Source organism: Citrobacter sp. C1, assembly GCF_014596895.2.
In the GTDB taxonomy this organism is placed as follows: Bacteria; Pseudomonadota; Gammaproteobacteria; order Enterobacterales; family Enterobacteriaceae; genus Citrobacter; species Citrobacter gillenii.
Window position 1 is genome coordinate 858,764 of record NZ_CP115035.1, and the last position, 57,671, is coordinate 916,434.

General features: G+C 53.8%; 46 protein-coding genes (2 of these 46 running past the window's edge). 29 read left to right on the forward strand and 17 right to left on the reverse strand.

From position 1 onward, the window contains the following. The 5 genes from fdrA to IB214_RS04145 all read left to right on the forward strand — a co-directional run. A protein-coding gene (gene fdrA, locus IB214_RS04125) for an acyl-CoA synthetase FdrA (RefSeq protein ID WP_117343809.1) crosses the window boundary here: on the forward strand, positions 1–1,443 show its 3' portion. It extends 105 nt beyond the left edge of the window; only the last 1,443 of its 1,548 coding nucleotides appear in the window; the start codon falls outside the window, past its left edge; its stop codon occupies positions 1,441–1,443. After that, on the forward strand, positions 1,443–2,861 hold the full coding sequence (locus tag IB214_RS04130) for a DUF1116 domain-containing protein (RefSeq protein WP_117343810.1): 1,419 nt from the start codon (positions 1,443–1,445) through the stop codon (positions 2,859–2,861). Before fdrA ends, IB214_RS04130 begins: the two co-directional genes overlap by 1 nt. Before the next feature lie 117 nt (positions 2,862–2,978). Next, positions 2,979–4,529 (forward strand): xanthine permease, encoded by a 1,551-nt coding sequence (locus IB214_RS04135; protein WP_096755820.1) that lies wholly within the window; start codon positions 2,979–2,981, stop codon positions 4,527–4,529. 26 nt (positions 4,530–4,555) lie between these two features. Continuing rightward, complete coding sequence (locus tag IB214_RS04140) at positions 4,556–5,506, forward strand: carbamate kinase family protein (protein ID WP_115257552.1); 951 nt, start codon at positions 4,556–4,558, stop codon at positions 5,504–5,506. A gap of 12 nt (positions 5,507–5,518) precedes the next feature. Beyond that, positions 5,519–6,901: an amidohydrolase family protein gene (locus IB214_RS04145; RefSeq protein ID WP_117343811.1), complete on the forward strand. Its 1,383-nt coding sequence runs from the start codon at positions 5,519–5,521 to the stop codon at positions 6,899–6,901. 51 nt (positions 6,902–6,952) lie between these two features. On the opposite strand, the gene IB214_RS04150 is transcribed toward IB214_RS04145, so the two are convergent. Next, the gene (locus IB214_RS04150; RefSeq protein WP_117343812.1) at positions 6,953–7,840 is read right to left on the reverse strand and encodes a nickel/cobalt efflux protein RcnA; all 888 of its coding nucleotides are present in this window, start codon (positions 7,838–7,840) and stop codon (positions 6,953–6,955) included. Between the two features lie 119 nt (positions 7,841–7,959). On the opposite strand from IB214_RS04150, the gene rcnR reads away from it, so the two are divergent. Continuing rightward, positions 7,960–8,232: a Ni(II)/Co(II)-binding transcriptional repressor RcnR gene (gene rcnR / locus IB214_RS04155; RefSeq protein ID WP_016154292.1), complete on the forward strand. Its 273-nt coding sequence runs from the start codon at positions 7,960–7,962 to the stop codon at positions 8,230–8,232. Between the two features lie 52 nt (positions 8,233–8,284). Here rcnR and IB214_RS04160 read toward each other — a convergent pair whose 3' ends face one another. Both IB214_RS04160 and IB214_RS04165 read right to left on the reverse strand, forming a co-directional pair. Then, positions 8,285–9,514 (reverse strand): amino acid permease, encoded by a 1,230-nt coding sequence (locus tag IB214_RS04160; protein ID WP_115257554.1) that lies wholly within the window; start codon positions 9,512–9,514, stop codon positions 8,285–8,287. Between the two features lie 142 nt (positions 9,515–9,656). Further along, positions 9,657–10,112, reverse strand: coding sequence for a multidrug/biocide efflux PACE transporter (locus IB214_RS04165; protein ID WP_115257555.1), 456 nt, complete (start codon positions 10,110–10,112; stop codon positions 9,657–9,659). Between the two features lie 101 nt (positions 10,113–10,213). On the opposite strand from IB214_RS04165, the gene IB214_RS04170 reads away from it, so the two are divergent. The 3 genes from IB214_RS04170 (at position 10,214) to IB214_RS04180 (ending at position 13,538) form a co-directional block, all read left to right on the forward strand. After that, positions 10,214–11,098: a LysR family transcriptional regulator gene (locus IB214_RS04170; RefSeq protein WP_117343813.1), complete on the forward strand. Its 885-nt coding sequence runs from the start codon at positions 10,214–10,216 to the stop codon at positions 11,096–11,098. 103 nt (positions 11,099–11,201) lie between these two features. Next, positions 11,202–12,380, forward strand: a complete 1,179-nt coding sequence (locus tag IB214_RS04175; protein ID WP_096755827.1) for an acetyl-CoA C-acetyltransferase — start codon at positions 11,202–11,204, stop codon at positions 12,378–12,380. Between the two features lie 474 nt (positions 12,381–12,854). Beyond that, positions 12,855–13,538: an oligogalacturonate-specific porin KdgM family protein gene (locus tag IB214_RS04180; RefSeq protein ID WP_096755828.1), complete on the forward strand. Its 684-nt coding sequence runs from the start codon at positions 12,855–12,857 to the stop codon at positions 13,536–13,538. Between the two features lie 167 nt (positions 13,539–13,705). Here IB214_RS04180 and IB214_RS04185 read toward each other — a convergent pair whose 3' ends face one another. After that, positions 13,706–14,881 (reverse strand): oligogalacturonate lyase family protein, encoded by a 1,176-nt coding sequence (locus IB214_RS04185; RefSeq protein ID WP_096755829.1) that lies wholly within the window; start codon positions 14,879–14,881, stop codon positions 13,706–13,708. A 459-nt stretch (positions 14,882–15,340) separates the two neighbouring features. Here IB214_RS04185 and kduI point away from each other — a divergent pair, with 459 nt between their 5' ends. The 3 genes from kduI to IB214_RS04200 all read left to right on the forward strand — a co-directional run bounded on the left by kduI (position 15,341) and on the right by IB214_RS04200 (position 18,729). Next, complete coding sequence (kduI, locus tag IB214_RS04190) at positions 15,341–16,177, forward strand: 5-dehydro-4-deoxy-D-glucuronate isomerase (protein WP_096755830.1); 837 nt, start codon at positions 15,341–15,343, stop codon at positions 16,175–16,177. A 57-nt stretch (positions 16,178–16,234) separates the two neighbouring features. Then, the gene (gene kduD / locus IB214_RS04195; RefSeq protein WP_096755831.1) at positions 16,235–16,996 is read left to right on the forward strand and encodes a 2-dehydro-3-deoxy-D-gluconate 5-dehydrogenase KduD; all 762 of its coding nucleotides are present in this window, start codon (positions 16,235–16,237) and stop codon (positions 16,994–16,996) included. A gap of 314 nt (positions 16,997–17,310) precedes the next feature. After that, entirely contained in the window at positions 17,311–18,729 is a 1,419-nt protein-coding gene (locus IB214_RS04200; RefSeq protein WP_115257557.1) for a sugar porter family MFS transporter, read from the forward strand. Between the two features lie 85 nt (positions 18,730–18,814). Here the strand turns inward: IB214_RS04200 and IB214_RS04205 are convergent, their stop codons facing one another. The 5 genes from IB214_RS04205 to IB214_RS04225 form a co-directional block, all read right to left on the reverse strand. Further along, complete coding sequence (locus IB214_RS04205) at positions 18,815–20,101, reverse strand: ABC transporter substrate-binding protein (protein ID WP_096755833.1); 1,287 nt, start codon at positions 20,099–20,101, stop codon at positions 18,815–18,817. 13 nt (positions 20,102–20,114) lie between these two features. Beyond that, entirely contained in the window at positions 20,115–21,242 is a 1,128-nt protein-coding gene (locus IB214_RS04210; RefSeq protein WP_096755834.1) for an ABC transporter ATP-binding protein, read from the reverse strand. 12 nt (positions 21,243–21,254) lie between these two features. Further along, positions 21,255–22,157 carry a carbohydrate ABC transporter permease gene (locus tag IB214_RS04215; RefSeq protein ID WP_096755835.1) on the reverse strand — a complete coding sequence of 301 codons (903 nt, stop codon included), beginning with the start codon at positions 22,155–22,157 and terminating at the stop codon, positions 21,255–21,257. Continuing rightward, a complete protein-coding gene (locus tag IB214_RS04220) occupies positions 22,150–23,040 on the reverse strand; it encodes a sugar ABC transporter permease (RefSeq protein ID WP_096755836.1) in 891 nt (296 codons plus the stop codon). Before IB214_RS04220 ends, IB214_RS04215 begins: the two co-directional genes overlap by 8 nt. 480 nt (positions 23,041–23,520) lie before the next feature. After that, positions 23,521–23,847: a cupin domain-containing protein gene (locus IB214_RS04225; RefSeq protein ID WP_096755837.1), complete on the reverse strand. Its 327-nt coding sequence runs from the start codon at positions 23,845–23,847 to the stop codon at positions 23,521–23,523. Positions 23,848–23,989: 142 nt separating this feature from the next. Here IB214_RS04225 and IB214_RS04230 point away from each other — a divergent pair, with 142 nt between their 5' ends. Then, on the forward strand, positions 23,990–24,682 hold the full coding sequence (locus IB214_RS04230) for an aspartate/glutamate racemase (protein WP_117343828.1): 693 nt from the start codon (positions 23,990–23,992) through the stop codon (positions 24,680–24,682). On the opposite strand, the gene IB214_RS04235 is transcribed toward IB214_RS04230, so the two are convergent. Continuing rightward, complete coding sequence (locus IB214_RS04235; protein ID WP_117343814.1) at positions 24,669–25,604, reverse strand: LysR family transcriptional regulator; 936 nt, start codon at positions 25,602–25,604, stop codon at positions 24,669–24,671. The two genes, IB214_RS04230 and IB214_RS04235, sit on opposite strands and share 14 nt — an antisense overlap. A 117-nt stretch (positions 25,605–25,721) precedes the next feature. Here IB214_RS04235 and lysA point away from each other — a divergent pair, with 117 nt between their 5' ends. Beyond that, positions 25,722–26,978, forward strand: coding sequence for a diaminopimelate decarboxylase (gene lysA, locus IB214_RS04240; RefSeq protein ID WP_117343815.1), 1,257 nt, complete (start codon positions 25,722–25,724; stop codon positions 26,976–26,978). 140 nt (positions 26,979–27,118) lie between these two features. Here lysA and IB214_RS04245 read toward each other — a convergent pair whose 3' ends face one another. Continuing rightward, positions 27,119–28,129: a LacI family DNA-binding transcriptional regulator gene (locus tag IB214_RS04245; protein WP_117343817.1), complete on the reverse strand. Its 1,011-nt coding sequence runs from the start codon at positions 28,127–28,129 to the stop codon at positions 27,119–27,121. 13 nt (positions 28,130–28,142) lie between these two features. Beyond that, on the reverse strand, positions 28,143–29,171 hold the full coding sequence (galR, locus tag IB214_RS04250) for an HTH-type transcriptional regulator GalR (RefSeq protein WP_117343818.1): 1,029 nt from the start codon (positions 29,169–29,171) through the stop codon (positions 28,143–28,145). 602 nt (positions 29,172–29,773) lie between these two features. Here galR and aas point away from each other — a divergent pair. Beyond that, on the forward strand, positions 29,774–31,933 hold the full coding sequence (aas, locus tag IB214_RS04255) for a bifunctional acyl-ACP--phospholipid O-acyltransferase/long-chain-fatty-acid--ACP ligase (protein ID WP_117343819.1): 2,160 nt from the start codon (positions 29,774–29,776) through the stop codon (positions 31,931–31,933). Further along, on the forward strand, positions 31,926–33,119 hold the full coding sequence (gene lplT / locus IB214_RS04260) for a lysophospholipid transporter LplT (protein ID WP_096755844.1): 1,194 nt from the start codon (positions 31,926–31,928) through the stop codon (positions 33,117–33,119). The genes aas and lplT overlap by 8 nt, the downstream gene beginning before the upstream one ends. 102 nt (positions 33,120–33,221) lie before the next feature. On the opposite strand, the gene IB214_RS04265 is transcribed toward lplT, so the two are convergent. From IB214_RS04265 to mutH, 4 genes are all read right to left on the reverse strand, one after another. Further along, entirely contained in the window at positions 33,222–34,262 is a 1,041-nt protein-coding gene (locus tag IB214_RS04265; protein WP_096755845.1) for an NADP(H)-dependent aldo-keto reductase, read from the reverse strand. A gap of 107 nt (positions 34,263–34,369) precedes the next feature. Continuing rightward, positions 34,370–34,588 carry a lipoprotein YgdR gene (gene ygdR, locus IB214_RS04270; RefSeq protein ID WP_000758660.1) on the reverse strand — a complete coding sequence of 73 codons (219 nt, stop codon included), beginning with the start codon at positions 34,586–34,588 and terminating at the stop codon, positions 34,370–34,372. Between the two features lie 144 nt (positions 34,589–34,732). Beyond that, positions 34,733–35,446 (reverse strand): TerC family protein, encoded by a 714-nt coding sequence (locus tag IB214_RS04275; protein WP_096755846.1) that lies wholly within the window; start codon positions 35,444–35,446, stop codon positions 34,733–34,735. Positions 35,447–35,524: 78 nt separating this feature from the next. Beyond that, the gene (gene mutH, locus IB214_RS04280; protein ID WP_117343820.1) at positions 35,525–36,217 is read right to left on the reverse strand and encodes a DNA mismatch repair endonuclease MutH; all 693 of its coding nucleotides are present in this window, start codon (positions 36,215–36,217) and stop codon (positions 35,525–35,527) included. 684 nt (positions 36,218–36,901) lie between these two features. Between mutH and rppH the strand changes: the two genes are divergently transcribed. The 12 genes from rppH (at position 36,902) to recD (ending at position 55,311) form a co-directional block, all read left to right on the forward strand. Continuing rightward, positions 36,902–37,432, forward strand: a complete 531-nt coding sequence (rppH, locus tag IB214_RS04285) for an RNA pyrophosphohydrolase (RefSeq protein WP_003825602.1) — start codon at positions 36,902–36,904, stop codon at positions 37,430–37,432. A 12-nt stretch (positions 37,433–37,444) separates the two neighbouring features. Beyond that, positions 37,445–39,691, forward strand: a complete 2,247-nt coding sequence (ptsP, locus tag IB214_RS04290; protein ID WP_115257570.1) for a phosphoenolpyruvate--protein phosphotransferase — start codon at positions 37,445–37,447, stop codon at positions 39,689–39,691. A gap of 205 nt (positions 39,692–39,896) precedes the next feature. After that, positions 39,897–40,772, forward strand: coding sequence for a prolipoprotein diacylglyceryl transferase (lgt, locus tag IB214_RS04295; protein WP_115257571.1), 876 nt, complete (start codon positions 39,897–39,899; stop codon positions 40,770–40,772). A 6-nt stretch (positions 40,773–40,778) separates the two neighbouring features. Beyond that, positions 40,779–41,573 carry a thymidylate synthase gene (gene thyA / locus IB214_RS04300; RefSeq protein WP_115257572.1) on the forward strand — a complete coding sequence of 265 codons (795 nt, stop codon included), beginning with the start codon at positions 40,779–40,781 and terminating at the stop codon, positions 41,571–41,573. 184 nt (positions 41,574–41,757) lie between these two features. Further along, the gene (locus tag IB214_RS04305) at positions 41,758–42,228 is read left to right on the forward strand and encodes a prepilin peptidase-dependent protein (RefSeq protein WP_117343821.1); all 471 of its coding nucleotides are present in this window, start codon (positions 41,758–41,760) and stop codon (positions 42,226–42,228) included. Next, the gene (locus IB214_RS04310) at positions 42,219–42,782 is read left to right on the forward strand and encodes a prepilin peptidase-dependent protein (protein ID WP_117343822.1); all 564 of its coding nucleotides are present in this window, start codon (positions 42,219–42,221) and stop codon (positions 42,780–42,782) included. The genes IB214_RS04305 and IB214_RS04310 overlap by 10 nt, the downstream gene beginning before the upstream one ends. After that, positions 42,779–43,186, forward strand: coding sequence for a DUF2509 family protein (locus IB214_RS04315; RefSeq protein ID WP_115257575.1), 408 nt, complete (start codon positions 42,779–42,781; stop codon positions 43,184–43,186). Before IB214_RS04310 ends, IB214_RS04315 begins: the two co-directional genes overlap by 4 nt. Next, the gene (locus IB214_RS04320) at positions 43,171–43,494 is read left to right on the forward strand and encodes a prepilin-type N-terminal cleavage/methylation domain-containing protein (RefSeq protein WP_117343823.1); all 324 of its coding nucleotides are present in this window, start codon (positions 43,171–43,173) and stop codon (positions 43,492–43,494) included. The genes IB214_RS04315 and IB214_RS04320 overlap by 16 nt, the downstream gene beginning before the upstream one ends. A 12-nt stretch (positions 43,495–43,506) precedes the next feature. Then, positions 43,507–46,875, forward strand: coding sequence for an exodeoxyribonuclease V subunit gamma (recC, locus tag IB214_RS04325; RefSeq protein ID WP_117343824.1), 3,369 nt, complete (start codon positions 43,507–43,509; stop codon positions 46,873–46,875). A 177-nt stretch (positions 46,876–47,052) separates the two neighbouring features. Continuing rightward, positions 47,053–49,941, forward strand: a complete 2,889-nt coding sequence (ptrA, locus tag IB214_RS04330) for a pitrilysin (protein WP_117343825.1) — start codon at positions 47,053–47,055, stop codon at positions 49,939–49,941. After that, complete coding sequence (gene recB, locus IB214_RS04335; RefSeq protein ID WP_117343826.1) at positions 49,934–53,479, forward strand: exodeoxyribonuclease V subunit beta; 3,546 nt, start codon at positions 49,934–49,936, stop codon at positions 53,477–53,479. Before ptrA ends, recB begins: the two co-directional genes overlap by 8 nt. Then, a complete protein-coding gene (gene recD, locus IB214_RS04340) occupies positions 53,476–55,311 on the forward strand; it encodes an exodeoxyribonuclease V subunit alpha (protein WP_117343827.1) in 1,836 nt (611 codons plus the stop codon). The genes recB and recD overlap by 4 nt, the downstream gene beginning before the upstream one ends. Before the next feature lie 47 nt (positions 55,312–55,358). Here the strand turns inward: recD and argA are convergent, their stop codons facing one another. Further along, a complete protein-coding gene (argA, locus tag IB214_RS04345) occupies positions 55,359–56,690 on the reverse strand; it encodes an amino-acid N-acetyltransferase (RefSeq protein WP_096755859.1) in 1,332 nt (443 codons plus the stop codon). A gap of 235 nt (positions 56,691–56,925) precedes the next feature. On the opposite strand from argA, the gene amiC reads away from it, so the two are divergent. Next, on the forward strand, positions 56,926–57,671 hold the 5' portion of the coding sequence (amiC, locus tag IB214_RS04350; protein ID WP_096755860.1) for an N-acetylmuramoyl-L-alanine amidase AmiC. The gene runs 508 nt beyond the window's last position; only the first 746 of its 1,254 coding nucleotides appear in the window; the start codon lies at positions 56,926–56,928; its stop codon lies off the right edge, out of view.

Below are 57,671 nucleotides of genomic sequence, written 5' to 3' on the forward strand. Positions count from 1 at the left end.
GTGGCGATGGCAACGGAAATGAACAAAGGCGTGCTGAAGAATCTCGGCCTGCTGACGTCTGAACTGGAAGAGGCGAAGAGTGGCGATCTGATGATTGTCATCAAGGGTGCGAGCGAGGCGGCGAACGCGCAAACGCTGGTGGCTATCGATGAGCTGTTCACGCACAAGGAGCAGGGCGGCCAGCACGAAGCACGTTATGCCACGCTTGCCAGTGCGAAGAAGCACGTTCCCGACAGTAACCTGGCGGTGATTTCGGTCAACGGCCTGTTCGCGGCCCGTGAAGCGCGTCAGGCGCTGCAAAATAACCTCAACGTGATGTTGTTCTCTGACAACGTGTCCCTCGACGATGAGCTGGCGCTGAAACAGCTGGCGCACGAAAAAGGGCTGTTGATGATGGGGCCGGACTGCGGAACCGCCATTATTAACGGTGCGGCGCTGTGTTTTGGTAACGCAGTGCGTCGCGGCAATATCGGCATTGTCGGCGCATCCGGCACCGGTAGCCAGGAACTCAGCGTACGTATTCATGAATTTGGCGGCGGTATTTCCCAGCTGATTGGCACCGGTGGACGTGACCTGAGCGAAAAGATTGGCGGCCTGATGATGCTCGACGCGATTGCCATGCTGGAGGCCGATCCGCAAACCGAGATTATTGCGTTGATCTCCAAACCGCCTGCGCCTGCGGTGGCCCGAAAAGTGCTGGATCGCGCGCGCGCTTGTCACAAACCGGTGGTGGTGTGCTTCCTCGGACGTGACGCCGCGCTGGCGGATGAAGACGGATTGCAGTTCGCCCGAGGCACTAAAGATGCGGCGCTGCGCGCGGTCCTGCTCAGCGGCGTGAAAAAAGAGAGCCTGGATCTGCATCCGCTCAACTGGCCGCTGATTGAAGAAGTGCGCGCCCGTCTGACACCGCAGCAAAAATATATCCGTGGGCTGTTCTGTGGCGGCACGCTGTGCGATGAGGCGATGTTTGCCGCGATGGAAAAACATGCCGAGGTGTACAGCAACATCCACCCGGACCCGGCGTTCCGCCTGCCGGATATTAACCGCAGCGTGGCGCATACCTTCCTCGATTTTGGTGATGACGACTTCACCAACGGCAAGCCGCACCCGATGATCGACCCGACCAACCGCATCAGCCGTTTATTGCAGGAAGCGCGGGATCCTGAAGTCGGCGTGATCGTGATGGATTTCGTCCTCGGCTTTGGATCGCATGAAGATCCGGTGGGCGTGATGATCGAGGCGATCGCTGAGGCGAAAGCGATCGCTGCCGCAGACGGACGTCCTCTGGAGATCCTCGGTTATGTACTGGGAACCGACCAGGATACGCCATCACTGGAAAAACAGTGCCAGATGCTGACCGATGCCGGGGTTATCTGGGCGAGCAGCAGCACCAACACCGGATTGCTGGCGCGTGAATTTATCTGTAAAGGGGAGGAAGCCTGATGAGCCAGACGCTGTTTACCCAGCCGCTGAACGTGATTAACGTCGGCATCGCGATGTTCAGTGATGACCTGAAAAAGCAAAATGTACCGGTGACCCAGCTCGACTGGACGCCGCCGGGCCAGGGCAATATGCAGGTGGTTGCCGCGCTGGACGAGATTGCCGATTCGCCGCTGGCAGACAAAATTGCTGCCGCAAACCAGAAGGCGCTGGAACGTATTATCCAGTCGCACCCGGTGCTGATTGGTTTTGATCAGGCCATCAACGTGGTGCCGGGCATGACCCGCAACACCATCCTGCACGCCGGGCCGCCGACCCGTTGGCAAAACATGTGCGGCGCTATGAAAGGGGCCGTGACCGGGGCGCTGGTGTTTGAAGGACTGGCGAAAGACCTCGATGCCGCCGCCGAGCTTGCCGCCTCCGGTGAAATCATCTTCTCGCCGTGCCACGAGCACGACTGCGTCGGTTCGATGGCGGGCGTCACGTCGGCCTCAATGTTCATGCACATTGTGGAAAACAAAACCTACGGCAACCGCGCATATACCAATATGAGCGAGCAAATGGCGAAGATCCTGCGTATGGGGGCGAACGATCAGAGCGTTATCGATCGCCTGAACTGGATGCGCGACGTGCTGGGACCGATGCTGCGCGACGCCATGAAGTTGGCGGGGGAAATTGATCTGCGCCTGATGCTGGCGCAGGCGCTGCATATGGGCGATGAATGCCACAACCGCAATAATGCCGGGACGGCGCTGCTGATTCAGGCGCTGACCCCATGGATTATCCAGACCGGCTATCCGGTGGCGCAGCAGCGCGAGGTCTTTGAGTTTGTCCTTAGCAGCGACTATTTCTCCGGACCGACGTGGATGGCGATGTGCAAAGCCGCGATGGATGCTGCGCACGGTATTGAATACAGCACCGTGGTGACGACGATGGCGCGCAACGGCGTTGAGTTTGGTCTGCGCGTCAGTGGGTTACCAGGCCAGTGGTTTACCGGCCCGGCTCAGCAGGTGATTGGCCCGATGTTTGCGGGCTATAAGCCGGAAGATTCCGGGCGTGATATCGGCGACAGTGCGATTACCGAAACCTACGGCATTGGCGGTTTTGCCATGGCGACGGCGCCAGCCATCGTGGCGCTGGTCGGCGGTACGGTTGAGGAAGCGGTCGACTTCTCTCGCCAGATGCGTGAAATCACCCTTGGCGAAAACCCGAACGTCACTATTCCGCTGCTCGGTTTTATGGGCGTACCCACCGCTATCGACATTACGCGCGTTGGCAGCACCGGCATTCTGCCAGTGATCAACACCGCGATTGCCCACAAAGATGCGGGGATCGGCATGATCGGCGCGGGAATTGTCCATCCGCCGTTTGCCTGCTTTGAAAAGGCAATTCTCAGCTGGCGCGATCGCTACTGCCAATAACGATAACCAGGGGCTAATGCCGTTAGTCCCTGGTCGTGAAGTGAATAACGTTGCTTACCTGCAGGGCTGGGCGATCCCCGCGATCGCAAACGATGCTTAACCTGTAAAGGATATTCCATGAACAGCACAAAACTAGAATGGAAACGGGGTGACTGGGCGGCTTACTTTGGGCTGATGACCAACAACCTGACTAACCTGCTGACAATGATGGGGTTGCTCATCTTTGTCGTCGGGATCCCTACCGAAATTGTCTACGGCCGTATTGCGCCTGCCTTTGGTCTGGCGGTGCTGGTGGCCAGCGTCTGCTACGCCTGGTTTGGCCTGCAGATGGCAAAACAGACCGGACGTAAAGATGTGACGGCGCTGCCTTCCGGGCCGAGCGCCCCGTCAATTTTCACCGTCACCTTCCTGGTGCTGATGCCGGTGTATCAGCAAACCAAAGATGCCAACTTTGCTATCCAAATCGCGCTGGTGTGGTGTTTTGTCGAAGCGTTGATCCTGGTTGGTGGCTCGTTCCTTGGTGAGACCATCCGCAAGATGATCCCTCGCACGGTGCTGCTCTCTTGTTTATCCGGCCTGGGTCTGCTGCTGCTGGCGATGAACCCGATGCTGCAGGCGTTTGAAGCGCCAACCGTATCGTTCATCGTGCTGCTGCTGATCTTCATTAACTGGTTCGGTAAGAAGCCGATTTTTGCCCGTATCCCTACCGGCCTGCTGCTGCTGATCGCCGGTACGGCATTGGCGTGGATCTCCGGCCTGCAAAGCCCGGAAGCGATCAAAGCGTCGATGTCTTCCTTTGGCTTCAACCCGCCGGAAATTCACGTCGACAGCTTCTTGCAAGGCTTGCCGCACGCACTGCCGTATCTGGCTTCTGCGGTTCCTCTGGGACTGGCGAACTACATTTTTGACCTTGAGAACATTGAAAGTGCGCACGCCGCAGGCGATGAGTACAACACCCGTAAAGTCATGATGGCGAACGGCTTTGCATCAATGCTGGGCTGCATGTTGGGTAATCCGTTCCCGGTTACCGTGTATGTCGGACACGCGGGCTGGAAAGCGATGGGGGCTAGTATCGGCTATACCCTCGCGTCGGGGATCACCATGTTTCTGGTGCCGCTGTTTGGTCTGGGGGCGTTTATGCTCGCCATTATTCCGATGACCGCGATCGTGCCGATACTGGTGTTTATCGGCGTGGTAACCGCCAACCAGGTGGTGCGAGAAACGCCCAAAGTTGAGGTGCCCGTCATCTTCATCTGTCTGTTCCCGTGGATTGCCAACTGGGCGTTAACCATCGTGAACAGCGTGATGGGGGCGGCGGGAACGTCAGCGGCTAAACTCGGAACCGACCTGCTGCACAGTAAAGGTGTGTACTACGACGGGCTGGTGCACCTCGGTAGCGGCGCGCCGCTGGCCAGTATGCTGTGGGGCTGTATCGCCATCTTCGCCATTATCAACAAACCATTACGTGGGGCGATTGCCGCCGCCGGTGGGGCGCTGCTGTCGCTGTTTGGCGTGATCCACTCCCCGGCCGTTGGGTTTGCTGAAGGCAGTTCGCTGATGTTTGTCATGGCCTACCTGATGATGGGCGGGATGTTCGTGATAAAGCATGTGCTCGACAGCCGTGAAGCGGTGACTGCCCTTGAGCAGCAACCGACCAAAACCTCCTGAATCGCTTTGCTGTGGAAGATGACGCTATGAAAGAACTTGTGGTCGTTGCCATTGGCGGCAACAGCATTATCAAAGATAACGCCAGCCAGTCGATTGAGCACCAGGCTGAAGCCGTAAAAGCCGTTGCCGATACGGTGCTGGAGATGTTGGCATCGGACTACAACATTGTGCTGACGCACGGCAACGGGCCGCAGGTGGGACTCGATCTGCGGCGCGCAGAGATTGCCCACGAGCGTGAAGGCTTGCCGCTGACGCCGCTGGCAAACTGCGTCGCCGATACCCAGGGTGGCATTGGTTATCTGATCCAACAGGCGCTGAATAACCGTCTGGCGCGGCGTGGCGAACAGAAGGCGGTCACTGTGGTCACGCAGGTGGAGGTCGACAAAAACGATCCGGGATTTGCCAACCCCACCAAACCGATCGGCGCGTTTTTTAGCGACGCTCAGCGTGATGCGCTACAGCTGGCCAATCCGGGCTGGCGCTTTGTTGAGGATTCCGGGCGCGGCTACCGTCGGGTCGTCGCTTCGCCGGAGCCGAAGCGCATCGTCGAAGCCGAGGCGATTAAAGCACTGACCCAGCAAGGCTTTGTGGTTATTGGCGCGGGCGGCGGTGGGATCCCGGTGGTACGTAGCGATCAGGGGGATTACCAGAGCGTAGATGCGGTGATTGATAAAGATCTCTCCACCGCGCTGCTGGCGCAGGAGATCCGCGCCGACGTGCTGGTGATCACCACCGGCGTTGAGAAAGTGTGTATTCATTTTGGCAAGCCTGAGCAGCAGGCGCTGGACACCGTGGATATTGCAACAATGACCCGCTACATGCAGGAAGGGCATTTCCCGCCGGGCAGTATGTTACCCAAAATCGTTGCCAGCCTGACGTTTCTCGCCCGTGGCGGCAAACGGGTGATCATCACCACGCCGGAATGCCTGCCCGCCGCGCTGCGCGGTGAAACAGGCACCCATATTGTCCATTCCTGAAAGGAGATGCGAATGAAGGAAAGTAACAGCCGCCGTGAGTTTTTAAGCCAGAGCGGAAAAATGGTCACCGCTGCCGCGCTATTTGGCGCGGTCGCTCCGGTCGCGTATGCTGCGGATCCTGTCGGGACAACCCGTTGCGCGAAGAACACGATGACGATTAACGATAAACACTACTACCTGGATAACGTCCTGCTGGAAGCGGGATTTGATTACGAAAACGCCGTGGTGGTGCATACCCGTACCGCGCTGCAAACCGTAGAGATTCAGGACGGGAAAATTGTTGCGCTGCGTGAGAATAAGCAGCATCCGGATGTCACGCTGCCGCACTACGATGCAGGCGGAAAGCTGATGCTGCCCGCCATGCGCGACATGCACATCCATCTGGATAAAACCTTTTATGGCGGTCCATGGCGCTCACTCAACCGCCCGGCGGGCACCACTATTCAGGATATGATTCGCCTGGAACAAAAGCTGCTGCCTGAACTGCAGCCGTATACGCAAGAGCGTGCGGAAAAGCTTATCGACCTGCTGCAATCAAAAGGTACCTCGATTGCCCGCAGCCACTGCAATATTGAGCCGGTTTCCGGGCTGAAAAATCTGGAGAATCTACAGGCGGTGCTGGCGCATCGTCAGCCGGGTTTTGCCTGTGAGATCGTGGCATTTCCGCAGCATGGCCTGCTGTTATCGAAGTCTGAACCGCTGATGCGTGAAGCGATGCAGGCGGGGGCGCAGTACGTAGGTGGGCTGGACCCAACCAGCGTGGACGGGGCGATGGAGAAATCCCTCGACACCATGTTCCAGATTGCGCTCGATTACGACAAAGGCGTGGATATCCATCTGCATGAAACCAGCCCGGCAGGTGTGGCAGCGGTGAATTACATGGTGGAAACGGTAGAGAAAACCCCGCAGTTGAAGGGCAAGCTGACCATCAGCCATGCGTTTGCGCTGTCTACGCTGAACGAGCAGCAGGTGGATGAACTGGCGACCCGCCTGGTGGCGCAGCAAATTACCATTGCCTCGACGGTGCCGATTGGCACGATGCACATGCCGCTGAAACAGCTGCGCGACAAAGGCGTGGTGGTGATTACCGGCACCGACAGCGTGATCGACCACTGGTCGCCGTACGGGCTGGGGGACATGCTGGAAAAGGCCAATCTGTACGCGCAGCTTTATATTCGCCCTAACGAACTCAACCTGTCGCGGGCGCTGTTCCTTGCCACCGGCGATGTGCTGCCGCTCAACGATAAAGGCGAACGCGTATGGCCAAAAGCACAGGATGAGGCCAGCTTTGTGTTGGTGGATGCCTCCTGTTCTGCCGAGGCCGTCGCTCGAATCTCTCCCCGTACCGCAACCTTCCATAAAGGCCAACTGGTGTGGGGGAATGTGGCGAGCTAGTCAGGTTTCACGCGCAGCGGCAAAGGTCGCTGCGCGCTATTGTGACTCGTGTTACCCCACGATCCCCATATAACCGTGAATGCCCATATATACGCCGACCATAGCAATCAACACACTGGAAAAATAGGGGGCTTTGCGCGCCAGCGTGTTAAACCCGCTCCAGCGTTTGGCTGCCTGCTGCACGCTGATGGCCGCGCCTACACCCACCGTAACCAGCGTTATTGCCAGACCGACGCTAAAGCACAACACCATGGTGGCCCCCAGCGTAAAAGCTTTGAGCTGGATGCAAATCAGCAATACGGTGATGGCGGCAGGGCACGGGATCAGTCCGCCGGTCAGGCCAAACAACAAAATTTGCCCGTTGGTAACCTCTTTACCCGCAAAGCGGCGCTGGATATCCGTGGCATGCGCCCGTTCGTGGGCATCCTGATACTCTTTTGAATCTTCAGCAAAGCCTGCCAGCGCGGCATGATCGTGTTCGTGGTGATGATCATGATGATGAGCGTCGTGGTGAGCATGATGATGGTGGTCATGGTCATGGTGGTGATCATGGTGATGATCGTGCCCGTGGTCGTGATGCGCGTCGGCCAGCCAGTTCTGCTCCCCGCGCCATGTGCGCCAGAACATCCACAATGCGGTACTCAGAATAATAATCGCCGAGACAAACTGTAACCAGGGTTCGACCGCCTGGGCGGTAAAGGCTTTGCTGATATACATCCCACCCAGCGCAATCAACCACACCACGGCGGTGTGCGACAGCGTCGCCGCCAGTCCCAGCATGACCGCCTGTTTGATGGTGCCTTTAATGGCGATGATAAAGGCCGCCATCATGGTCTTGGAATGCCCCGGCTCCAGGCCGTGCAGCACGCCCAATAAAATCGCACTGGGAATAAAGAACCAGGCGTTGCCCTGCTGAAGAAGCGTCGAAAATTCACCCATGAGAATGATTCTTAGTTGGTTTGTTTCGTCAGATTCTACTCCCCCCCAGTACCGAATACTACCCCCCAGTAGATCGGCACGGTATAGTACGTCATGATTTATGCAACGGGGACAGGACGATGTCACATACGATCCGCGACAAACAAAAGCTCAAAGCCCGCGCGAGTAAGATTCAGGGGCAGGTAGCCGCGCTGAAAACTATGCTTGATGAACCGCATGAATGCGCCGCCGTTTTACAGCAGATTGCGGCAATTCGCGGCGCGGTAAACGGATTAATGCGTGAAGTGATTAAAGGTCATCTGACCGAGCATATCGTGCATCAGGGTGATGAAATCAAGCGTGAAGAGGATTTGGATGTGGTGCTGAAGGTGCTGGACTCCTACATCAAATAATTCAGTTTAATGGCTCATCCACATAGTGGAATGAGCCATTAAACAACACGTTCTAGCCAAAAAACATCACAGATACGCACAGCAGACCGACAATCAGGGTGATCAGATTGCCCACCGAGCGGTACGGCTTCAGGGCCGGGATCAGATAGGTAGACAACGTCGGCATGATGAACAAAATCATGGCGATCAGCGGCCCGCTAATCGCGTAAATCATTGAAATTGCATTTGGATTAATGCAGCAAATGATAAACGTGATGGTGGAGACCAGCATAATAGACAGGGCGCGGTTAAAGGCCCGGCTTTTCTTCACACCGACCTGGTGCAGTGACGTTTTGACCAACTCTGTCGCCCCTTCAATCACGCCAAAGTAGGTGCCGAGGAACGATTTTGACATCGCCACTACGGCGACGATGATCCCGGAAATCGACAGCCATGCGGGCGCGTTGGGCATCATCGACAGCGCGGACAGAATGGTCACACCCTCGTGCTTCGCATCTTCAATGTAATTTACCGGAATCGACATCAGACAGCTGAAGACGAAAAACAGCACGCTCAGGCAGATGATAACGTAGGCGACTTTCATGATTTTTTTGCATTTACCCATGGCCTGCTCGCCGTATTTCTCACGTCTGTCGATAGCAAACGTGGAGATAATCGGCGTATGGCTAAAAGCGAAAACCATCACGGGAATCGATATCCAGACCTGATGCAGCGTGTGCTGATCAAACGACATCTGGCCGGTGAGTAACGTTGGCTGCCAGCTTCCGGTCAGGTAGAGCGACAGAAACAAAAAGTAAGCGATCAGCGGGAATACCAGAAAACCCATCACCCGAATGGTGGCCTGGCGACCCATCAGAAAAATCAAATTCAGCACCAGCACTACGCCGAGACTGACCAGCATACGTACGCGAAGATCGATTACGATATGTTTTGCCAGCTGTTCGGTGAGTGAGTTGGTGATCGCCACGGCGTAGATCAGCACCACCACAAAGAAGGCCACAAAATAGAGGGTGGTAATCAGGCTGCCTATCTTTTTGCCGTAATAGTGGGTGACTGCGCCAGTGATCCCTTCACCCGCTGAGGTTTTGGATGACAGAATAAACTGGCACAGCGCTTTATGCGGCCAGTAGGTTAAAGGCCAGGCGACGAGTGCGGTGATAAACAGCACCACCGCGCCAGCAGAACCCAGCTGTATGGGGAGGAAAAGGGTTCCTGCGCCGACGGCAGTCCCGTATAACGCGAAGCTCCAGAGAGTCTCTTCTTTTGACCAAATTTTCGACATTATTTGAACGTATCAACTATAAAATAAACAAAAAGAAGCGCAATTTACCACAAATGAGCGGGGCTGGGGGAGGTGTGAGCATGTGGGCGGGAGAAGGGATGAATAGCCGGAATGGAGATAATTCCGACTATTCATTGGATTATCAGGCAGTAACGCGCTGCTGGCGACGTTTCATTACGCGCTCGCGTAATGTGTCATACGCCCAGTTATAAAACATGGTGTACGGCAGGAAGAACAGGAAGAAACCAATTTCCAGGGTGAATGCTTGCAGCAGGCTGACGTTCAGCACATACGCCATAATGCTCACCCCAATCACAATAAACCCACTTTCAAAACCTAACGCGTGAAATGCGCGGACCTTAGCCGTACGTTTTACCAGGTGAGTCGGCCATAAGCGGTCAAACAGGGCGTTATAAATGATATTCCAGATCATCGCCGTGGTCGCCAGAAGTATGGTCAATCCGCCCATTTCCAGCACTGAGCGCTGCATCAACCACGCGGCGGTTGGCGCGAGAACGGCGGTGGCAATACCCTCAAAACAGACGGCGTGAAAAATACGTTCCATTAACGAACGGCGTTGGACTGTATCGTGTTGCATAATCTGAAACCTTCTTTGATGCCCGGATAACGGAATAGTGGTAATTTTATCGTTTTATGTGATATCTAAAAGATAGGATCCATCGATAAAGTAGATAGTTTATGCGCTACTCTCCTGAAGCATTAACGGCATTTGTTGAGACCGTCTCCTGCGGCTCCTTTTCTGCGGCGGCGCGGCGGTTACGCAAAAGTCAGTCCACCATCAGCACGGCGATAGCCAATCTGGAAGCCGATCTCGGCTTTGCGTTGTTTGACCGCTCTTCACGTCAACCCACGCTCACCGAGCAAGGCAAACGGATTCTTGGCTATGTGCAGGCGATTCTGTCGGCCAGCGAGCGGCTGGATGAAGCGGCGATTTCGCTGTCGGGTGCAACGGAAGCACGTCTGACTTTTGTGCTTTCGGACACCCTGCATCCGGATGTGTTGGAAGATTTGATGGTGCAGTTTGACCGACTGTTTCCGCACACCGAGTTTGAATGTCTGATTGGCGAAGATGAGGACGTAATCGATCTGCTGCAAAAGGGACGTGCGCAGGTTGGTCTCCTTGAAGCGCGCGAGGATTACCCCACGGACATGGGCGTCACACGCCTGCCGATGCAAACCTTGATGGGATTGTACGTGGCGGTTTCGCACCCGCTGGCGGCGCAGGAAAAACTGCAGTGGGAGCAACTGCGTACCTGGCGCGAGCTGCGGCTAAATACCTATCTGGAAAGCGGCACTAACGTGGCGCGCGGTCCGGTGTGGTCAGCGCCTAACTATTTATTGTTGCTCAGTATGGCGGTGCAGGGATTTGGCTGGTGTGCGCTGCCTTGTGCGCTGGTGGAGGAGTTTGCTGCGGAAAAACAGCTGGTACAGCTGAAAGTGCCTGGCTGGCCAAAGGCTATTTCTATCGACCTGCTGTGGAACAAGAAATCGCCGCCTGGCGTGGCGGGAAGCTGGCTACGCGATCACTTACAACAGGGTGGCGTTTCGATGATAGATAAATGATACACATTTCCTTTGTGATAAAACTCACCATTTTCTAAACAACTAAGATAACTATTCTTAACAATCATCTACTATTGCGCTGTTATTTTGCGCTGAGGTGGTGATGAAAGAGGTTGTGATAGTGGGGGCGTTGAGGACACCGATTGGCTGCTTCCAGGGTACGCTGGCACGCCACTCTGCCGTTGAATTAGGCAGTATGGTGGTCAGGGCGTTAATGGAACGCACCGGGGTGGATGTTCACTCTATTGATGAAGTGATCCTCGGTCAGGTCCTCACGGCGGGGGCAGGGCAAAACCCGGCACGCCAGTCTGCCATTAACGGGGGACTCCCCAACACCGTTTCCGCCATCACCATTAACGACGTTTGTGGCTCGGGCCTGAAGGCGTTGCATCTGGCAACGCAGGCTATCCAGTGCGGTGAAGCCGATATTGTGATTGCCGGCGGACAAGAGAATATGAGCCGCGCCCCACATGTCCTGACCGACAGTCGCACCGGGGCGCAACTCGGTAATAGTCAACTGGTCGACAGCCTGGTGCACGACGGCCTGTGGGATGCTTTCAACGATTATCACATGGGCGTTACCGCGGAAAACCTGGCGCGGGAATACGGTATCAGCCGTGAATTACAGGATGCCTACGCGCTTCACTCGCAACACAAAGCGCGTATGGCGATCGATGCTGGGCGGTTTAAAGATGAAATTGTGCCCGTGGTCACTCAGCGTAACGGGCAATCGATAGTGGTGGATACCGACGAACAGCCGAGAACCGATGCCAGCGCAGAAGGGCTGGCGCGTCTGGATCCTACCTTTGATCGTTTGGGGTCCGTTACGGCGGGTAACGCGTCATCAATAAACGATGGTGCTGCTGCCGTGATGATGATGAGCGAAGCCAAGGCCCAAGAGCTGAACTTACCCGTGCTGGCGCGCATTCGTGCCTTTGCCAGCGTCGGGGTTGATCCTGCGTTGATGGGCATTGCGCCGGTGTACGCGACGCGACGTTGCCTGGAACGAGTTGGCTGGCAATTGGCGGATGTTGATCTTATCGAAGCCAACGAAGCGTTTGCCGCGCAGGCGCTTTCTGTCGGCAAAATGCTGGAGTGGGATGAACGCCGGGTGAATGTGAACGGTGGGGCCATTGCGCTCGGTCATCCGATTGGGGCGTCCGGCTGCCGTATTCTGGTTTCACTGGTCCATGAAATGGTGAAACGCCGGGCGCATAAAGGTCTGGCAACGCTGTGCATCGGCGGCGGCCAGGGTGTGGCGCTGGCCATCGAACGTGACTGATCCGCTCTAAATTAATCCTCTCAAATACGCCTTCCTGCCGCGCTGTCCATGCAAATGTGACAGCGCTCACCTGTTATATTTTGAAATAAGTAAAATCTATTCAGAAAAACTCTGAAGCAAAATCTTTCCTCTGATTTACCCTTTTCGCTTATAACTTAATTAATAATACAAAATCGTATAATTATCACAGGTAATATAACTTGCGTTATTAACTGCGTGTTTTATTGTATCTCATTGTTTTTAATGTCAATTGTTGTGATTAATACTTCTGCTATTCATTTTAAATAAAATGAACCGTGATCATGATCTTTGTTTTCGGGTTTTTAGATGATTTTTGTTTGATATTCATCACGCTGTTGTTGTCCATTTTTTTTGAAACAAATAATTACGATCATGATCACTAAAATAGTGGTGTTAAAAAAATAAAATGCAATTCCATAAAAAAGGAACATCATTTTAATTTGAGGGTAGCATATGTTTAAGAACACTCTGGTGCTTGCGTCTTTAATTGGTGCGTCATTTGCAGCGCAGGCTGTCACCGTTGACTTACGACATGAATATATTGATAGCGGGTCTAATGCTGATCGCGTGTCGGTGTCGCATCGTTTTGAAAATGGTTTAGGTTTTACCGTTGAAGCAAAATGGAAATCGGGTGGTGATAAAGCTGACCAGCCTTTTGCTGATGTAGTGGGTAACGGTCATGAAGACTCAATTAACTGGCGTTGGAAAGCAACCAGCAATATTGCGGTAACGCCAGGTCTGACACTTGAAAGTAATGACAGCCGCACCATCTACAAACCGAACCTGCACCTGCAGTACAGTTTTGAGAATGGTTTCTATGTCGCTACCCGCTATCGTTATGAATATACACGCTATCCTTCAAGCTCCAATAAAGAAGATGATAAGGTAAACCGTGGGGATGCGTGGGTTGGTTTTGTGCTGGGTGACTGGCGTACTGAGCTGAACTATGTTTACGCCAAAAGCACCGAAGGTGTAGCGCGTAATAATAATAAAACCTACTCCAATGAATATAATGCCAAGTTAGCCTATAAGTGGGATAAAAACTGGGCACCGTATGTTGAAGTCGGGAACGTGGGTGTGAAAACAACGGATGAGCGTCAAACTCGTTTCCGTATGGGCGTCGCCTATTCTTTCTAAATACCATCAATAGCTGGCGAAATACCCCGGAGATGTTGACCGGGGTTTTCTGCTGCTTATTATTTATAGTATTGAGCTTTTCTATTAATAAAAAAAGCCCTCCGCGAGGAGGGCAAGGCCAGTTACAGAAACATTAAATTAAAAACAGGGCACAATCATTTCGGGGACTACAGTTGAAACAGTTCCGGCTGCTCGGGCAGTTTGGCAATGTACAACGCCGGTTTGCCATCTTTGTCTGAGCTAAAAAGTACCGCGCGATCGTCTGGTGTAAACGACGGATGCGGGTGGGTGACCTGACGGCTGTTTGCCACGGTAGCCCAGGAAGTATCGTGGCGTGCGATGCGGAAACAGCTTTTCTTCGCTACATCAAATCCATACAGATAAGGGTCGTTATCGATGGTGTAACCGCCAGTATCCTTCACGTCAACCGGTGTACCTGAACCATCGCCGACCAGCAACGTGCCATCAAAATTGCTCATTAAATGCGAGCAGGCAGGCATTAACATTACGGCTTCATTAACGCCGGTATCAGGATTGTAGCTGGAGATGGTGCGTCCTTGCTGACCTTTCAGGTACGAGACATAGACCAGCGCCGAGCCGTTCGGGACCCAAAATTCATGGGTGCAACTTTCACCCTGCGCATGATCTTTAACTTTACGCACGTTACTGCCGTCTTCATTGACCAGCCACATTCGCGCATCGACCAAATCGTGCGGACCTTCATGGCAGAAAGCGACGGTGTTATCGTCGAACGGACGATAAATCGGATGACCCAGCCAGTTTTTCTCTTCGTGAATCACCGCGCTGTCGCCGGTACGTAAATCGACGCGCAGCAGTCGGCAGTGCGGGCCTTTATGGAAGAAGTCATGGAACAGCTGCCAGCTGTTTAACGGTGTCCAGTCGCTTTTAGCAATTTCGATACCGACCAGTTTTGTACAGTCGCTGTTGGCAACCCAGGTACCGTAGCCCACCCAGTCATCAGACACGCGGTACACTTCGCGTTCTGCCAACGTCTTGAGATTCACTTCCAGCAGGGTGCGGTCGTTTTTGACATAGTAGAGGGCGCTGTCGTCCGGCGATAAAAAACCGCCGAAGGTATTATCACCTGCGCCTTCGGTCAACTGAACGGCTTCGGCTTTGGCAAGATCCAGTAAATAGTAGTTCCAGTGACCGTCAAACTCACCGGCGAACAGCAGGTGACTGCCATCATTAAAGAAGCATTTCTGATAGAAATAGTTTCGATGACAGGTTACTTCCGGTGGGGTCAGTCGGGTGACTTCCACGCCTGTATCCGGATCGCGGCTGATCTCATAGTTCAGCTTGACCCGCATGCCTTTAGCCATAATGCACTCCTTTTACCGTACGCAGGATTTCAGCAATCTGCGTCAGCACCCAGATTTATGATGAATTTAAAAACCAAGTGATAATTTATCAAAACAGCGTTTCATCATGTGTGATTGATGACGCAATTTGTAACAAAAAGCATAAGAAAGCATTTCTGCGGCGAGAGGTTGTTGAATGCTTTATCTCTACCTCCATGGAGTTATCATTTCTTATTATTTTGCATCTATATGTTTTATATGGTTTTTAAATCCAGTTGTTTTTTGTTATCTGCCGATTTTCCGTCGCTAGCGTGATCGCAACTACACTTTTGATAATAAGATGCAGAAAAAGTGAAACATCGTTTTAGTTGTAATTGAAAACGCGTTCCGGGAGAGATATCATTAACGCATTAGGAAAAACGGAACGACGTTTCGCTATCCGATAACGTATTCACGGTCAATTTATCACTGGAGGTAAATGTGGACGTAAGACAAAGTATCCACAGTGCGCATGCTAAAACCCTGGACACCCAGGCGCTGCGTAACGAATTTTTGGTAGAACAGGTATTTGTCGCAGACGAATACACCATGGTTTACAGCCACATCGACCGTATTATTGTCGGCGGGATTATGCCGGTGGCCAAAACCGTTTCCGTTGGTGGTGAAGTTGGCAAACAGCTGGGCGTAACGTATTTCCTCGAACGCCGTGAGCTGGGCGTGATCAACATCGGTGGTCCGGGCACGATTACCGTCGATGGTCAATGCTATGAAATCGGTCACCGCGATGCGCTGTATGTCGGTAAAGGTGCCAAAGAAGTGGTGTTTGCCAGCCTTGATGCGGCAACTCCGGCGAAGTTTTACTACAACTGTGCACCGGCACACACCGCGTACCCAACCAAAAAAGTCACGCCAGCAGACGTTGCGCCGGTGACGCTGGGCGATGATCTCACCAGTAACCGCCGTACCATCAACAAATACTTTGTGCCGGATGTTCTGGAAACATGCCAGTTGAGCATGGGTCTGACTGAACTGGCGCCGGGTAACCTGTGGAATACCATGCCGTGCCATACCCATGAACGCCGCATGGAAGTCTATTTCTACTTCAATATGGAAGAAGACACCTGTGTATTCCACATGATGGGGCAGCCTCAGGAAACGCGCCATATTGTGATGCACAACGAGCAGGCTGTTATTTCTCCAAGCTGGTCTATCCACTCTGGCGTGGGCACAAAAGCCTATACGTTTATTTGGGGTATGGTCGGCGAAAACCAGGTCTTTGATGACATGGATCACGTTGCAGTAAAAGATCTGCGCTAGTCGCGGGCGGCCACTCAGCCTGTCGGTGATGGGCACTATAAAAAATAAGGATTAACAATGATTTTGAATGCATTCTCTCTTGAAGGTAAAGTCGCCGTTGTGACAGGTTGTGACACCGGTCTGGGCCAGGGTATGGCGCTGGGTCTGGCGGAAGCGGGCTGCGATATCGTGGGTATCAACATTGTTGAGCCGACAGAAACTATCGAACGTGTTACTGCCCTGGGCCGTCGCTTTTTAAGCCTGACTGCCGACCTGCGTCAGATTGACGGTATTCCGGCACTGCTGGAGCGCGCGGTGGCAGAATTCGGCCATATCGATATTCTGGTGAACAATGCGGGTCTTATTCGTCGTGATGATGCGATCGATTTCAGCGAAAAAGACTGGGACGACGTCATGAACCTGAACATTAAGAGTGTATTCTTTATGTCCCAGGCGGCGGCGAAGCACTTCATCGCGCAGGGCAACGGCGGGAAAATTATTAACATCGCCTCTATGCTCTCCTTCCAGGGTGGCATCCGCGTGCCGTCTTACACCGCATCAAAAAGCGGCGTGATGGGCGTAACCCGCCTGATGGCGAACGAGTGGGCAAAACACAACATCAACGTCAATGCGATTGCACCGGGCTACATGGCGACCAACAACACGCAACAGCTGCGTGCTGATGAGCAGCGTAGCGCAGAAATCCTCGATCGTATCCCGGCAGGCCGTTGGGGTCTGCCTGACGATCTGAAGGGGCCAATCGTATTCCTGGCCTCCAGCGCATCTGACTACATCAATGGTTATACCGTTGCAGTAGACGGCGGCTGGCTGGCGCGTTAATTCCCTCTCCAGTATTAAAAAACCTGCCAACGGCAGGTTTTTTTTGGTTTTAAGTTATTTTAATCCATATTATGGTTATAAATTAATCCATAAATAATTTCATATGTATGAAACGGTAATATTTAATACTCTTTAATATCAGTATATTAAATTTTATTGAGTAATTATCTATAAATTTTAAAATTGTAATGTCCATCACATAACGGTATGGGCTAGCTATTTTATCCATAACTATGCCGTTTCCAGCCTGACGCCCCTGGCAAGGGATCCCTTATTTTCAGTTTTATGTCTTACTCTGTTTCTGGCAGGAAAAAATGGTCTCAATTAATCATGATGCTGCTTTAGCACCGCGCGCAATGCGCGACACGCGACGTATGAATCTGTTTGTCTCAGTTTCCGCTGCTGTCGCAGGATTATTATTTGGTCTGGATATTGGGGTGATCGCGGGTTCGCTGCCGTTTATCACTGAACACTTTGCGCTAAGCAGTCGTTTGCAGGAGTGGGTAGTCAGCAGCATGATGCTGGGTGCGGCAATTGGCGCACTGTTCAACGGCTGGCTCTCTTTCCGTCTCGGGCGAAAATACAGTCTGATGGTTGGGGCAATCCTCTTTGTTCTCGGATCGTTGGGATCGGCATTCGCGACAAGCGTTGAGCTTCTGATCGCCGCCCGGGTCGTACTGGGGGTTGCCGTCGGGATTGCTTCCTATACCGCGCCGCTTTATCTCTCCGAAATGGCCAGTGAAAACGTGCGCGGAAAAATGATCAGCATGTACCAGCTGATGGTTACGCTGGGCATTGTGCTGGCCTTTTTATCCGATACGGCGTTCAGCTACACTGGCAACTGGCGGGCCATGCTCGGCGTGCTGGCCCTGCCTGCGGTGGTGCTGATTGTTCTGGTGGTGTTTTTACCGAACAGCCCGCGCTGGCTGGCACAAAAAGGGCGTCATATTGAAGCCGAAGAAGTGCTGCGTATGCTGCGAGATACCTCGGAAAAAGCCCGCGATGAACTGAATGACATCCGCGAAAGCCTGAAGCTAAAGCAGGGCGGATGGGCGCTGTTTAAGATCAACAGTAACGTGCGTCGTGCGGTTTTCCTCGGTATGTTGCTGCAGGCGATGCAGCAGTTCACCGGGATGAACATCATCATGTACTACGCGCCGCGGATTTTTAAGATGGCGGGCTTTACCACCACAGAACAGCAGATGATTGCCACCCTGGTGGTTGGCTTAACCTTTATGTTTGCTACGTTTATCGCCGTCTTTACCGTCGATAAAGCCGGGCGTAAACCGGCGCTGAAAATTGGTTTTACCGTGATGGCGCTGGGAACATTGGTGCTGGGCTACTGCCTGATGCAGTTTGATAACGGCACGGCATCCCGCGGGTTATCGTGGCTGTCCGTCGGCATGACCATGATGTGTATCGCCGGCTATGCGATGAGCGCCGCACCGGTGGTGTGGATCCTGTGCTCGGAAATTCAGCCGCTGAAATGCCGTGACTTTGGTATCACTTGTTCCACCACCACCAACTGGGTGTCGAATATGATCATCGGGGCAACGTTCCTGACGCTGCTCGACAGTATTGGCGCGGCCGGTACATTCTGGCTTTATACCGCGCTGAATGTCGTATTCATTGGTATTACGTTCTGGCTTATTCCTGAAACCAAAAATGTCACCCTGGAACATATCGAACGCAAACTGATGGCGGGAGAGAAGTTGCGGAACATCGGCGTGTAATGTTAATGCCCGGTGGCGGCTTCGCTTACCGGGCCGACAGGTTCGCATTGGCCGGGTAAGGCGAAGCCGCCACCCGGCTTTTTATTTAGCGCATCGCGCGTTTCAGGATACGTTCAGCCTGACGCTGGAAGTCTGCAGCAGCTTCTTCCACGGTTTTCTGACCGTAGTCGATGTACTGCAGTGACGTACCGAACTGCGCCACGATCTGCGGGTCATCAAAGTATGGCGAGACGGTGAGTTTGGTTGGCAGCGACTGCGCCAGACGTAACCCAGCGACGGACGGATCGTTTTCTTTGATGGTGCCGTTTTGCGTCAGGATTTCAACGGCTGCTTTACTCAGCGGCACGCCGCGCTCCAGACCCAGCGTTTCGACACCTTCTTTGCTGTTCAGCAGGAAGTTAATCACTTTCGCGGCGGCTTCCGGATTTTTCGTGGATTTGCCAATAGACAGCATCTGCGCAGGTTTAAAGAACAGCCCTGCGTCCGTGGCACCTTCCATCATCGGGTAGCTACCCAGATCCAGCTTCGCCGGTGGCTTCAGGTTATCTGAGTACTTGTTAATGGTGGAGTTCCACATGTAGGTGCCACCCCATTCGCCCTGGATCCACGGCTTCATTTCATACATGTTGCTCTTACCAAACGACGCATAGTATTTGGTGTCTGGCATTACGTGGCTATCAACCAGCTTTTTATAGGTCTGGAAGAACTCAACCCACTGCTCTTTGGAGTAGGAGAATTTCTTGGTCTTTTCATCTACGGCTGGAATGTTGTACTTCTGGATCATGTACGAGTTCAGCAGCGCCAGCGTGTCCTGATGCTCCAGTACCACCGGGTAGTACTGTTTGCCGAGCTTGCTTTCGAACGTTTTGCCCGCAGCCATCAACTCATCCCAGGTTTTCGGGTATTCAACGCCCGCTTTTTTCCAGGTTTCATCGTTAAAGTAGAACACGCGCGCGGTGACGGAAATGGGGATCCCGTTCAGCTTGCCGTTAACGGTAGTGGACTGCAGTTCTTTTGGATCGAACTGGCTTAAGTCGATCACGTCCTTCATTTTGTTCAAGTCGTAAAAACCGTCGCCATTTTTCGAGAAAATCGGCAGCCAGTTCCAGTTGGTTTGCATCACATCCGGCTCGGTACCGCCCGCAATCTGCGTGGTCAGGCGGGATAAGTGACCATCCCAGCCGGTATATTCGGCTTTGACGGTGATATCCGGGTTCAGCTTGTGAAACTCTTCTAACGCTTTCAGCGTGACCTGGTGGCGGCCATTGCCCCCCCACCAGGACATACGTAAATCAACATCCTTTGCCATAGAAGGCAGCGCGGTCAGGCCCAGAGTGGCGGAGATAGCGGCGCTTAAAAGCACTTTTTTCATTTTTATAACTCCATTAGAGAGAGATGTTCTTTTCAGTTTTTGCGTCAAAGAGATGACATTTATTTATATCGAACTTGAAATGCACCTTGCGGTTAAGACCTTTATCAATCATTGGCTTAGCTTTATCTGAAGGGATGCGAGCAGTCAGTTCGTAATCTGCCACTTTCAGGTAAACAAAGAATTCATGGCCCATGTTTTCCACGCGTACCATTTCGCCACTACAGTTGCCTTCGGCAAAAGGCTCTTCGGCGACGTCGACGAATTCCGGACGGATGCCGTAGAAGACATCCTGACCGACATAAGAAGAGACTTTCTCCTGCTTTTCGTCGTTCAACGGCATGGTTTCATTGCCGATGGCAATGTGCAGACGTCCCTCTTGTTCCACCAACTTGCAGGGGCGAATGTTCATCTCCGGTGCGCCGATAAAGCCAGCCACGAACATATTTTTCGGCTTGTGGTACAGGTTATCCGGGGTATCAACCTGCATGATGTGTCCCAGTTTCATCACGCAGATGCGGTCACCCATGGTCATCGCTTCGGTCTGATCGTGGGTCACGTACACGGTGGTGGCCGGCTTGCCGGATTTCTTCAACTGCTTGTGCAGGTCGGAAATACGGATACGCATTGAGGCACGCAGTTTGGCATCAAGGTTGGACAGCGGTTCGTCGAACAGAAACACGTCCGGTTTCTTCACAATCGCACGGCCAACGGCCACACGCTGTGCCTGACCACCGGAGAGCTGGCGAGGCAGGCGCTCCAGCAGTTCTTCCAGTTCGAGGATCTTCGCTGCTTCGTTTACCTGGGCATCAATCTGTGCCTTCGGCATTTTGCTTAGCTTCAGGCCGAACGCCAGGTTCTCACGCACCGTCATGTGCGGGTACAGCGCATAGTTCTGGAATACCATTGCAATCCCGCGCTCCTTCGGTGCCAGATTGTTCACAATCTTCTCGCCGATACGCACTTCGCCGCCGCTGATGGTTTCCAGACCGGCCAGCATACGCAGGGTGGTGGACTTGGCGCAGCCGGATGGCCCGACAATCACCATGAATTCCCCTTCTGCAATTTTCAGGTCGATACCATGTACCGCTTTGAAGCCGTTGGAGTACACTTTTTCCAGTTTATTAAAAATCACTTCAGCCATGATATTTCCCTCTTAACCTTTAATTCCGCTGCTGGTAACGCCCTGTACGAAGTAGCGTTGTGCCAGGAAGAACACAATGATGGATGGCAGAATGGAGATACTCGCCATTGCCAGAATTTCGTTCCACGGCGCACCTTCGGTAACGTCGATGGACATTTTCAGCGCCAGTGCAATCGGGTATTTATCCACGCTGTAGACATAAATCAGCGGCCCGATAAAGTCGTTCATTGACCACATGAACTGGAACAGAGCGACAGAGATGATGGCCGGTTTCAGAATCGGCACCACCACGTACCACAGCACCTGGAAGGAGTTACAGCCGTCAATCTGCGCCGCTTCTTCCATGTCACGCGGTACGCCGCGCAGGAACTGAATCAGCATGAAGACAAAGAACCCTTGCGTGGCGAAGGCCAGCGGCAGGTACAGCGGCATATAGCTGTTCAGCATGCCCATTTCACGGAACATCAGGTACTGCGGGATCAGCAAGACGGTGCTTGGCAGCAGCATGGTGGTGATGAGCGTGGCGAACCAGAATTTCTTCCATGGGATCTCGAAGCGGGCAAAGCCGTATGCCACGATGGTGGAAGAGATAATGGTCAGGATGACTTTCGGAATCACATACTTAAAGGTGTTCAGCATGTAATGGCCGAAGGTGTATTCGGTACCGGTTTTCCAGCCGTTGACGAAGCCATCCCAGGTGGCGTTTGCAGGCCACAGGCTCAGGGTGGTGAAGATCTCGTGGTTCGGTTTGAACGAGGCCGAGAACATCCACACCAGCGGGTACAGCATCAGCAGCCCTACCAACAGCAGGATCACGTAGCGGATGGCCGCGTTAATTTTTTCCCGACGCAGGGTGCGGGCAACTTCACGCTCAGCGATGCTCTGAGCTTCAGAGATTTGTTGGATATCAGCCATTTTTGCCTCCCTTATCGGCGGAATAGAACACCCAGTATTTCGAAGACTTGAAGGCAATGGCCGCAAAGACCGCAACAACCAGGAACAATACCCAGGCCAGCGCCGCGCCGTAGCCCATGTCAAAGTACTTGAAGGCCGTGTCGTAGATGTACAGGGAGAACAGGTAGGTGGAGTAGGTTGGTCCGCCGCCGGTTATCACGTACGGGCCAGTAAACTCCTGGAATGCCTGTGTGGTCTGCATGATGAAGTTGAAGAAGATAACCGGCGTAATCAACGGCACGGTGACTTTCATAAACATCTGCCATTTGGATGCGCCATCGATCATTGCCGCTTCGTACTGAGACTGCGGTACGTTTTGCAACGCCGCGAGGAAGATAACCATCGCGGAGCCAAACTGCCAGACGCGCAGCAGGGTCACGGACATCAGTGCCAGCGAGGGTTCACCCAGCCAGTTAACCGGGTCAAAGCCTAATACACCGATAAAGCTGTTCAGCAGACCGTCGATGGCAAACAGCGCACGCCACAGCACGGCGATAGCCACGGAGCTACCGAGGATGGATGGAATATAGTAAGCCGTACGGAAGAAGCCGATACCGCGTAATTTAAAGTTAAGAACAAACGCAATCCCTAATGCAAATGCCAGTTTTAAAGGGATTGTCAAAAATACGTAGGCGAACGTCACGCCCATGGATTTCCAGAAGAGAGCATCTTCTGTCAACATGTAGCGATAGTTCTCGATGCCGTTAAACACCGGTGGACTCATCAAGTCATACTCAGTAAAACTGAGGAAGAAAGATGAAACGAATGGGAAGGCGGTAAAGATTATCAACCCTATGATGTAGGGTGATATCCACGCCAATCCCAGCATTCTGTTTTCATTCATACATACCTACCTGGCGAGTAATGGTTTAATACGGATTCGGTTGTAACGAACCGGACATACTCTCTGGATGCCCGGTGTGTCGGCGTTCTGTGTCTGTTTGCGATACCAATACTCCCTGTTAATGATTGATATACAATGCTTTTAATGTTGTCATTAACCGGTTGTCATCCTAACGATCAACATGAATGAACCGCCGTTCTTGATTTGTAAAACATCGTTTTAATTTATTTTATTGCGATTTGTTTCTACGTCATTCACATAATGATGGAAATGTGATCAAAGTCGAAACGGCGTTTCAAATAGGTGAGGTGCGCGTCATATTTTAAAAATTCCTGCCGGATTTCTATGGGTTATGACGACATGTATGGCAGCTTTTTGGGCGGGTTAAAGTAATGAAAGTTATATTATTAACATGCTAACAATGCTATTGCGGGCATAAAAAAGCCTTCCACTAAGGAAGGCTTGAAATAAAGGGGAACATTATTTTTTCAGGAAGTCTTCACGTACCGGTGTGAAGGTATCCAGTAATGTTCCCGGCTTTAAACACACGCAGCCGTGCATAATATTGGGCTGTTTATATAACGTGTCACCGGCGCGCACGACATGCTTTTCTTCGCCAATGGTAAATTCAAATTCACCTGACAGCACGTAGGTTAGCTGCTCGTGTGGGTGGCAGTGCATTGGGCCAACTGCGCCTTGTTCAAAGTTGACTTCAACGGCCATCATTTTGCCATCGTGAGCCAGAATGCGGCGGCTCACGCCATTGCCCAAATCTTCAAGGGTGGTTTCTTTATGAAAAATAAACATCCGGCAGTCCTGTAGTATGTTGAAACAATGTTTCATTAAATTTATATCAGAAAGAGTAAAAAAGAAACGCTTGCTCACAGATGTGGAAAGTTGATCACATCTTTGCTTCACTGGCATGACGGTAACGAACGCGGGGAAAATGATGAAAACGATCGGTCTGTTAGGTGGTATGAGCTGGGAATCGACCATTCCTTATTATCGCTTGATTAACGAAGGCGTAAAACAGCGATTGGGTGGCCTGCATTCGGCGCAGATCCTACTGCACAGCGTGGATTTCCATGAGATTGAGCTGTGTCAGAGTCGTGGCGAGTGGGATAAAGCGGGCGACATTCTGGCGCAGGCTGCGCGGGGACTTCAGCAGGCCGGTGCCGAGGGCATTGTGCTGTGTACCAACACCATGCATAAGGTGGCCGGGGCGATTGAAGCCGCCTGTGATGTGCCTTTCCTGCATATTGCGGATGCAACAGGACGCGCCATCAGTCAGCAGAATATGAGTAATGTGGCGCTGTTGGGTACGCGCTACACCATGGAGCAGGATTTCTATCGCGGTCGCCTACAGGATGAATTTGGTATTAGCACCTTGATTCCCGAACAAGGCGATAGGCAGAAAATTAACCAGATAATTTTTGACGAGCTGTGCCTCGGCGAATTCAGCGACGCCTCGCGCGACTATTACCTGAGTGTGATAGGCGACCTGGCGAGCCAGGGAGCGCAAGGGGTGATTTTTGGCTGTACCGAGATTGGTCTGCTAGTGCCAGCAGAATTAAGCCCGATCCCGGTATTTGATACGGCAGCGATTCACGCGGCGGATGCGGTGGAATTTATGTTGTCGTAGGCAGGTTTAAAATAGTATCCAGTGGATCGAGCAGGTGCGGAAGGTGAGTTTGAAGATGGGTTGTGAACGTATCAACCAGCGTGGAGGTAGGGCGGTGCAGCGGGCGAATCAGGCTGACGGTAAAGGGGACGTCGAGGCTAAATCGGCGCACTACCACGCCGCTGGTGGCATAGTCCAGTGCGGTGAGCGGGTTGACCACGGAGATCCCCACCCCGGCACGCACCATCGCACAAACAGAGGCGGCGCTGTGCGTCTCCACCACCATCCGCCGTTTAACTTGATGCTCAAGGAACAGGGCATCGAGCAACTGGCGGTAGCTGTCCGTTAGCGACAGGCTGATGTAATTTTCGCCCTGAAAATCCTGTGGTGTTAAGACTGATTTTTCCGCCAGCGGATGCCCCTGGGGCAATACGCACACTTCGTTTAGTGTCAGCAGCGGCGTACGTTCGGTTCCGGCGGGAGTATGCAGCGTCTCCGTTATGCCTAAATCGTGACGCTGTGCCGACAGCCACTCCTCCAGCAGTGGAGACTCCTGCGGCACAATCTGAATATTCACCTGCGGATAGCGCGCCAGAAACGGTTGCAGCAGCGAGGGCAAAAAGGATTGTGAAAAGACCGGTAGACAGACAATCGATAACTCCCCCTGGCGGAACTCGCGCAGGCTTTCGGCGGCGCTCACAATCCGATCCAGGCCGTACCAGGAACGCTGTACTTCTTCGAATAACCGCAGTCCTTGCACCGTTGGGTGTAGACGTCCGCGACTGCGCTCAAACAGCTTCAATCCCAGTACCTGCTCGAATCGCGCCAGCTCGCGGCTGACGGTCGGCTGCGAGGTATTCAGCATCCGTGCGGCTTCCGTCAGGTTGCCCGCCGTCATGATGGCGTGAAAGATTTCGATATGGCGCAGGTTAACGGCAGGCATGGGCATTCCTCGAATCAACTAGTCCATATCATTTTTGCATAGACTCACGATAAAACGATATTTTTTATTGTCTTCAGGCTGTGGCGTAATCATAAAAAACAGATACCGGAGTTTGCTATGCCACGCCCACTCAACAATACCGACACTGACCTGACCGCTGACAACCTGCTGCGCCTGCCCGCCGAATTCGGCTGTCCGGTGTGGGTTTATGATGCGCAAATCATCCGCGCGCAGATTGCTAAACTCGGCCAGTTTGACGTGGTGCGATTTGCCCAGAAGGCGTGCTCAAATATTCATATCCTGCGCCTGATGCGTGAGCAGGGCGTGAAGGTGGATTCCGTCTCATTAGGCGAGATTGAACGTGCGCTGGCGGCGGGGTTCGTGCCGGGTAACGATGAGATTGTCTTTACCGCAGATATGATTGATGGTGCGACGCTGGCGCGGGTGCACGAGCTGCAGATCCCGGTGAATGCTGGTTCGGTGGATATGCTTGAGCAACTGGGCCAGCTGTCGCCGGGCCACCGCGTGTGGCTGCGTGTTAACCCTGGTTTTGGTCATGGGCACAGCCAGAAAACCAATACCGGCGGTGAAAATAGCAAGCACGGGATCTGGTATAGCGATCTTCCGGCGGCACTGGAAGTGATCCAGCGCTATCAGTTGAAGCTGGTCGGCATTCATATGCATATTGGTTCTGGCGTGGATTACGGTCATCTGGAGCAAGTGTGCGGCGCAATGGTGCGTCAAGTGGTGGAGTTTGGTCAGGATCTTGACGCGATCTCGGCGGGTGGTGGCTTATCGATCCCGTATCGTGAAGGGGAAGAGGCGATCAATACCGATCACTACTTTGGTCTGTGGAACGCCGCGCGTGAGCAAATTGCTAAACATCTGGGGCATCCGGTGAAACTTGAGATCGAGCCTGGGCGTTTTCTGGTGGCCGAAGCGGGTGTGCTGGTGGCGCAAGTACGCAGCGTTAAAGAGATGGGTAGCCGCCACTTTGTATTGATCGACGCCGGTTTTAACGATCTGATGCGCCCGGCGATGTACGGTAGTTATCACCACATTTCGGCGCTGGCGGGTGATGGTCGTGCGTTAGAGCAGGCCGCGCAGATTGACACGGTGGTTGCCGGGCCGCTATGTGAATCCGGTGATGTGTTTACCCAGCAGGAGGGCGGCAAAGTCGAAACGCGTCTGCTGCCAGCGGTTGTACCGGGGGATTATCTGGTGCTACACGATACCGGGGCGTACGGCGCGTCGATGTCGTCGAATTACAACAGCCGACCGCTGCTACCGGAAGTGCTGTTTGACAACGGCGTGGCGCGACTGATTCGTCGTCGCCAGACCATTGATGAGCTGTTAGCGCTGGAACTTATTTGAGAGATGGGATTCCCGGCGGCGCTGCGCTTGGCCGGGTGTAGGCCGGATAAGGCGGTAGCCGCCATCCGGCAATGTGCGCGGTGATGCCTGATGGCGCTACGCTTATCAGGCCTACAAATATGCACGAATGTATCCCGGCACTATTCGTAAAACGGCCCGGTTGTCACCGAATCCCGCAATACCAGCGTGCCGGTAAATGGCGGGATAGGTTCAACGTTCTCACCGTTCGCCAGGCGGACGGCCTGGTCGATGGCCGTGGTGATCATGCTATCAATCGGCAGATAGACGGTCGACAGCCCCGGCTCCAGCCATTTGGCGCTGGGGGCATCATCAAAACCAAACAGCGATACATCCTGCGGGATCTTCAGCCCGGCCTGATGTAATGCTTTTGAGGCACCTAATGCCATATCATCGTTACAGGCAAAGAGGGCGCTGAAAATCACCCCTTCCTCCAGCAATTCACGGCAGGCCTCGAAGCCTTTCATCATCGTAGAATCACCGTATTTAACTTTCGCGGGATCCCAGGGAATACCGTGCTTTTCCAGCGCCTTACGATAACCCATCAGGCGTGACTTACCGGTCGGGGTATGGTGCGGGACGGTGATACAGGCGATATCGCTATGGCCTTGTGAAATCAGGTAACTTACCGCTTGATACGCCGCATTTTCTTGTTCAAAGAAAATTGCCCGGTCGCGGGCCTGGCTGACATCGCGGTTAATGACCAGCAGCGGCATATCAATGCTATGCATCAGCGACATAATCGCTTTTTCGCTCATATAGCGGGTATAAAGAATAATGGCGTCGCACTGGCGGTCGGCCAGCATTTGTACCGCTTCCTGTTCGCGCTCCGGCGTATCGTGGCCGTCGGTCACGATCAGCTGTTTGCCGTGGGATTCGGTTTGGCGTGAAGCCTGTTGCAGCAGACGGCCAAAATAGAAGCCATCGAATGTGGAAACCACCAGGCCAATGCTGTTACTGGTGCGATTCGCCAGCGAACGCGCCAAAAAATTAGGGCGGTAGTCTAAGGCCTGCATGGCATTAAAGACTTTCTGGCGCGTGCTTTCTTTGACTTGACCCGTTCCGTTCAGCACACGCGAAACGGTCGCTTTTGATACGCCAGCATGACGAGAAACATCCAACATCGTTGTCATGACGCTATCCTGATTAATCCTTTGACGAAGAATTCCCTGATTCTGTCAGCGTCGAAACGGAATGTCGACGGACCAGCGTAGGGTTGAATACATGCGTTATTTCCGGTGCCGGAAGGTTGTCGGCCAACGCCAGCGCCAGTTCGGCGGCCTGGGTTGCCATCGTTACTATTGGGTAGCGTACCGTCGTCAGCCGTGGACGCACGTAGCGGGAAACCAGCACATCATCAAAACCGATCAGTGATATTTCGCCCGGTACATCGATGCCATTATCATTTAATACACCCATAGCACCTGCCGCCATTGAGTCGTTATAGCAGGCGACAGCGGTGAAGTTCTTGCCACGTCCCAGCAGTTCCGTCATCGCCTGTTCGCCGCCGCTTTCGTCCGGTTCACCGAAGGTCACCAGCCGATCGTTGATCGGGATGTTGCTTTCTGCCAGCGCATCGTAATAGCCCTGCAGACGATCTTCTGCATCAGAAATACTGTGGTTAGAGCACAGGTAGCCGATGCGTGTATGGCCCTGCTGGATGAGGTGGCGGGTTGCCAGCCATGCGCCGTAACGGTCATCAAGCGCAACGCAGCGCTGTTCGAAGCCAGGCAGGATGCGATTGATAAGCACCATGCCGGGGATTTGTTTCATTAATGACGCCAGCTCCGCGTCCGGGATAATTTTTGCGTGAACCACCAGAGCCGCGCAGCGGTGGCGAATAAGTTGCTCAATCGCCTGACGTTCTTTCTGCTCGTTATGGTAGCCGTTACCAATCAGTAAAAAATTACCCGTGTTATAGGCCACCTGCTCGACAGCTTTAACCATTGCCCCGAAGAATGGATCGGACACATCACCCACCACCAGACCGACGGTCTCGGTGGATTGCTGTGCCAGCGCACGCGCATTGGCATTAGGGTGGTAGTTGAGTGATTCCATTGCACTCATCACAGCCAGGCGGGAGGCTTCGCTGGCTTTAGGGGAATGATTGATCACGCGAGAAACGGTGGCGACTGATACACCAGCGAGTTGGGCTACGTCCTTTATAGTCGCCATGATAGTACCTGTTGTGGGTAAACGCTTACATTCCGTCAGTGTTACGGAAAATGGCTGGTTGTTCAAGCAGATTGCCCATCAGGACTGCGCAAATGTGAGCGCACACGAGCGAAGTAAGACAGAAAGAGAGAATGAAAATCTTTGCTTACACTTTGCGATGACCTGTTGCGATTGTTCGCTGGCGAGGAGAAAGACAGGATTGCTAGAGTTGGGATCCCAGAGGTATTGATAGGTGAAATCAGCTTTCGGGTTGATCACAAGATTTACACCAACCTGCGCAGATGCGCAGGTTTTTTTTTGCCTTTACGCGCATCTGTAACAGTAAGCGATAATTTACACAACTGGTTGCACTTGGGTTCATTCCTTTGCGTTTTCGGACTGGCGTATCGGCCCGGTGGCGACCACAATCAAGATCCCAGAGGTATTGATTGGTGAGATTATTCGGTACGCATTTCGTACCTGTCTCTTGCACCAACCTGCGCGGATGCGCAGGTTTTTTTTCGCCTCTTTTTTCGGACTCTATTTACCTGTCGCGCCTCCCCCACAACTCGTATAATCTGCCACCATTCATCTTTAGATAATTGATGGTACAGGGAGTTGAAATGCTATTAGGGTTTTTTCGCAATGTGTTTCGCGTGCTTTTCCGCGTTCGCCTTACGGGCGATGTCAGTGCACTACGGGGAGAGCGCGTCTTAATCACTCCCAATCATGTCTCTTTTATCGACGGTATGCTGCTGGCGCTGTTTTTGCCGATTCGCCCGGTCTTTGCGGTTTATACCTCGATCAGCCAGCAATGGTACATGCGCTGGCTCACCCCGCTGATTGATTTCGTGCCGCTAGACCCCACTAAACCGATGTCAATTAAGCATCTGGTTCGCCTGGTTGAGCAGGGACGTCCGGTGGTTATTTTCCCGGAAGGCCGTATTTCGACCACCGGCTCATTGATGAAAATCTATGACGGTGCCGGATTTGTCGCGGCGAAATCTGGCGCGACGGTGGTGCCAGTGCGCATTGAGGGCGCTGAGCTGAGCTACTTTAGCCGCCTGAAAGGTTTAGTTAAACGACGTTTCTTCCCACGCATTCAGCTACATATCCTGCCGCCTACGCAGTTACCGATGCCAGAAGCGCCGCGCGCCCGCGATCGCCGCAAGATGGCCGGTGAAATGCTGCACCAGATTATGATGGAAGCGCGCATGGCCGTACGACCGCGTGAAACGTTGTATGAGTCTCTGCTGGCGGCGAAGTACCGTTTTGGCGCAGGAAAAAACTGCATTGAAGACGTTAACTTTACCCCAGACAGCTATCGCAAACTGCTGACTAAAACGCTGTTTGTTGCCCGTATTCTGGAAAAATACAGCGTAGAAGGTGAGAAGATTGGTCTGATGCTCCCCAATGCGGGGATTAGCGCGGCTGTGATTTTTGGCGCTATTGCCCGTCGACGTATTCCGGCCATGATGAACTACACGGCGGGCGTAAAAGGGCTGACCAGCGCCATTACCGCCTCTGAAATCAAAACGATTTTTACCTCCCGCCAGTTTCTCGACAAAGGCAAACTCTGGCATCTGCCGGAACAGCTTACCCAGGTGCGCTGGGTGTACCTGGAAGATTTAAAAGCCGATGTTACCTTTAACGATAAAGTGTGGATTTTCTCTCATCTGCTGATGCCGCACCTGGCTCAGGTGAAGCAGCAGCCTGAAGAAGCTGCGGTGATCCTCTTTACCTCCGGCTCTGAGGGACATCCGAAAGGTGTGGTGCACAGCCACAAAAGCATTCTGGCGAACGTCGAGCAAATTAAAACCATTGCCGACTTCACCGCCGACGATCGCTTTATGTCGGCGCTGCCGTTGTTCCACTCTTTTGGCCTGACGGTGGGGCTGTTTACGCCGCTCCTGACCGGTGCCGGAGTCTTTCTCTATCCCAGCCCGCTGCATTATCGCATTGTGCCGGAGCTGGTGTATGACCGAAACTGCACCGTGCTGTTTGGCACCTCGACGTTCCTCGGCAACTACGCGCGCTTTGCCCATCCTTATGATTTCCACCGCCTGCGCTACGTGGTAGCGGGAGCTGAAAAGCTGCAGGACACCACAAAGCAACTGTGGCAGGAGAAGTTTGGGTTGCGTGTGCTTGAGGGCTATGGCGTGACGGAATGTGCGCCGGTGGTGTCGATTAACGTGCCGATGGCGGCAAAATCAGGCACGGTAGGGCGTATTCTGCCCGGTATGGATGCCCGACTGCTGGCGGTTCCAGGCATTGAAGACGGCGGACGTTTGCAGTTGAAAGGTCCGAACATTATGAGCGGCTATTTGCGCGTTGAAAACCCGGGTGTACTGGAAGTGCCGACGGCAGAAAATGCACAGGGCGAGGTTGAGCGCGGCTGGTATGACACCGGTGACATTGTGCGTTTTGACGAGAACGGCTTTGTGCAGATTCAGGGGCGCGCCAAGCGCTTTGCGAAAATTGCTGGTGAGATGGTATCGCTGGAAATGGTGGAGCAGCTGGCGCTGGCGGTCTCTGCTGACAAAATGCACGCCACGGCTATCAAGAGTGATGCCAGCAAAGGTGAGGCGCTGGTGTTGTTCACCACTGACAGCGAGTTGACGCGTGAAAAACTGCTGCAGCATGCGCGGGCCCACGGCATCCCTGAGCTCGCCGTGCCGCGTGATATTCGCCACCTGAAGCAACTCCCTCTCCTCGGCAGCGGTAAGCCGGACTTTGTAACGCTGAAAAGCTGGGTTGATGAACCGGAACAACAACATGCGTGAGTCAGTACACACTAACACTTCAATCTGGTCCAAAGGGATGATGTCCGTTATCGCCGCGCAGTTTCTGTCGGCGTTTGGCGATAACGCACTGCTGTTTGCCACTCTGGCGTTGCTGAAAGAGCAATTCTATCCGGACTGGAGCCAGCCGATCCTGCAAATGGTGTTTGTGGGTGCTTACATTCTTTTCGCCCCTTTTGTCGGGCAGGTGGCGGACAGCTTTGCCAAAGGCAGAGTGATGATGTTCGCCAACGGCCTCAAACTGCTGGGGGCGGCAAGTATTTGCTTCGGTGTTAACCCGTTTCTTGGGTACACGCTAGTGGGCGTTGGCGCGGCGGCGTATTCACCGGCCAAGTATGGCATTCTCGGGGAACTGACCACCGGCGATAAACTGGTGAAAGCTAACGGTCTGATGGAAGCCTCAACCATCGCTGCTATTCTGCTGGGCTCGGTGGCTGGCGGTGTGCTGGCCGACTGGCATGTGATAGCCGCGCTCTCGGTTTGCGCGCTGGCCTATGCGGGTGCGGTGGTGGCTAACCTGTCAATCCCGAAGCTTGCTGCCGCGCGTCCTGGTCAGTCGTGGCATCTGGGGAAAATGACGCGCAGCTTCTTCTGCGCGGCGTCTTCGCTGTGGCGCAACGGTGAAACGCGCTTCTCGTTGGTGGGAACCAGCCTGTTTTGGGGCGCGGGGGTGACGCTGCGTTTTCTGCTGGTACTGTGGGTGCCGGTAGCGTTGGGGATTACCGATAACGCCACACCGACCTATCTCAACGCGATGGTGGCAATTGGGATTGTTGTTGGCGCGGGTGCTGCGGCGAAGCTGGTCACGCTGGAGACAGTGTCTCGCTGCATGCCCGCGGGGATCCTGATTGGCGTCGGCGTACTGTTCTTATCTCTGCAGCATGCGCTGTTGCCGTCCTATGGGCTGCTAATGCTTATCGGTGTGCTGGGCGGTTTCTTTGTTGTGCCGCTGAATGCGTTGTTGCAGGAACGAGGCAAAAAAAGCGTCGGCGCGGGTAATGCCATCGCGGTGCAAAATCTGGGTGAAAACAGCGCCATGCTGCTGATGCTCGGTATTTACTCGCTGGCGGTGCTGGTGGGCATTCCGGCAGTTGCTATCGGAATTGGCTTTGGCGGGCTGTTCGCGCTGGCGATTACGGCGCTGTGGATCTGGCAACGTCGCCATTAGCCTGTTACGTGCTGTTGCCGGATGGCGGCGTTGCCTTATCCGGCCTACAGTACGGCTTGTTTTTGTAGGCCTGATAAGCGTAGCGCCATCAGGCACTACACGTTACGGTGCAGGATAGGTATAAACCTGATGCACCGCTTCAATCTCTGCCAGTACCTCTTCGCTTAACGTCAGATGCAAACTTTCGACATTGGTTTTTAGCTGCTCCATAGTTGTCGCCCCCAGCAGGGTGCTGGCGACAAACGGCTGGCGACGCACAAAGGCCAGTGCCATCTGCGCCGGGTCCAGGTTATGGCGTTTGGCGATATCTACGTAGGCGGCGACGGCTTTTTGCGTCTGTTCGCCGCTGTAGCGCGTGAAGCGACTAAACAGCGTATGGCGTGCGCCGGCAGGCTGCGCGCCGTTCAGGTACTTACCGGTTAATGTGCCAAAGCCCAGGCACGAGTAGGCCAGCAGTTCAATGCCTTCGTACTGGCTGACTTCCGCTAATCCCACTTCAAAGCTACGGTTCAGCAGGCTGTAGGGGTTCTGGATAGTGACAATGCGCGGCAGGTCGTGTTTGTCCGCCAGGTGTAAATAGCGCATGACGCCAAATGCGGTTTCGTTGGACACGCCGATATAGCGAATTTTCCCGGCGCGCTGAAATTCAGTTAGCGCTTCCAACGTTTCCAGCAGAGTGACTACCGGAGCGGAGTCTGTCCAGCTGTAGCCCAGCTTGCCAAAGCAGTTGGTTGGGCGCTGTGGCCAGTGAACCTGATACAGGTCCAGATAATCGGTTTGCAGGCGTTTGAGGCTGTCGTTCAGTGCCTGGCGAATGTTTTTACGATCCAGCGCCTGATTCGGGCGAATGCCGCTGTCATTATTACGCGACGGCCCGCTGACCTTTGAGGCGACGATCAGTTTTTCACGGCTGCCGTGTTTAGCGAGCCAGTTGCCGACGTAGGTTTCCGTGAGGCCCTGGGTTTCCGGGCGTGGCGGGACCGGATACATCTCGGCAACGTCGATTAAATTGATGCCTTGTGCTACGGCATAGTCAAGCTGTGCATGTGCGTCGGCTTCGCTGTTTTGTTCACCAAACGTCATTGTGCCCAGCCCCAGTGTACTGACTTCCAGCGAGCTGTGGGGTATACGGTGATATTGCATAGCCGTTTCCTTTTTATAATCACAACATAAGGATTATAAAAATGGCTGAGGGAAGGGAAAAAGGGAAGCAAAATTGTTAAGGCCAGCAGCGAGGCTGACCTCAACCATCAACGCTCAATGATTTGAGATACGTCGTCGCGGTTAATCTGCATCGCATTGCCTTGCTGGTCGTGATAGCTCACCAGACCGGTATCATCATCAATTTCGGGTTTACCGTCGGTCAGGATCATCCGACCATCTTTGGTCGCCATCACATAATCACTGCTGCATCCAGAAACGGCGAAAGCCAATCCTACCGCGGAAATTAAAACTGCCCATTTTTTCATCTATTTATCCTCACGTGGCCTGCGTCTGACACTAGTTTAGTAATAACGCGAAGTTATGCCGGGCGAAAGCAGTAAAATCTTAATCTGTGAGAAGAAAAGGTGATGTGGGTCGTCGCTCCCCTTGCGGGGGAGCGACTGATGGGGTCAGAGCGGGTTCTTTTTATTGCGCAACAGGTTCAGGGTCTCTACACCGATAGAGAAGAACATGGCGAAATAAATGTACCCTTTCGGCACATGCACATCGAAACTTTCCAGAATCAGCGTGAAGCCGACCAGGATCAGGAAAGAGAGTGCCAGCATTTTTACCGAGGGATGGCGATCCACAAATTCACCAATCGGGCGTGCCGCAAACATCATCACGCCGACGGCAATAACTACCGCCGCCATCATGATAAACAGATGATCGGACAAGCCTACTGCGGTGATGACGGAGTCCAGGCTGAAGATAATGTCTAACAACATGATCTGCACAATTGCCCCGAGGAACGAGGATACGCGTGTTTTCAGCCCTTCTTCTTCACCTTCTATAGACTCATGAATCTCCTTACTGGCTTTCCAGATCAGGAACAATCCACCAAGCAGAAGGATCAGGTCACGCGCTGAGATCGCCTCGCCAAACACCTCAAACAGCGGGTTGGTCAGACGCGTGACCCAGGCGATAGACGCCAGTAGTGCCAGACGCATGATCATCGCTGCCGCCAGCCCGATACGTCGGGCATGACTGCGTTGTGCGGTCGGGAGTTTAGCAACGACCAAAGAAAGGAAAATAATATTGTCGATCCCCAGAACGATCTCCAGCAGCGTCAGCGTACCGAGCGCCAGCCAGGCGTTAGGATCGGTTATCCATGCAAATAACATCGAACAAAGTCCTGCCAAAAAAAAGAAGCGCTAATTATAGGCGCGTAACGCGGCGGGCGAAAGGCCGGGCTGTGCCTATTACGTCTGGAATAAAAAATGACGCTCCAGCAGCGCGCGCGTGAAGTTCTTTTTTAGATAAAAACCGCGTGGCAGGGTCAGAATTGGCTCACCATTCGCGCCAATGGCTTCGGTTAGCGCTTTCGCATTGGCGGCTTTTGGGCGTAGCTGTAACACTTCCCCATGGCGGGCGGTGATGCGTTCGACGTGGCCCAGCACAATCATGTCCATCAATTCTTCCCAATCGAGGCGTAGCTGGTTATCTTCTTCTTCATTCGGACTCCATAACAGCGGGGATCCTACGCGACGTTGGGCTAACGGGATGCTGCGTTCCCCTTCCACCGGCACCCACAGCACACGTTTAAGTTTATGGCGGACATGGCTGGTTTCCCATGTTACGCCGGTATTGCCGGTTAATGGTGCTACGCAAACGAAGGTGGTTTCCAGCGGTCTGCCAAGACTGTCCACAGGGATCGTTTTCAGCTCTACGCCTAGCGCCGCAAAATCCTGCTCCGGCTTGCTGCCCGCGCTGGCGCCGAGCCAGATCTCCAGCAGTACGCCGATCCAGCCTTTGTCCCGTTTCAAATCGTTGGGGGTTACAATCCCCGCCATTGCCGCCAGCTCCCCTAACGTGTAGCCCGAAAGCCGCCGTGCCTGGGCAAGCAGCAGGGCTTCGGATTCAGGGGGAGAAAGCAGTGGCTGGAGTTCTGACATTGAGTTAACCCTTAGGCGAAAAAATGAGCAATGATTTTATACCGAGTGGACAGAGTTTATCTTTTTCCACAAGCTTTACTCAATTATATGATTTATATTGATTTTTAAATTTCATAATCAAGAGTTGCGCAACAACCGATGAGGTTTTCCAATTCTGGTCACTGACAATGAACAGGATCTTACACCATGTTATCCACAGAAAGATGGGATAACTGTGAAAAACCCCCACTACTGTTTCAATTTACAGCCTTGACGTGCGACGAAAATCGAATTTTCACACAAATTGTGCCTAACTTATTGGCACAATCTGTGGATAAAACCAACGCTGGTTGATCTTTCATCAGCTCGAGGATCGTATGCGTGATGTACATCACATTTCTGTGTGTTGGGTGACAGTATTTGCTTTTAACTCAATGAATATAGACGACTAATTTTTATATGTGACAAAGGTCATATTCAGACTGTTCCGGGTTTTCCCATAGTAATTCCGTACTTCTTCACAACTATATCCACAGAAAAGGTGAATAAAATCGCCTAACTCAGCCTACCTCTGTTTATAACTCAGTCCTTTGCTGTGAGTTATTCAATTGTTATTAGAGTCTCGTGTGCTTAACACAGTGGTTTACCGCCTCTCAGGAGTGTGAAACAATCGTTTATATATAAGGTTTATGTTGAGGTAGTCCGGTGATTGATGACGATGGCTACCGCCCGAATGTAGGAATAGTAATTTGTAACCGCCAGGGGCAGGTCATGTGGGCCCGGCGATTTGGTCAGCACTCCTGGCAATTCCCGCAAGGTGGGATAAACGCGGGAGAGACAGCAGAGCAGGCGATGTACCGGGAACTGTTTGAAGAAGTGGGCCTCAGTCGTAAAGATGTGCGGATCCTGGCTTCTACTCGTAACTGGTTGCGTTACAAGTTACCGAAACGTTTGGTGCGTTGGGACACGAAGCCGGTTTGTATCGGCCAGAAACAAAAATGGTTCCTTCTGCAATTGGTAAGCAGCGATGCTGAGATCAATATGCAAACCAGCAGCACGCCCGAGTTCGATGGCTGGCGTTGGGTGAGTTACTGGTATCCGGTTCGACAGGTAGTGTCATTTAAACGCGATGTCTATCGCAGGGTGATGAAAGAATTCGCAAGTGTTGTGATGGCGCTTCAGGAGAGTACCCCAAAGCCGCAAAGCGCACCTGCGTACAGACGTAAAAGAGGTTAAGCTACGCAAATTATGCTCACCCGCCTGCGCGAAATAGTCGAAAAGGTGGCCAGTGCTCCGCGTCTTAATGAGGCGCTGAATATTCTGGTTACCGACATCTGTCTTGCGATGGATACAGAGGTCTGTTCGGTTTATCTGGCCGATCACGACCGACGTTGTTATTACCTGATGGCGACCCGGGGACTCAAAAAACCACGCGGTCGCACCGTTGCGCTTGCGTTTGATGAAGGTATCGTTGGCCTGGTTGGCAGGCTGGCGGAACCAATTAACCTCGCCGATGCGCAAAAACACCCCAGCTTCAAATACATCCCTTCAGTAAAAGAAGAGCGATTCCGCGCCTTCTTAGGCGTGCCGATCATTCAGCGCCGCCAGCTATTGGGTGTGCTGGTGGTCCAGCAGCGTGAACTGCGCCAGTACGATGAAAGCGAAGAGTCATTCCTGGTGACACTCGCCACGCAAATGGCCGCCATTCTTTCTCAGTCGCAGCTCACCGCGTTGTTTGGTCAATACCGGCAAACGCGCATTCGTGCGTTGCCTGCCGCACCCGGCGTGGCGATTGCCGAAGGCTGGCAGGATGCCACGCTGCCGCTGATGGAGCAGGTGTATCAGGCGTCAACGCTGGATCCGGTACTAGAACGCGAACGACTGACTGAGGCGCTGGAAGAAGCCGCCAATGAATTCCGCCGCTACAGTAAGCGCTTTACGGCGGGAGCACAAAAAGAGACGGCGGCGATCTTCGATCTTTACTCGCACCTGCTTTCCGACACCCGTCTGCGCCGCGAGCTGTTTGCAGAAGTGGACAACGGTTCGGTGGCGGAGTGGGCGGTTAAAACGATTATCGAGAAGTTCGCTGAACAGTTTGCCGCCCTCAGTGATAACTATCTCAAAGAGCGGGCCGGGGATTTACGTGCGCTCGGCCAGCGTCTGCTGTTCCATCTTGACGATTCGATTCAGGGGCCAAATGCCTGGCCGGAACGTTTCGTGTTGGTGGCAGATGAGCTTTCCGCGACCACGCTGGCAGAGCTTCCGCAGGACCGACTAGTTGGTGTGGTGGTCAGAGACGGCGCTGCCAACTCCCATGCGGCAATTATGGTGCGCGCGCTGGGTATTCCGACTGTGATGGGGGCCGACATCCAGCCGTCGGTACTCCACCGCCGTACGCTGGTGGTGGACGGTTATCGCGGCGAGCTGCTGGTTGATCCTGAACCGGTTTTGATTCAGGAATATCAGCGACTTATCAGTGAAGAGATTGAACTCAGTCGCCTGGCAGAAGATGACGTTAACCAGCCAGCCCAGTTGAAAAGCGGCGAGCGCGTTAAGGTGATGCTCAACGCCGGGCTGAGTCCGGAACACGAGCAAAAACTGGGAAGCCGGATCGACGGCATCGGGCTGTATCGCACCGAAATTCCGTTCATGCTACAAAGCGGGTTTCCGTCAGAAGAAGAACAGGTTGCCCAGTATCAGGGCATGCTGCAAATGTTTAACGACAAGCCGGTGACTCTGCGTACGCTGGACGTCGGGGCTGATAAGCAACTGCCTTACATGCCCATCAGTGAAGAGAATCCGTGCCTTGGCTGGCGCGGGATCCGCATTACGCTCGATCAGCCGGAGATCTTTTTGATCCAGGTCCGCGCAATGCTGCGTGCCAACGCGGCAACCGGCAACCTGAGTATTTTGTTGCCGATGGTCACCAGTATTGATGAAGTTGACGAAGCGCGGCGCTTGATTGAGCGCGCCGGGCGCGAAGTGGAAGAGATGATCGGCTACGCGATCCCGAAACCGCGTATCGGCATCATGCTGGAAGTCCCGTCGATGGTCTTTATGCTGCCGCATCTGGCGAACAGGGTCGATTTTATCTCGGTGGGTACTAACGATCTGACCCAATATATTCTGGCGGTCGATCGTAACAATACGCGGGTCGCCAGCATTTATGACAGCCTGCATCCTGGGATGTTACGTGCGTTGGCGATGATTGCCCAGGAAGCCGAGAGAAGCGGCATCGATTTACGCCTGTGCGGCGAAATGGCGGGTGACCCAATGTGTGTGACCATTTTAATCGGTCTGGGTTTTCGCCACTTATCAATGAACGGTCGTTCTGTGGCACGAGTGAAATATCTGCTGCGCCACATCGATTTTGATGAAGCGCAAACGCTGGCACAGCGCAGCCTGGAAGCGCAACTGGCGACGGAAGTGCGCCATCAGGTGGCGGCATTTATGGAACGCCGCGGTATGGGCGGTTTGATTCGCGGGGGGCTGTAAGTCTGAATTGTCGGCCTGATCATCACTGTTTCATCTGGCATCCCTGTTGGTGTCTGGCTTAACTATACAGATCTTTTACATCTTCCCGGCATGCGTGGTGATCCCCTTGTGCTATCATTCGCACCTTCGGAGCGCCTGTATCATACAGGCGCGCTTATCAATTGCTGTCTGATTTCAGCGAAATAACAAGAACTTGTGGTGACAGATGACCAGTAGCTATCTGCATTTTCCGGAATTCGATCCGGTCATTTTCTCAATTGGACCCGTCGCACTTCACTGGTACGGCATGATGTATTTGGTGGGGTTTATTTTCGCGATGTGGCTGGCGACGCGCCGCGCTAATCGCCCAGGAAGTGGCTGGACCAAAAACGAAGTTGAAAACTTACTCTATGCAGGCTTCCTCGGGGTGTTCCTCGGTGGTCGTATCGGTTACGTACTGTTCTACAACTTCCCGCTGTTCCTTGATAATCCGCTGTATCTGTTCCGCGTCTGGGATGGCGGAATGTCATTCCACGGTGGTCTCATCGGTGTGATCCTGGTGATGATTATCTTCGCCAAACGCACCAAGCGTTCGTTCTTCCAGGTCTCTGACTTCATTGCTCCTTTGATTCCGTTTGGTCTGGGTGCGGGCCGACTGGGCAACTTTATCAACGGCGAACTGTGGGGACGCGTTGACCCGAACTTCTCATATAGCATGTTGTTCCCAGGGTCGCGTACCGAAGACATCTTACTGCTGCAAACCAACCCGCAGTGGCAATCTATTTTCGATACCTACGGTTCGCTGCCTCGTCACGCGTCTCAGCTTTATGAGATGGCGTTGGAAGGCGTGGTGCTGTTTATCATTCTTAACCTGTTCATTCGTAAACCGCGTCCGATGGGCTCGGTCTCCGGTCTGTTCCTGATTGGCTACGGCGCGTTTCGTATCATCGTTGAATTTTTCCGCCAGCCGGATCAGCAGTTTACCGGCGAATGGGTACAGTACATCAGCATGGGGCAGATCCTGTCTATCCCGATGATTGTCGCCGGTATCATTATGATGGTTTGGGCGTACCGCCGCAGCCCACAGCAACACGCTTCCTGAGGAATCATGAAACAGTATTTAGAACTGATGCAAAAAGTGCTGGATGAAGGCACACAGAAAAACGACCGTACCGGAACCGGAACGCTTTCCATTTTTGGTCATCAGATGCGTTTTAATCTGCAGGAAGGATTCCCGCTGGTTACCACTAAACGCTGCCATTTGCGCTCTATCATTCATGAACTGCTGTGGTTTTTGCAGGGCGACACTAACGTGGCCTACCTGCACGAAAACAACGTTTCTATCTGGGATGAGTGGGCAGATGAAAACGGCGATCTGGGCCCGGTCTATGGTAAACAGTGGCGCGCGTGGCCAACGCCAGATGGCCGCCATATTGATCAGATCACCACGGTGCTTAACCAGTTGAAGAATGATCCGGACTCTCGCCGTATTATCGTTTCTGCGTGGAACGTAGGCGAACTGGATAAGATGGCGCTGGCGCCGTGCCATGCGTTCTTCCAGTTCTATGTGGCAGACGGCAAGCTCTCCTGTCAGCTGTATCAGCGTTCGTGCGATGTGTTCCTCGGCCTGCCGTTTAACATTGCCAGCTATGCTTTGCTGGTCCATATGATGGCGCAGCAGTGCAACCTTGAAGTCGGTGATTTTGTCTGGACCGGCGGCGATACGCACCTGTACAGCAACCATATGGAGCAAACGCACCTGCAGCTCAGCCGCGAACCGCGTGCCTTGCCGAAGCTGGTCATCAAGCGTAAGCCTGACTCTATCTTCGACTATCGTTTCGATGATTTCGAGATTGAAGGTTACGATCCGCACCCTGGTATTAAAGCGCCGGTTGCTATCTAATCGACCGCTACCCTGCCACGACCGACGCCCTCGCGCGTCGGTTTTTTTTGCCCTGATTTCAGTTTTTCGACGCTGATTCCTGAAATTTTGCAATGCGCTGAAACGAAGAAAATATTCCCCGAAGCTCGCCGAATAACCCGAATTCCCCACTCGTGATTATTTTCCTTATCGCCATACTGACGGCATGAAAAAACAACAGGGCTATACGCTAATTGAAACGCTGGTGGCAATGCTCATCATCGTCACGCTAAGCGCGTCAGGGCTATATGGCTGGCAACGCTGGCAGCAACAGCAACGATTGTGGCAAACCGTCGTTCAGGTGCAGGACTACCTGCTGCAACTGCGCGAGGATGCCAACTGGCATAACCGTGACCATGTCATCGGCGTTATCAGAGAGGGAACGTCATGGTGTCTGGTCAGCTCTGCTGCGGCTCAAAATACCTGTAAGCCCGCTTCTGCGTTGGTGTTAATCCCGCGCTGGGATGATGTTGAGATGGCAGACATCACGCCATCGCTGGCCTTTTTTGGCCTGCGCAACACCGCATGGGCTGGACATATTGGCCTAAAAAATGCCGCGGGTGAACGGTGGGTGGTGATATCGAACTGGGGGCGAATTCGGCTTTGTGAGCGTGATGAGGCAGATGTATGTCGGTAAACGAACGCGGTTTTTCATTGCTGGAGGTGCTGATCGCAATGGCTATCAGCAGCGTTTTGCTACTGGGGGCTGCGCGCTTTTTACCGGCGCTTCAGCACGATATATTGCTCAACACGCGCCAGTTAGCCCTTGAAGATGAACTCTGGCAGCGAGCCTATACGGTGGCTAAACATCTCCAGCGGGCAGGGTACTGTCACGGAAACTGTAGCGGTGAAGGGCTGGTGATATCGGGACACGGTGATTGCGTAATTGCGCGTTGGGACGCTAACGGTAACGGCATTTGGGAGACAACCCCAGCTAAAGACGCGGACCAGATAGGTTTTCGTTTACAAGACCAGGTGCTGGAAACCTTGCGTGGTGCGACATCCTGCGATGGAAAGGGCTGGGATAAAATGACCGATCCTGACACTGTTCTGATTGAGACATTTCAGGTTGAACGCCAGAACATCAGCGGATTTGCGCCCATCCTGACCTTGCGTCTGCGCGGAGCCAGCAAAAGTGCGCCACAAAAGGTTATTGAAGCGCGCTATAGCGTGACGGGGTTTAACCTGTGAACCGGGAACGCGGCGTATCGTCCCTGGCGATGGTGCTTTTGCTTCTGCTGCTCGGCGGTCTGCTGCTCCAGGGGCTTAGCCAACAGGAAGCCAGTTTTGCTTCGCGCGTTGCTACGGAAAGTCAGGCTTTGCAGCACCAGGCTGTGGTGCAATCCGCCATGGAATGGGGACGTATGCAGTCCTGGCAACGGCAACCGGCCGTGCAATGCCGGCGTGATTCAACCGCGAATGTAGCCGTTTGTCTGCGATGGTATGGCGAGGATAACGTGTTGCTTATTACCGACTATGAAGGGATGTCACTATGGCGGCAGGGCGAGGTTATCGATGGCAATATTGTATTTTCCGCACGTGGCTGGAGCGATTTCTGCCCGCTAAGAGAGGCAGCACTGTGCCTGCTACCCTGAACCGGCAACGCGGTTTTAGCCTGCCAGAAGTGATGCTGGCAATGGTGCTTATGGTCATGATTGTGACCGCATTGTCGGGGTATCAAAGGGTATTAATGAACAGTTTCCTCATCAGAAGTCAGTACCAGCAGCTGTGGCGTTATGCGTGGATGCAAACCCAAATGACGGCATTTCCGTCGCCGTTAAACTGGCAGGTAAACCGAATGCAGACAACGCGGGCGGGATGTGTCAGCATCAACGTCAAACTTTCTTCACCCTTGGGCAGGCAAGGTCAAATGACGCGTCTGCACTGCCCAAACAGTCAGTAGTCAGGAGCCGCTATGTTAAGGGTCTACCACTCCAATCGTCTGGATGTGCTGGAAGCGTTAATGGAATATATCGTTGAGCGCGACCGGCTCATCGATCCCTTTGAACCTGAAATGATCCTGGTTCAAAGTACCGGCATGGCGCAATGGCTACAAATGACCCTGGCACAGAAGTTCGGCATTGCCGCCAATATTGACTTCCCGCTACCTGCGAGTTTTATCTGGGATATGTTTGTGCGGGTACTGCCTGATATCCCAAAAGAAAGTGCGTTCAGCAAGCAGAGTATGAGCTGGAAGCTGATGACGCTGCTGCCGCAGTTGCTGGATGACGAGGCGTTCACGTTGCTGCGCCAGTATCTGACAGACGATACCGACAAGCGTAAGCTGTTTCAGCTCTCCTCACGTGCCGCTGACCTGTTTGACCAGTACTTAGTCTACCGTCCTGACTGGTTGACGCAGTGGGAGTCGGGGAAACAGGTTGAAGGATTGGGGGAGTCTCAGGCCTGGCAGGCACCATTGTGGAAAGCGTTGGTGGAATACACCGCAGAGCTGGGGCAAGAGCGCTGGCACCGCGCCAATTTATATCAGCGATTTATTCAGACCCTGGAAAATGCCTCAAGCTGTCCGCAGGGGCTGCCCGCTCGCGTCTTTATTTGCGGCATTTCCGCACTGCCGCCCGTGTATCTTCAGGCCCTGCAGGCGCTGGGGAAGCATATTGAAATTCATCTGCTGTTTACTAATCCATGTCGTTACTACTGGGGTGATATTAAAGACCCCGCGTATCTGGCAAAGCTGCTGGCACGTCAGCGTCGGCATAGCTTTGAAGAACGTCATCTGCCGCTGTTTCGTGATAGCCAGAATGCTGAAGAGTTGTTTAACAGCGACGGCGAACAGGATGTCAGTAACCCGCTGCTGGCCTCGTGGGGCAAACTGGGGCGAGACTATATTTACCTGCTTTCCGAACTGGAAAACAGCCAGGAGCTGGATGCGTTTGTGGATATCATGCCTGACAATCTTTTGCATAACATTCAGTCGGATATCCTTGAACTGGAAAGCCGGGCCGTGGCGGGCGTTAATCTGGAGGAGTATTCGCGCAGCGATAATAAGCGCTTACTTGAGCCGAATGACACCAGCGTAACGTTTCATGTCTGCCACAGCCCACAGCGTGAGGTGGAAATTCTTCATGACCGCCTGCTGGCGATGCTGGCGGCGGACCCAACGCTGACGCCGCGCGATATCATCGTCATGGTGGCGGATATCGACAGCTATAGCCCCTTTATTCAGGCTGTTTTTGGCAGCGCGCCGGCCGATCGCTATTTACCGTATGCCATTTCTGACCGTCGTGCGCGCCAGTCCCATCCGGTTTTACAGGCGTTTATTAGCCTGCTGTCGCTGCCGGACAGCCGCTTTGTCTCCGAGGATGTGCTGGCGTTACTCGATGTTCCCGTGCTGGCGGCGCGCTTCAACATCAACGAAGAAGGGCTGCGCTATCTCCGCTTATGGGTGAATGAGTCAGGCATTCGCTGGGGCATTGACGATGACAACGTGCGCGAACTGGAACTGCCGCCGACAGGCCAACACACCTGGCAATTTGGTTTGACGCGAATGCTGTTGGGCTATGCGATGGAAAGTGCGCAGGGGGAGTGGCAATCCGTACTGCCGTATGATGAGTCCAGCGGTTTGATCGCCGAACTGGTGGGGCATCTGGCTTCGCTGTTGATGAAACTGAATCTCTGGCGTCGGGGTCTGGCGCAGGAACGTCCGCTGGAAGAGTGGTTGCCTGTTTGCAACGACATGCTTAATGATTTCTTCCTGCCGGATGTGGATACCGAAGCGGCAATGACGCTGATTAAAGATCAGTGGCAGGCCATTATCGCTGAAGGTCTGGGGGCTAAATACGGCGAGGCCGTGCCGCTTTCGCTGTTACGCGATGAGCTGGCACAACGGCTCGATCAGGAACGCATTAGCCAGCGCTTCCTCGCAGGTCCGGTCAATATCTGTACCCTGATGCCGATGCGATCGATTCCTTTCAAGGTAGTGTGTCTGCTGGGCATGAACGACGGCGTTTATCCGCGCCAGCTTGCGCCTCTGGGTTTCGATCTGATGAGCCAAAAGCCGATGCGTGGTGACCGAAGCCGCCGCGATGATGACCGCTATCTGTTTCTGGAAGCCCTGATTTCGGCGCAGCAAACGCTCTACATCAGCTACATTGGTCGTTCAATCCAGGACAACAGCGAACGCTTTCCGTCGGTGCTGGTACAAGAGTTGCTGGACTACATTGGGCAAAGCCACTATTTGCCGGGTGATGAAGCGCTCACCTGTGATGAAAGCGAGGCCCGGGTAAAAGCGCACATAACCCGTTTGCATACCCGCATGCCTTTTGACGCACAAAACTATCTGCCGGGAGAGCAGCAAAGTTATGCCCGGGAGTGGCTGCCCGCGGCGAGCCTGACAGGCAAAGCACACACTGATTTTGTGCAACCACTGCCATATGTCATGCCTGAAATCCTGACACTAGAGACGCTGCAGAGATTTTGGGCACACCCGGTGCGGGCTTTTTTCCAGATGCGGCTACAGGTGAACTTCCGCTCTGAAGAGAGTGATATTCCGGAGACAGAACCCTTTATCCTTGAAGGATTAACCCGCTATCAGCTTAATCAGCAGCTGCTTAACACGCTGGTTGAAGAGCATGATGCGGAGCGTTTGTTCCGTCACTTCCGTGCGGCAGGCTCGCTGCCTTACGGGGCATTTGGCGAAATCCTGTGGGATGCCCAGCGCCAGGAAATGCAGTCGCTGGCCGAGCGTATTATCGCTTGTCGCCAGCCGGGTCAGAGTATGGAGATCGATCTCAACTGCAACGGCGTGCAAATCACCGGGTGGCTACCGCAGGTTCAGCAGGACGGTTTGTTGCGCTGGCGCCCATCTTTGTTAAGCGTTTCTCAGGGCGTGCAACTTTGGCTGGAACATCTTGTCTATTGTGCCAGTGGTGGAACGGGTGAGAGCCGGCTGTTCCTGCGTAAAGATGCAGAGTGGCGTTTTCCTCCACTGGATGCCGAGCAGGCAATGCGCTACCTGGCGCAGCTTGTTGACGGGTATCGCGAGGGCATGTCATCGCCGTTGCTGGTGCTACCGGAAAGCGGTGGGGCATGGATAAAAACCTGTTATGACGCCGCAAATGATGCCATGTTAGAGGACGACGACACGCGGCAAAAAGCGCGTAGTAAGTTTTTGCAGGCCTATGAAGGCAACATGATGGTACGCGGTGAGGGTGACGATATCTGGTATCAACGCCTGTGGCGTCAGCTGGAGCCGGATACGCTGGAGGCCATCGTGGCGCAGTCTCAGCGCTTTTTGTTACCGTTATTTCGCTTTAATCAGTCATGATGATTGTATAAAAATTGCGCAATTCGATGGCTTCCTCTATGATGCGCTTTCTGTCACGGACTGATTCTTACACATAAGATGCTGACTCGTTCAGCACAAAGTCTTGCCCTGTTCAGACCCCGCCTTTCTGCGTGGTTTGCTGTGAACAGGTGAATACGTTAATGATGAGGTTTGTGAATGCCCCGCAGCACCTGGTTTTGCGCAATACTGTTGTTCGTCGCCCTTTGGGCGCCCGTAAGTCAGGCAGATACCGGTTGGCAGCCCTTAGCTGAAACCATCCGTAAAAGCGATAAAGATACCCGCCAGTATCAGGCCGTGCGCCTGGACAACGGCATGGTCGTGTTGCTGGTATCCGATCCCCAGGCCGTGAAATCCCTTTCCGCACTGGTGGTGCCCGTTGGGTCTCTGGAAGATCCCGACGATCATCAGGGGCTGGCGCATTACCTCGAACACATGTGCCTGATGGGCTCGAAAAAATACCCGCAGCCGGATAGCTTAGCGGAATTCCTTAAAATGCACGGCGGCAGCCACAATGCCAGCACGGCGCCTTATCGCACGGCTTTCTATCTTGAAGTTGAAAACGACGCGCTGCTCGGGGCGGTGGATCGTCTGGCGGACGCCATTGCCGAACCGTTGCTGGATAAAAAATATGCCGATCGCGAGCGTAATGCCGTTAACTCTGAGCTGACGCTGGCGCGTACCCGTGACGGTATGCGTATGGCGCAGGTGAGTGCCGAGACCATCAACCCGGCGCACCCGGGCTCGCGCTTCTCCGGCGGTAACCTGCAAACGCTGAGCGACAAGCCGGGTAATCCGGTGCTGCAGGCTTTACAGACGTTTCATGAAAAGTACTACTCGGCAAACGTGATGAAGGCGGTAGTTTACAGCAATAAACCGCTGCCAGAACTGGCGCGGATAGCCGCTGATACCTTCGGACGGGTGCCGAACAAAAATATCGAAAAGCCGGAAATCACCGTCCCGGTAGTTACCGACGCGCAAAAGGGCATCATAATCCACTATGTCCCGGCGATGCCGCGTAAAGTGCTGCGCATTGAGTTTCGTATTGATAACAATAGCGCACAGTTTCGCAGTAAAACCGATGAGCTGGTGACGTACCTGATTGGCAACCGCAGCCCAGGTACCTTGTCTGACTGGCTGCAAAAGCAGGGATTAGTGGAAGGCATCCGTGCGGACTCTGACCCGGTGGTCAACGGTAACAGCGGTGTATTAGCCATTTCCGCGACCTTAACCGACAAAGGCCTGGCGAATCGCGATGAAGTGGTCGCGGCCATCTTTAGCTATCTCAACCTGTTACGCGATAAAGGCGTCGATAAACGTTATTTCGACGAACTGGCGCACGTGCTGGATCTCGACTTCCGCTATCCGTCCATCACCCGTGATATGGACTATGTGGAATGGCTGGCAGATACCATGATCCGCGTTCCGGTAGAACATACGCTGGATGCGGTAAATATTGCCGACCAGTACGATGCGAAAGCCGTGCAGCAGCGTCTGGCGATGATGACGCCGCAGAACGCGCGTATTTGGTACATCAGCCCGAAAGAGCCGCACAACAAAACCGCATACTTTGTTGATGCGCCTTATCAGGTCGATAAAATAAGCGATAAAACCTTCGCTGACTGGCAGCAAAAAGCGCAGAGCATTGCGCTGTCTTTGCCGGAGTTAAACCCCTATATTCCTGACGATTTCACGCTGATTAAAGCGGATAAAAAATATGCGCGTCCGGATCTGATTGTCGATGAGCCGGATTTACGCGTGGTCTATGCGCCGAGCCAGTATTTTGCCACTGAGCCGAAGGCCGACGTCAGCGTGATCCTGCGTAACCCGAAGGCGATGGACAGTGCCAAAAACCAGGTGTTATTCGCGCTTAACGATTACCTGGCAGGCATTGCGCTTGACCAGTTGAGTAATCAGGCTGCGGTGGGCGGTATTGGCTTCTCGACCAACGCCAACAACGGTTTGATGCTCAACGCTAACGGTTATACGCAACGTTTACCGCAGCTTTTTCAGGCGCTGCTGAGCGGTTATTTCAGCTATACCTCTACGGAGGAACAACTGGAACAGGCGAAATCCTGGTACGCGCAGATGATGGACTCTGCGGAAAAAGGCAAAGCCTACGACCAGGCGATTATGCCGGTACAGATGCTTTCTCAGGTGCCGTACTTCTCGCGTGATGAGCGCCGTAAGTTGCTGCCTTCTATTACCTTAAATGAGGTGATGACCTACCGTGACACGTTAAAAGCCGGGGCGCGACCTGAATTCCTCGTGATTGGTAATATGAGCGAGGCGCAGGCGAAGACCATGGCGCGGGACATCCAGAAACAGCTGGGTGCTAACGGCTCGGAGTGGTGTCGTAACAAAGATGTGGTGGTGGACAAAAAGCAGTCCGTTATCTTTGAAAAAGCGGGCAGCAGTACAGACTCCGCGCTGGCGGCGGTATTTGTCCCCACCGGCTACGATGAATACACCAGCTCAGCCTACAGCGCCATGTTAGGACAGATTGTGCAGCCGTGGTTCTACAATCAGCTGCGTACCGAAGAGCAGTTGGGATATGCCGTATTTGCCTTCCCGATGAGCGTAGGCCGTCAGTGGGGGATGGGCTTCCTGCTGCAAAGCAGTGACAAGCAGCCGTCTTATTTGTGGGACCGCTACAAAGCATTTTTCCCCACGGCGGAAGCGAAGCTGCGGGCGATGAAAGCCGATGAGTTCGCGCAAATTCAGCAGGCTATCATTGCGCAAATGCTGCAGGCGCCGCAAACGTTAGGGGCAGAAGCTTCGCAGTTAAGCAAAGATTTCGATCGGGGTAATATGCGCTTCGATTCACGTGATAAAATCGTGGCTCAGATTAAACTGCTGACGCCGCAAAAGCTTGCCGATTTCTTCCATCAGGCGGTGGTTGAGCCGCAAGGCATGGCGATACTGTCACAGGTTTCCGGCAGTCAGAACGGGAAAGCAGACTATGTGCACCCGGAAGGCTGGAAAGTGTGGCAGACCGTCAGCGCGTTGCAGCAAACCTTACCCCTGATGAGTGAAAAGAATGAATGATGCCGCTGAGTCCCTTGATCCACTCCGTTTGCCCCTGACGGGCGAGCGTCTGATTGAAGCCTCCGCAGGCACCGGTAAAACCTTTACCATCGCCGCCCTGTATTTACGTTTACTGCTTGGACTGGGCGGCTCTGCCGCCTTTCCCCGTCCGCTGACCGTCGAAGAGCTATTAGTGGTCACCTTTACGGAGGCGGCTACTGAAGAACTGCGTGGACGTATTCGTAGCAACATCCATGAACTGCGCATTGCCTGCCTGCGTGAAACCACCGAAAACCCGCTGTACGTCCGTCTGTTAGATGAAATTGCCGATAAAAAGCAGGCCGCGCAGTGGCTGCTGCTGGCTGAACGACAGATGGATGAAGCGGCGGTGTTTACCATCCACGGTTTTTGTCAGCGCATGCTCAGTCTCAATGCCTTTGAGTCCGGCATGTTGTTTGAACAACAGCTGATTGAAGATGAATCACTGCTGCGTTATCAGGCCTGCGCGGACTTTTGGCGTCGGCATTGCTACCCACTGTCTCGCGATATTGCGCAGGTGGTTTTTGAAACGTGGAAAGGGCCGCAGGCGCTGTTGAGGGATATCGATCGCTACTTGCAAGGGGAAGCGCCGGTCATTAAAGCGCCGCCGTCAGCAGATGAAACGCTGGCATCCCGACACGAAAAAATCCTCGCACGCATCAACCAAATCAAGCAGCAATGGTGCGATTCGGTTGATGAGCTGGACGGATTGCTGGAAGCCTCGGGGATCGACAGACGTAAATTTAACCGGGGTAATCAGGGCAAGTGGATTGAGAAGATAAGCGCCTGGGCGCAGGAAGAAACGCAAAGTTATCAGTTGCCGGATGCCCTGGAAAAATTCTCCCAGCGTTTTCTGGAAGAACGTACCAAAGCGGGCGGCATCACGCCACAGCATCCGCTCTTTGTTGCCATTGATGAACTGCTCGCTGAGCCGCTGACCATTCGCGATTTGGTGATCACACGGGCACTGGCGGAGATCCGCGAAACGGTGGCTGCAGAAAAACGTCGACGCGGTGAGCTGGGTTTTGACGATATGCTCAGTCGTCTCGATGCGGCGCTGCGCAGTGAAAGCGGCGACGCACTGGCGACAGCCATCCGTAGCCGTTTTCCGGTGGCAATGATTGATGAATTCCAGGACACCGATCCGCAGCAATATCGCATTTTCCGCCGTATCTGGCAGCATCAGCCGGATACGGCCCTGCTGCTGATTGGCGACCCGAAACAGGCGATTTACGCGTTTCGCGGCGCGGATATTTTTACCTATATGAAGGCGCGCAGCGAAGTGAGCGCGCACTACACGCTCGACACCAACTGGCGCTCGGCGCCTGGCATGGTTAATGGTGTGAATACGCTGTTTAGCCAGATGACCGACGCCTTTATGTTCCGCGAAATCCCCTTTAGTCCGGTGAAATCCGCCGAAAAAAATCAGTCGTTGCGGTTTGTCCTGAACGGTGAAACACAGCCAGCGATCAACATGTGGTTGATGGACGGGGAAAGTTGCGGTGTCGGTGACTATCAGAATTACATGGCCCGGGTTTGTGCAACGCAAATTCGTGACTGGCTGAAAGCCGGACACGCGGGCAAGGCGCTTCTGACGAGCGCTAAAACATCACGACCGGTACGCGCGTCGGATATCAGCGTGCTGGTGCGCAGTCGCCAGGAGGCAGCGCTCATCCGCGATGCGCTGACGCAACTGGCGATCCCGTCGGTCTATCTTTCCAACCGTGACAGCGTCTTTGATACCCTCGAAGCGCAGGAACTGCTGTGGGTATTGCAGGCGGTGATGACGCCGGAGCGTGAAAATACGCTGCGTAGCGCACTGGCAACGTCGATGATGGGGCTGAATGCGCAGGATATCGAAACGCTCAATAATGATGAGCATGCCTGGGATGCGGTAGTCGAGGAGTTTGACGGCTACCGTCAGCTCTGGCACAAGCGCGGCGTGATGCCGATGCTTCGCGCGCTGATGTCGGCGCGTCAGATTGCGGAAAACCTGCTGGCAACGGCGGGAGGCGAGCGTCGCCTGACTGATATTTTACACATCAGCGAGCTGTTACAGGAAGCCGGTTCGCAGTTGGAAAGCGAGCATGCGCTGGTGCGCTGGTTATCCCAGCATATTCTTGAGCCGGACAGCAATGCATCCAGCCAGCAGCTCAGGCTGGAAAGCGATAAGCACCTGGTCAAAATCGTCACTATTCACAAATCGAAAGGGCTGGAATACCCGCTGGTCTGGCTGCCTTTCATCACTCATTTTCGCGTGCAGGATCAGGCGTTCTATCACGATCGCCGTTCGTTTGAAGCGGTGCTGGATCTCAGCCAGGCTGATGAGAGCATCGAGCTGGCTGAGGTTGAACGTCTGGCGGAAGACCTGCGTCTGCTCTACGTCGCGCTGACCCGTTCGGTATGGCACTGCAGCCTTGGCGTTGCGCCGTTGGTACGCCGCCGGGGAGATAAAAAAGGTGACACCGATGTGCATCAAAGCGCGCTGGGCCGTCTGTTGCAAAAAGGCGAGCCGATGGACGCTGCCGGACTGCGCGCCGCCATTGATGCGCTTTGTAGTGACGATATTGCCTGTCGGGTCCCTGATGAACCGGACACCGAACGCTGGCTTTCTGCTGAAGAAAGCCGCGAACCGTTGAGCGCGCGGACGCTGCCGCGCCTGCCAGGCGATAACTGGCGCGTTACCAGTTATTCCGGCCTGCAACAGCGCGGGCACGGTATCGCGCAGGATCTGATCCCCCGGCTGGACGTTGATGCGGCGGGCGTCGGTGAAGCGATTGTGGAATCCGGACTCACGCCGCACCAGTTCCCGCGTGGGGCGTCACCGGGCACATTTTTGCATAGCCTGTTTGAAGCGCTTGATTTTACCCAGCCGGTGGACCCGCTTTGGGTGCAGGAACAACTCGCGCTTGGCGGCTATGACGCACATTGGGCACCGGTTCTGACCCCGTGGCTGGAGGCTATTTTGTATGCGCCGCTCAACGAAACTGGCGTGAGCCTGAGCGCACTTTCAGCGCATGAAAAACAGGTGGAGATGGAGTTTTATCTGCCGATTTCGCAGCCGCTGATTGCCAGCCAACTGGATGCGTTGATCCGTCAGTATGACCCGCTCTCGGCGGGCTGTCCTCCGCTGGACTTTATGCAGGTACGCGGCATGCTGAAAGGGTTTATCGACCTGGTGTTCCGTCATCAGGGGCGTTATTACCTGCTCGACTACAAGTCTAACTGGCTGGGTGAAGACAGTACGGCGTACACCCAGCAGGCGATGGTCGCTGCTATGCAGGCACATCGCTATGATCTGCAATATCAGCTTTATACCCTGGCACTGCACCGCTATTTACGTCATCGCATTGCAGACTACGACTATGAACGTCATTTTGGCGGCGTCATCTACCTCTTCCTGCGCGGCGTTGACAGCGAACAACCGCAGCAGGGGATTTACGCGACCCGACCTGACGCAGAATTGGTTACCTTGATGGACGAGATGTTTGCCGGTGCGACACTGGAGGAGACGTTATGACAATCCAAACGCGATTACTGGAGGCGGTAGAGCAAAAGCAGCTCCGGGCGCTGGATGCCCAGTTTGCGCTGGCGGTTGCCGGTAACGATAACCCTGCGGTCACGCTGGCAGCGGCGCTACTCAGTCGTGAAGCGGGTGAGGGACACGTCTGTTTACCGCTTTCCCGTTTATCCTTAAGCGAAGACGCCCATCCTCTGCTGAGCGCATGGCTAGGCGAAGCAGGTGAACCAGCAGACTGGACTGAATGCCTGCTGGCCTCCGTGGCGGTGAGTCGCGGCGAGCGTCCCACTCCGTTGGTGCTGTACGGCGATCGCCTGTACCTGAACCGGATGTGGAATAACGAACGTACGGTCGCCCGCTTTTTCAGTGAAGTTAACCAGGCCATCGACGTCGATGAGTCGCGGCTGGCCCAGACGCTGGAGACGCTTTTTCCGCGAACAGAAGAGGGCGTTAACTGGCAAAAAGTGGCGGCGGCCGTGGCGCTGACTCGCCGTATATCGGTGATCTCCGGCGGACCGGGCACCGGTAAAACCACCACGGTTGCGAGGCTGCTGGCGGCATTGATTCAGATGACCGACGGCGAGCGCTGTCGTATTCGCCTGGCGGCACCGACGGGAAAAGCGGCGGCACGTCTGACCGCATCGCTGGGCGCGGCACTGCGTGAGCTGCCGCTGACCGATGAGCAAAAGAAACGCATTCCGGATGATGCCAGTACGTTGCATCGGCTGTTGGGTGCGCAGCCCGGCAGCCAGCGCCTGCGCCATCATGCGGGCAACCCCCTGCATCTTGATGTGCTGGTGGTGGATGAAGCCTCGATGATTGATTTGCCCATGATGTCACGCCTGATTGATGCGCTACCGCCGCACGGGCGGGTGATTTTTCTTGGCGATCGCGACCAGCTGGCGTCCGTTGAGGCGGGCGCGGTGCTGGGGGATATCTGTGCCTTTGTGAATGCCGGGTTTACCCCCGAACGCGCAAAACAGCTGAGTCGGCTGACCGGCAGCACCATTCCGGCGGGCGTGGGCACCCAGGCCGCCTCTTTGCGGGACAGCCTCTGTCTGCTACAAAAAAGCTACCGTTTCGGCAGTGATTCCGGTATCGGCCAGCTGGCGTCGGCGATTAATCGCGGTGATAAAGCCGCGCTGAAAACGGTATTCCAGCAGGGATTTAGCGATATTGAAAAACGCACCCTGCGCAGCGGGGAAGACTATGTCGCTATGCTTGAAGAGGCGTTAGCCGGATATGGCCGCTACCTGACGTTGTTGCGCGAAGGCGCAGAGCCGGGGGCTGTCATTCAGGCATTTAATGAATATCAGCTGCTGTGCGCCCTGCGAGAAGGGCCATTCGGCGTAAGCGGACTGAATGAACGCCTTGAACAGGTGATGGTGCAAAAACGTAAAATCCAGCGTTCCGCGCATACCCGCTGGTACGAGGGGCGACCGGTAATGATTGCGCGTAATGACAGTTCGCTGGGGCTGTTTAACGGAGATATCGGTATTGCGCTCGATCGTGGGCAGGGGCTGCGGGTATGGTTCGCTTTGCCGGATGGGTCCATCAAGTCGGTGCAGCCCAGCCGTTTGCCGGAACATGAAACCACCTGGGCGATGACGGTGCACAAATCGCAAGGGTCTGAATTTGATCATGCGGCGTTGATTTTGCCTAGCCAGCACTCGCCCGTTGTCACCCGCGAACTGGTATATACCGCCATTACCCGCGCGCGCCGCCGCCTGTCGTTGTACGCCGATGAGCGGATATTAACTGCGGCTGTTGCTATTCGCACGGAACGTCGCAGCGGGCTGTCTGCGCTGTTTAATGACGGCATTACAGAGTAGGTTTTGTTGGCCGGATAAGGCATTTATGCCATACCCGGCAACGACCTCTATCCCAAATCTGCCATCAGCACTTTTGACCGCCGCTGATAGTTGTACATCTCTTTCTTACTTTCCGGTAGCAGGTCGATATCCACCGGGGTAAAGCCGCGCTCCTGAAACCAGTGAATGCTGCGCGTGGTCAACACGAACAGCTTGCTGAGCCCCATTTGTCGGGCTTGCACGGCGATCCGCTCCAGCAAAACCTCGCCACGCGATGAACTACGATAGTCCGGATGCACCGCTACGCAGGCCATTTCGCCAATTCGTTCTTCCGGGAAAGGGTACAGCGCGGCACAGGCGATGGTCAGGTTATCGCGCTGAATAATGGTGAACTTGTCGATCTCCATTTCCAGTTGTTCGCGCGAGCGGCGAACCAGAATACCTTGCTGCTCTAGCGGGCGGATCAGCTCCAGGATCCCGCCGATATCATTGATGGTTGCGCGACGGATCTGCTCGGCACTCTCCATCACGATTTGCGTCCCAATCCCGTCACGTGAGAACAGTTCTTGCAACAGCGTGCCGTCTTCCTGATAGCTAATCAGGTGGCAGCGGCGTACCCCACTACGACAGGCTTTGACTGCACCCCGCAGGAAGCGCACGGTACCGGAGCTGTAGTCACCGATTGCTTCCTGGGCTTCAACGCGTGCCTGGGCCTCGTTGGGGAACAGTTCGGACACAATATCGCCATCATCGTTAATGACCCCTTGCGAGGAGCAAAAGCCGATCATCTTTTCTGCCTTCAGTTTGATGGCTAACTGAGTGGCGACCTCTTCAGACGTCAAGTTAAAGCTCTCGCCGGTCACGGAAACAGCGACAGGTCCCATCAGAACAATGGCGCCGCTGTCCAGTTGGCGGTGAATCGCCTCTTCATCAATACGACGAATGCGCCCGCTGTGGCAGTAATCGACGCCGTCATCCACGCCCAACGGCTGGGAGATAATAAAATTCCCGCTGACCACGTTGATGTGCGCACCCTGCAAGGGCGTATTGTTCAGGCTCATCGACAGGCGTGCAGTAATATCAAGCTGGAGCAGACCAGCTGCCTGTTTGACCAGCTCCAGCGTTTTGGCGTCGGTCACGCGCGTATTCTTGTGATACACCGGCTCATGATGATGCGCAGCAAGATTGGCATCAATCTGTGGCCGCGCGCCATACACCACAACCAGGCGAATGCCGAGGCTATGAAGGAGTCCAATATCATTGACGATACTGGAAAAATTTTCATGCTCGATGGCTTCGCCGCCCAGCATAATGACAAACGTTTTTCCCCGATGGGTATTGATATAGGGAACAGAATGGCGGAATCCCTGTACCAGCTCGGTTCTACGCTCCTTCACCACGGCACACCTCTATTGCATGATTATTCGTAATTTGTGTATTTTTATTCTGTTTTCGCGTTGTGCGCAAGCGTAATTTTTATTCCTGCTAAAGATTTTTCCCAGTAATGCCGTGAATATAAAAAGAATGTTTACCCTTTTGTAGATGACAGATTATGCGTCATTCGTTAAAGTTTCCGGTCAATTCGGACGTTTTACGTATTACCTCTACTAAAGATTTCTTTTGCTCGGGAGAAGCATGTCGGGATCCAATTCAGCAATCAGTCGCCGCCGTTTACTGAAAGGTGCGGGTGCTATGTGGCTTTTGAGCGTCAGTCAGGTCGGTTTGGCTGCCGTGAGTCAGGTCGTTGCGGTGCGCGTATGGCCAGCGTCCAGCTATACCCGCGTCACGGTAGAATCCAATCGTCTGCTGAAATACAAACAGTTTGCCCTGAGTAATCCTGAGCGTGTGGTGGTAGATATTGAAGGCGTCAATTTGAACTCGGTGCTTAAGGGTATTGGGACGCAGATCCGCCCGGACGATCCGTACATCAAGTCGGCAAGAGTCGGGCAGTTTGACCCGCAGACCGTGCGTATGGTGTTTGAGCTGAAGCAAAATGTGAAGCCACAGCTTTTTGCGCTGGCACCGGTAGCGGGCTTTAAAGAACGACTGGTGATGGATCTCTATCCGGCCAATGCCCAGGATGTACAGGATCCTCTGCTGGCGTTGCTTGAAGATTACAACAAGGGCGATCTGGATAAGCAGGTGCCGCCTGCGCAAAGTGGTCCACAGCCGGGTAAAGCGGGGCGCGATCGTCCGATTGTCATTATGCTCGATCCCGGTCACGGCGGAGAAGACTCCGGTGCCGTGGGGAAATACAAGACGCGCGAAAAAGACGTGGTGCTACAAATTGCCCGCCGTCTGCGCGCGCTGATTGAGAAAGAAGGCAACATGAAGGTCTTTATGACGCGAAATGAAGATATCTTCATTCCGCTGAAGGTGCG

Excerpts from the sequence above, each read along its gene's own strand:
- IB214_RS04130 (WP_117343810.1), top strand. The coding sequence starts at position 1,443 with ATGAGCCAGACGCTGTTTACCCAGCCGCTGAACGTGATTAACGTCGGC.
- IB214_RS04135 (WP_096755820.1), top strand. The coding sequence starts at position 2,979 with ATGAACAGCACAAAACTAGAATGGAAACGGGGTGACTGGGCGGCTTAC.
- IB214_RS04140 (WP_115257552.1), top strand. The coding sequence starts at position 4,556 with ATGAAAGAACTTGTGGTCGTTGCCATTGGCGGCAACAGCATTATCAAA.
- IB214_RS04145 (WP_117343811.1), top strand. The coding sequence starts at position 5,519 with ATGAAGGAAAGTAACAGCCGCCGTGAGTTTTTAAGCCAGAGCGGAAAA.
- IB214_RS04150 (WP_117343812.1), bottom strand. The coding sequence starts at position 7,840 with ATGGGTGAATTTTCGACGCTTCTTCAGCAGGGCAACGCCTGGTTCTTT.
- rcnR (WP_016154292.1), top strand. The coding sequence starts at position 7,960 with ATGTCACATACGATCCGCGACAAACAAAAGCTCAAAGCCCGCGCGAGT.
- IB214_RS04160 (WP_115257554.1), bottom strand. The coding sequence starts at position 9,514 with ATGTCGAAAATTTGGTCAAAAGAAGAGACTCTCTGGAGCTTCGCGTTA.
- IB214_RS04165 (WP_115257555.1), bottom strand. The coding sequence starts at position 10,112 with ATGCAACACGATACAGTCCAACGCCGTTCGTTAATGGAACGTATTTTT.
- IB214_RS04170 (WP_117343813.1), top strand. The coding sequence starts at position 10,214 with ATGCGCTACTCTCCTGAAGCATTAACGGCATTTGTTGAGACCGTCTCC.
- IB214_RS04175 (WP_096755827.1), top strand. The coding sequence starts at position 11,202 with ATGAAAGAGGTTGTGATAGTGGGGGCGTTGAGGACACCGATTGGCTGC.
- IB214_RS04180 (WP_096755828.1), top strand. The coding sequence starts at position 12,855 with ATGTTTAAGAACACTCTGGTGCTTGCGTCTTTAATTGGTGCGTCATTT.
- IB214_RS04185 (WP_096755829.1), bottom strand. The coding sequence starts at position 14,881 with ATGGCTAAAGGCATGCGGGTCAAGCTGAACTATGAGATCAGCCGCGAT.
- kduD (WP_096755831.1), top strand. The coding sequence starts at position 16,235 with ATGATTTTGAATGCATTCTCTCTTGAAGGTAAAGTCGCCGTTGTGACA.
- IB214_RS04200 (WP_115257557.1), top strand. The coding sequence starts at position 17,311 with ATGGTCTCAATTAATCATGATGCTGCTTTAGCACCGCGCGCAATGCGC.
- IB214_RS04205 (WP_096755833.1), bottom strand. The coding sequence starts at position 20,101 with ATGAAAAAAGTGCTTTTAAGCGCCGCTATCTCCGCCACTCTGGGCCTG.
- IB214_RS04210 (WP_096755834.1), bottom strand. The coding sequence starts at position 21,242 with ATGGCTGAAGTGATTTTTAATAAACTGGAAAAAGTGTACTCCAACGGC.
- IB214_RS04215 (WP_096755835.1), bottom strand. The coding sequence starts at position 22,157 with ATGGCTGATATCCAACAAATCTCTGAAGCTCAGAGCATCGCTGAGCGT.
- IB214_RS04220 (WP_096755836.1), bottom strand. The coding sequence starts at position 23,040 with ATGAATGAAAACAGAATGCTGGGATTGGCGTGGATATCACCCTACATC.
- IB214_RS04225 (WP_096755837.1), bottom strand. The coding sequence starts at position 23,847 with ATGTTTATTTTTCATAAAGAAACCACCCTTGAAGATTTGGGCAATGGC.
- IB214_RS04230 (WP_117343828.1), top strand. The coding sequence starts at position 23,990 with ATGAAAACGATCGGTCTGTTAGGTGGTATGAGCTGGGAATCGACCATT.
- IB214_RS04235 (WP_117343814.1), bottom strand. The coding sequence starts at position 25,604 with ATGCCTGCCGTTAACCTGCGCCATATCGAAATCTTTCACGCCATCATG.
- lysA (WP_117343815.1), top strand. The coding sequence starts at position 25,722 with ATGCCACGCCCACTCAACAATACCGACACTGACCTGACCGCTGACAAC.
- IB214_RS04245 (WP_117343817.1), bottom strand. The coding sequence starts at position 28,129 with ATGACAACGATGTTGGATGTTTCTCGTCATGCTGGCGTATCAAAAGCG.
- galR (WP_117343818.1), bottom strand. The coding sequence starts at position 29,171 with ATGGCGACTATAAAGGACGTAGCCCAACTCGCTGGTGTATCAGTCGCC.
- aas (WP_117343819.1), top strand. The coding sequence starts at position 29,774 with ATGCTATTAGGGTTTTTTCGCAATGTGTTTCGCGTGCTTTTCCGCGTT.
- lplT (WP_096755844.1), top strand. The coding sequence starts at position 31,926 with ATGCGTGAGTCAGTACACACTAACACTTCAATCTGGTCCAAAGGGATG.
- IB214_RS04265 (WP_096755845.1), bottom strand. The coding sequence starts at position 34,262 with ATGCAATATCACCGTATACCCCACAGCTCGCTGGAAGTCAGTACACTG.
- ygdR (WP_000758660.1), bottom strand. The coding sequence starts at position 34,588 with ATGAAAAAATGGGCAGTTTTAATTTCCGCGGTAGGATTGGCTTTCGCC.
- IB214_RS04275 (WP_096755846.1), bottom strand. The coding sequence starts at position 35,446 with ATGTTATTTGCATGGATAACCGATCCTAACGCCTGGCTGGCGCTCGGT.
- mutH (WP_117343820.1), bottom strand. The coding sequence starts at position 36,217 with ATGTCAGAACTCCAGCCACTGCTTTCTCCCCCTGAATCCGAAGCCCTG.
- ptsP (WP_115257570.1), top strand. The coding sequence starts at position 37,445 with ATGCTCACCCGCCTGCGCGAAATAGTCGAAAAGGTGGCCAGTGCTCCG.
- lgt (WP_115257571.1), top strand. The coding sequence starts at position 39,897 with ATGACCAGTAGCTATCTGCATTTTCCGGAATTCGATCCGGTCATTTTC.
- thyA (WP_115257572.1), top strand. The coding sequence starts at position 40,779 with ATGAAACAGTATTTAGAACTGATGCAAAAAGTGCTGGATGAAGGCACA.
- IB214_RS04305 (WP_117343821.1), top strand. The coding sequence starts at position 41,758 with ATGAAAAAACAACAGGGCTATACGCTAATTGAAACGCTGGTGGCAATG.
- IB214_RS04310 (WP_117343822.1), top strand. The coding sequence starts at position 42,219 with ATGTCGGTAAACGAACGCGGTTTTTCATTGCTGGAGGTGCTGATCGCA.
- recC (WP_117343824.1), top strand. The coding sequence starts at position 43,507 with ATGTTAAGGGTCTACCACTCCAATCGTCTGGATGTGCTGGAAGCGTTA.
- ptrA (WP_117343825.1), top strand. The coding sequence starts at position 47,053 with ATGCCCCGCAGCACCTGGTTTTGCGCAATACTGTTGTTCGTCGCCCTT.
- recB (WP_117343826.1), top strand. The coding sequence starts at position 49,934 with ATGAATGATGCCGCTGAGTCCCTTGATCCACTCCGTTTGCCCCTGACG.
- recD (WP_117343827.1), top strand. The coding sequence starts at position 53,476 with ATGACAATCCAAACGCGATTACTGGAGGCGGTAGAGCAAAAGCAGCTC.